This is a genomic window from Amycolatopsis sp. ATCC 39116 (genome assembly GCF_000231075.2).
GTDB lineage: Bacteria > Actinomycetota > Actinomycetes > Mycobacteriales > Pseudonocardiaceae > Amycolatopsis_E > Amycolatopsis_E tucumanensis.
In genome coordinates this window covers 1-50,446 of sequence record NZ_AFWY03000057.1, presented here as the reverse complement: position 1 = coordinate 50,446, position 50,446 = coordinate 1, and the positions used below count along the sequence as shown (strand labels likewise).

At 72.8% G+C, this 50,446-nt stretch carries 49 protein-coding genes and 1 pseudogene; 43 read left to right on the top strand and 7 right to left on the bottom strand.

The genetic code is table 11. The annotated features are described in order from the left end of the window. The first annotated feature begins 482 nt into the window (after positions 1–482). From aroC to AMY39116_RS0335590, 6 genes are read left to right on the top strand one after another with little or no spacing between them, the layout of a single operon-like run. Positions 483–1,694 carry a chorismate synthase gene (gene aroC / locus AMY39116_RS0335615; protein WP_027936509.1) on the top strand — a complete coding sequence of 404 codons (1,212 nt, stop codon included), beginning with the start codon at positions 483–485 and terminating at the stop codon, positions 1,692–1,694. Then, the gene (locus tag AMY39116_RS0335610; RefSeq protein ID WP_020422367.1) at positions 1,691–2,194 is read left to right on the top strand and encodes a shikimate kinase; all 504 of its coding nucleotides are present in this window, start codon (positions 1,691–1,693) and stop codon (positions 2,192–2,194) included. Before aroC ends, AMY39116_RS0335610 begins: the two co-directional genes overlap by 4 nt. Then, positions 2,191–3,300 carry a 3-dehydroquinate synthase gene (aroB, locus tag AMY39116_RS0335605; protein ID WP_020422366.1) on the top strand — a complete coding sequence of 370 codons (1,110 nt, stop codon included), beginning with the start codon at positions 2,191–2,193 and terminating at the stop codon, positions 3,298–3,300. Before AMY39116_RS0335610 ends, aroB begins: the two co-directional genes overlap by 4 nt. After that, on the top strand, positions 3,297–3,728 hold the full coding sequence (gene aroQ, locus AMY39116_RS0335600) for a type II 3-dehydroquinate dehydratase (protein ID WP_020422365.1): 432 nt from the start codon (positions 3,297–3,299) through the stop codon (positions 3,726–3,728). Before aroB ends, aroQ begins: the two co-directional genes overlap by 4 nt. Then, positions 3,725–4,642 (top strand): GNAT family N-acetyltransferase, encoded by a 918-nt coding sequence (locus AMY39116_RS0335595; protein WP_020422364.1) that lies wholly within the window; start codon positions 3,725–3,727, stop codon positions 4,640–4,642. Before aroQ ends, AMY39116_RS0335595 begins: the two co-directional genes overlap by 4 nt. Before the next feature lie 60 nt (positions 4,643–4,702). Next, positions 4,703–6,196 carry a beta-xylosidase gene (locus AMY39116_RS0335590; RefSeq protein ID WP_020422363.1) on the top strand — a complete coding sequence of 498 codons (1,494 nt, stop codon included), beginning with the start codon at positions 4,703–4,705 and terminating at the stop codon, positions 6,194–6,196. A gap of 170 nt (positions 6,197–6,366) precedes the next feature. On the opposite strand, the gene AMY39116_RS0335585 is transcribed toward AMY39116_RS0335590, so the two are convergent. Continuing rightward, positions 6,367–6,786 (bottom strand): B-4DMT family transporter, encoded by a 420-nt coding sequence (locus tag AMY39116_RS0335585; protein ID WP_020422362.1) that lies wholly within the window; start codon positions 6,784–6,786, stop codon positions 6,367–6,369. A gap of 69 nt (positions 6,787–6,855) precedes the next feature. Between AMY39116_RS0335585 and AMY39116_RS0335580 the strand changes: the two genes are divergently transcribed. Genes AMY39116_RS0335580 through nusB form a run of 3 tightly spaced genes read left to right on the top strand, consistent with a single transcriptional unit; the run spans position 6,856 to position 9,004 of the window. After that, complete coding sequence (locus AMY39116_RS0335580) at positions 6,856–7,953, top strand: Xaa-Pro peptidase family protein (RefSeq protein WP_020422361.1); 1,098 nt, start codon at positions 6,856–6,858, stop codon at positions 7,951–7,953. A 36-nt stretch (positions 7,954–7,989) separates the two neighbouring features. Next, the gene (efp, locus tag AMY39116_RS0335575; protein WP_020422360.1) at positions 7,990–8,547 is read left to right on the top strand and encodes an elongation factor P; all 558 of its coding nucleotides are present in this window, start codon (positions 7,990–7,992) and stop codon (positions 8,545–8,547) included. 1 nt (position 8,548) lies between these two features. Further along, complete coding sequence (gene nusB, locus AMY39116_RS0335570) at positions 8,549–9,004, top strand: transcription antitermination factor NusB (RefSeq protein ID WP_020422359.1); 456 nt, start codon at positions 8,549–8,551, stop codon at positions 9,002–9,004. Positions 9,005–9,217: 213 nt separating this feature from the next. On the opposite strand, the gene AMY39116_RS0335565 is transcribed toward nusB, so the two are convergent. Further along, the gene (locus tag AMY39116_RS0335565) at positions 9,218–9,706 is read right to left on the bottom strand and encodes a transcriptional regulator (RefSeq protein ID WP_020422358.1); all 489 of its coding nucleotides are present in this window, start codon (positions 9,704–9,706) and stop codon (positions 9,218–9,220) included. A gap of 235 nt (positions 9,707–9,941) precedes the next feature. Here AMY39116_RS0335565 and pyrR point away from each other — a divergent pair, with 235 nt between their 5' ends. From pyrR to AMY39116_RS0335500, 13 genes are all read left to right on the top strand, one after another. After that, a complete protein-coding gene (gene pyrR / locus AMY39116_RS0335560; RefSeq protein ID WP_020422357.1) occupies positions 9,942–10,532 on the top strand; it encodes a bifunctional pyr operon transcriptional regulator/uracil phosphoribosyltransferase PyrR in 591 nt (196 codons plus the stop codon). Next, positions 10,529–11,461 (top strand): aspartate carbamoyltransferase catalytic subunit, encoded by a 933-nt coding sequence (locus AMY39116_RS0335555; protein ID WP_017983077.1) that lies wholly within the window; start codon positions 10,529–10,531, stop codon positions 11,459–11,461. Before pyrR ends, AMY39116_RS0335555 begins: the two co-directional genes overlap by 4 nt. Then, positions 11,458–12,747 carry a dihydroorotase gene (locus tag AMY39116_RS0335550; protein WP_020422356.1) on the top strand — a complete coding sequence of 430 codons (1,290 nt, stop codon included), beginning with the start codon at positions 11,458–11,460 and terminating at the stop codon, positions 12,745–12,747. Before AMY39116_RS0335555 ends, AMY39116_RS0335550 begins: the two co-directional genes overlap by 4 nt. Beyond that, the gene (locus tag AMY39116_RS0335545) at positions 12,747–13,253 is read left to right on the top strand and encodes a hypothetical protein (protein ID WP_020422355.1); all 507 of its coding nucleotides are present in this window, start codon (positions 12,747–12,749) and stop codon (positions 13,251–13,253) included. The genes AMY39116_RS0335550 and AMY39116_RS0335545 overlap by 1 nt, the downstream gene beginning before the upstream one ends. Continuing rightward, positions 13,250–14,380 (top strand): glutamine-hydrolyzing carbamoyl-phosphate synthase small subunit, encoded by a 1,131-nt coding sequence (gene carA / locus AMY39116_RS0335540; protein ID WP_027936507.1) that lies wholly within the window; start codon positions 13,250–13,252, stop codon positions 14,378–14,380. Before AMY39116_RS0335545 ends, carA begins: the two co-directional genes overlap by 4 nt. After that, positions 14,380–17,694: a carbamoyl-phosphate synthase large subunit gene (carB, locus tag AMY39116_RS0335535; protein ID WP_020422353.1), complete on the top strand. Its 3,315-nt coding sequence runs from the start codon at positions 14,380–14,382 to the stop codon at positions 17,692–17,694. Before carA ends, carB begins: the two co-directional genes overlap by 1 nt. 2 nt (positions 17,695–17,696) lie before the next feature. Then, positions 17,697–18,506, top strand: a complete 810-nt coding sequence (gene pyrF / locus AMY39116_RS0335530; protein ID WP_027936506.1) for an orotidine-5'-phosphate decarboxylase — start codon at positions 17,697–17,699, stop codon at positions 18,504–18,506. A gap of 118 nt (positions 18,507–18,624) precedes the next feature. After that, positions 18,625–18,942: an integration host factor, actinobacterial type gene (gene mihF, locus AMY39116_RS0335525; protein ID WP_017983071.1), complete on the top strand. Its 318-nt coding sequence runs from the start codon at positions 18,625–18,627 to the stop codon at positions 18,940–18,942. Beyond that, positions 18,939–19,616: a guanylate kinase gene (gmk, locus tag AMY39116_RS0335520; protein ID WP_020422351.1), complete on the top strand. Its 678-nt coding sequence runs from the start codon at positions 18,939–18,941 to the stop codon at positions 19,614–19,616. The genes mihF and gmk overlap by 4 nt, the downstream gene beginning before the upstream one ends. A gap of 4 nt (positions 19,617–19,620) precedes the next feature. Then, entirely contained in the window at positions 19,621–19,893 is a 273-nt protein-coding gene (rpoZ, locus tag AMY39116_RS0335515) for a DNA-directed RNA polymerase subunit omega (protein ID WP_017983069.1), read from the top strand. After that, on the top strand, positions 19,886–21,106 hold the full coding sequence (coaBC, locus tag AMY39116_RS0335510; protein ID WP_235716279.1) for a bifunctional phosphopantothenoylcysteine decarboxylase/phosphopantothenate--cysteine ligase CoaBC: 1,221 nt from the start codon (positions 19,886–19,888) through the stop codon (positions 21,104–21,106). The genes rpoZ and coaBC overlap by 8 nt, the downstream gene beginning before the upstream one ends. Positions 21,107–21,163: 57 nt before the next feature. Further along, positions 21,164–22,366 carry a methionine adenosyltransferase gene (gene metK, locus AMY39116_RS0335505; RefSeq protein ID WP_027936504.1) on the top strand — a complete coding sequence of 401 codons (1,203 nt, stop codon included), beginning with the start codon at positions 21,164–21,166 and terminating at the stop codon, positions 22,364–22,366. A gap of 30 nt (positions 22,367–22,396) precedes the next feature. Further along, positions 22,397–24,466 carry a primosomal protein N' gene (locus AMY39116_RS0335500; RefSeq protein ID WP_020422348.1) on the top strand — a complete coding sequence of 690 codons (2,070 nt, stop codon included), beginning with the start codon at positions 22,397–22,399 and terminating at the stop codon, positions 24,464–24,466. A 542-nt stretch (positions 24,467–25,008) separates the two neighbouring features. On the opposite strand, the gene AMY39116_RS0335490 is transcribed toward AMY39116_RS0335500, so the two are convergent. Further along, positions 25,009–25,545: a hypothetical protein gene (locus tag AMY39116_RS0335490; protein WP_020422346.1), complete on the bottom strand. Its 537-nt coding sequence runs from the start codon at positions 25,543–25,545 to the stop codon at positions 25,009–25,011. Between the two features lie 51 nt (positions 25,546–25,596). On the opposite strand from AMY39116_RS0335490, the gene ggt reads away from it, so the two are divergent. From ggt to AMY39116_RS0335445, 9 genes are all read left to right on the top strand, one after another. Beyond that, the gene (ggt, locus tag AMY39116_RS0335485) at positions 25,597–27,372 is read left to right on the top strand and encodes a gamma-glutamyltransferase (RefSeq protein ID WP_020422345.1); all 1,776 of its coding nucleotides are present in this window, start codon (positions 25,597–25,599) and stop codon (positions 27,370–27,372) included. Between the two features lie 118 nt (positions 27,373–27,490). Beyond that, complete coding sequence (gene fmt, locus AMY39116_RS0335480; protein ID WP_020422344.1) at positions 27,491–28,417, top strand: methionyl-tRNA formyltransferase; 927 nt, start codon at positions 27,491–27,493, stop codon at positions 28,415–28,417. Further along, a complete protein-coding gene (locus AMY39116_RS0335475) occupies positions 28,414–29,829 on the top strand; it encodes an RsmB/NOP family class I SAM-dependent RNA methyltransferase (protein WP_027936502.1) in 1,416 nt (471 codons plus the stop codon). Before fmt ends, AMY39116_RS0335475 begins: the two co-directional genes overlap by 4 nt. Then, positions 29,826–30,335, top strand: a complete 510-nt coding sequence (locus tag AMY39116_RS0335470) for a flavoprotein (protein ID WP_020422342.1) — start codon at positions 29,826–29,828, stop codon at positions 30,333–30,335. Before AMY39116_RS0335475 ends, AMY39116_RS0335470 begins: the two co-directional genes overlap by 4 nt. Before the next feature lie 44 nt (positions 30,336–30,379). Continuing rightward, positions 30,380–31,069, top strand: coding sequence for a ribulose-phosphate 3-epimerase (rpe, locus tag AMY39116_RS0335465; RefSeq protein WP_020422341.1), 690 nt, complete (start codon positions 30,380–30,382; stop codon positions 31,067–31,069). A 23-nt stretch (positions 31,070–31,092) separates the two neighbouring features. Next, the gene (locus tag AMY39116_RS0335460; protein ID WP_020422340.1) at positions 31,093–31,728 is read left to right on the top strand and encodes a riboflavin synthase; all 636 of its coding nucleotides are present in this window, start codon (positions 31,093–31,095) and stop codon (positions 31,726–31,728) included. Positions 31,729–31,757: 29 nt separating this feature from the next. Further along, positions 31,758–33,035 carry a bifunctional 3,4-dihydroxy-2-butanone-4-phosphate synthase/GTP cyclohydrolase II gene (locus tag AMY39116_RS0335455; RefSeq protein ID WP_020422339.1) on the top strand — a complete coding sequence of 426 codons (1,278 nt, stop codon included), beginning with the start codon at positions 31,758–31,760 and terminating at the stop codon, positions 33,033–33,035. Next, positions 33,032–33,538 carry a 6,7-dimethyl-8-ribityllumazine synthase gene (gene ribH / locus AMY39116_RS0335450; protein WP_020422338.1) on the top strand — a complete coding sequence of 169 codons (507 nt, stop codon included), beginning with the start codon at positions 33,032–33,034 and terminating at the stop codon, positions 33,536–33,538. The genes AMY39116_RS0335455 and ribH overlap by 4 nt, the downstream gene beginning before the upstream one ends. Further along, positions 33,535–33,999: a PH domain-containing protein gene (locus tag AMY39116_RS0335445; protein ID WP_020422337.1), complete on the top strand. Its 465-nt coding sequence runs from the start codon at positions 33,535–33,537 to the stop codon at positions 33,997–33,999. The genes ribH and AMY39116_RS0335445 overlap by 4 nt, the downstream gene beginning before the upstream one ends. Positions 34,000–34,174: 175 nt before the next feature. On the opposite strand, the gene AMY39116_RS0335440 is transcribed toward AMY39116_RS0335445, so the two are convergent. Continuing rightward, on the bottom strand, positions 34,175–34,951 hold the full coding sequence (locus AMY39116_RS0335440; RefSeq protein WP_020422336.1) for an exodeoxyribonuclease III: 777 nt from the start codon (positions 34,949–34,951) through the stop codon (positions 34,175–34,177). 90 nt (positions 34,952–35,041) lie between these two features. Between AMY39116_RS0335440 and uvrC the strand changes: the two genes are divergently transcribed. Genes uvrC through whiA form a run of 4 tightly spaced genes read left to right on the top strand, consistent with a single transcriptional unit; the run spans position 35,042 to position 39,851 of the window. Continuing rightward, positions 35,042–36,985: an excinuclease ABC subunit UvrC gene (gene uvrC / locus AMY39116_RS0335435; protein WP_020422335.1), complete on the top strand. Its 1,944-nt coding sequence runs from the start codon at positions 35,042–35,044 to the stop codon at positions 36,983–36,985. A 35-nt stretch (positions 36,986–37,020) separates the two neighbouring features. Beyond that, positions 37,021–37,878, top strand: coding sequence for an RNase adapter RapZ (rapZ, locus tag AMY39116_RS0335430; protein WP_051079538.1), 858 nt, complete (start codon positions 37,021–37,023; stop codon positions 37,876–37,878). A gap of 8 nt (positions 37,879–37,886) precedes the next feature. Then, positions 37,887–38,852, top strand: a complete 966-nt coding sequence (gene yvcK, locus AMY39116_RS0335425) for a uridine diphosphate-N-acetylglucosamine-binding protein YvcK (protein ID WP_027936501.1) — start codon at positions 37,887–37,889, stop codon at positions 38,850–38,852. 9 nt (positions 38,853–38,861) lie between these two features. Further along, positions 38,862–39,851, top strand: coding sequence for a DNA-binding protein WhiA (gene whiA, locus AMY39116_RS0335420; protein WP_020422333.1), 990 nt, complete (start codon positions 38,862–38,864; stop codon positions 39,849–39,851). A gap of 525 nt (positions 39,852–40,376) precedes the next feature. On the opposite strand, the gene AMY39116_RS0335415 is transcribed toward whiA, so the two are convergent. Further along, entirely contained in the window at positions 40,377–41,168 is a 792-nt protein-coding gene (locus tag AMY39116_RS0335415) for a serine hydrolase (protein WP_020422332.1), read from the bottom strand. Between the two features lie 102 nt (positions 41,169–41,270). On the opposite strand from AMY39116_RS0335415, the gene AMY39116_RS0335410 reads away from it, so the two are divergent. From AMY39116_RS0335410 to AMY39116_RS0335395, 4 genes are all read left to right on the top strand, one after another. Next, a complete protein-coding gene (locus AMY39116_RS0335410) occupies positions 41,271–41,945 on the top strand; it encodes a response regulator transcription factor (protein WP_039791934.1) in 675 nt (224 codons plus the stop codon). After that, positions 41,942–43,348, top strand: a complete 1,407-nt coding sequence (locus AMY39116_RS0335405; RefSeq protein ID WP_020422330.1) for a HAMP domain-containing sensor histidine kinase — start codon at positions 41,942–41,944, stop codon at positions 43,346–43,348. The genes AMY39116_RS0335410 and AMY39116_RS0335405 overlap by 4 nt, the downstream gene beginning before the upstream one ends. A gap of 2 nt (positions 43,349–43,350) precedes the next feature. Continuing rightward, positions 43,351–43,878, top strand: a complete 528-nt coding sequence (locus tag AMY39116_RS0335400) for a GerMN domain-containing protein (protein ID WP_235716278.1) — start codon at positions 43,351–43,353, stop codon at positions 43,876–43,878. Positions 43,879–44,030: 152 nt separating this feature from the next. Then, positions 44,031–45,059 (top strand): glucosyl-3-phosphoglycerate synthase, encoded by a 1,029-nt coding sequence (locus AMY39116_RS0335395; RefSeq protein ID WP_051123659.1) that lies wholly within the window; start codon positions 44,031–44,033, stop codon positions 45,057–45,059. A 4-nt stretch (positions 45,060–45,063) separates the two neighbouring features. On the opposite strand, the gene AMY39116_RS0335390 is transcribed toward AMY39116_RS0335395, so the two are convergent. Both AMY39116_RS0335390 and AMY39116_RS0335385 read right to left on the bottom strand, forming a co-directional pair. Further along, positions 45,064–45,765, bottom strand: a complete 702-nt coding sequence (locus AMY39116_RS0335390; protein WP_020422327.1) for a 2OG-Fe(II) oxygenase — start codon at positions 45,763–45,765, stop codon at positions 45,064–45,066. Positions 45,766–45,808: 43 nt separating this feature from the next. Continuing rightward, entirely contained in the window at positions 45,809–46,246 is a 438-nt protein-coding gene (locus AMY39116_RS0335385; RefSeq protein WP_020422326.1) for a PPOX class F420-dependent oxidoreductase, read from the bottom strand. 34 nt (positions 46,247–46,280) lie between these two features. Between AMY39116_RS0335385 and AMY39116_RS0335380 the strand changes: the two genes are divergently transcribed. From AMY39116_RS0335380 to AMY39116_RS44135, 4 genes and pseudogenes are all read left to right on the top strand, one after another. Beyond that, entirely contained in the window at positions 46,281–46,742 is a 462-nt protein-coding gene (locus tag AMY39116_RS0335380) for a MarR family winged helix-turn-helix transcriptional regulator (protein ID WP_027936500.1), read from the top strand. A gap of 14 nt (positions 46,743–46,756) precedes the next feature. After that, complete coding sequence (locus tag AMY39116_RS0335375) at positions 46,757–48,232, top strand: hypothetical protein (protein WP_020422324.1); 1,476 nt, start codon at positions 46,757–46,759, stop codon at positions 48,230–48,232. Further along, complete coding sequence (locus tag AMY39116_RS0335370; RefSeq protein WP_020422323.1) at positions 48,229–49,029, top strand: hypothetical protein; 801 nt, start codon at positions 48,229–48,231, stop codon at positions 49,027–49,029. The genes AMY39116_RS0335375 and AMY39116_RS0335370 overlap by 4 nt, the downstream gene beginning before the upstream one ends. 10 nt (positions 49,030–49,039) lie before the next feature. Next, positions 49,040–50,446, top strand: a pseudogene (locus AMY39116_RS44135) (hypothetical protein); the annotation flags it as partial.

Genomic DNA, 50,446 nt, shown 5'->3' with positions numbered 1-50,446 from the left:
CGGGCGGACCACGTCAACCCCGCCGTCGCGACCACCGCGCGCGGGCCAGCCCCCGCCCGCCGGAGCCGGGCGAGCGCAATGGCCTGCAGCCACCGACCCCCGCCACGTCGGCCACACCGGCCCGCTACCCCGGGCGCGCCGGCCCGCTACCCCGGGCGCGTCGGCCCCCGACCCCGGGCACACCGGCCCCCGACCCCGGGCACACCGGCCCGCCAGCCCGGGCACACCGGCCCGCCAGCCCGGGCACACCGGCCCGCCAACCCGGGCACACCGGCCCGCCAAACCCGGGCCCAGCCCGGGCACACCGGCGCGCCACCGGCCCACCACGCGCGCACCTCGGGCACACCGGCCCGCCACCCGGACGCACCGGCGCGACCAGGGCACGGACCACGTCAACCCCGCCCTCGCGACCACCCCGCGCGGGTCAGCCCCCGCCCGTCGGAGCCGCCTGAACCGGGCGACAACCCGCATGACAGGATCGTCTGGTGGTACTGCGCTGGATAACCGCTGGTGAATCGCACGGTCCGGCCCTCGCGGCCGTGCTCGAAGGGATGGTGGCCGGGGTCGAGGTCACCACCGCCGACGTGAGCGAGCAGCTCGCCCGCCGGCGGCTCGGGTTCGGCCGCAGCCCCCGCATGGGCTTCGAGACCGACCACATCGAGTTCCTCGGCGGCGTCCGGCACGGCGTCACCCAGGGCGGACCGGTCGCGGTGCACATCGAGAACGCCGAGTGGCCCAAGTGGGAGAAGGTCATGTCGGCCGACCCGGTGGACCCGGCCGAGCTCGAGGGCCTCGCCCGCAACGAGCCGCTCACCCGCCCCCGCCCGGGCCACGCCGACCTGCCGGGCATGCAGAAGTACGGCTTCGACGAGGCCCGCCCCGTGCTGGAGCGCGCCAGCGCCCGCGAGACGGCCTCCCGCACGGCACTGGGCACCGTCGCCCGGAACTTCCTCCGCCAGCTCCTCGGCGCGGAGATCGTGAGCCACGTCGTCTCCATCGGCGCGGCCGTCGCCCCCGAAGGCCCGCTGCCCGGGCCCGAGGACCTCGCGGCGGTCGACGAATCCCCGGTCCGCGCGTTCGGCCAGGAAGCCACCGACGCGATGATCGCCGAGGTCGACGCCGTCCGCCAGGCCGGTGACACCGTCGGCGGCGTCATCGAGGTCATCGCCTACGGGCTGCCGCCGGGGCTCGGCTCCCACGTCCACTGGGACCGCCGCCTCGACGCGCGCCTCGCCGGCGCGCTCATGGGCGTCCAGGCCATGAAGGGCGTCGAGATCGGCGACGGCTTCACCACCGCCCGCCGCTGGGGCAGCAAGGCCCACGACGAGATCGACCGCGGCACCGGCCCGGTCGGCGTCACCCGCCGGTCCAACCGCGCCGGCGGCCTCGAGGGCGGCATCACCAACGGCGAGCCGGTCCGCGTGCGCGTCGCGATGAAGCCCATCTCCACCGTCCCGCGCGCGCTGTCCACTGTGGACGTCGTCACCGGGGAGCCCGCCGTCGCGATCCACCAGCGCTCCGACGTGTGCGCGGTGCCCCGCGCCGGGGTCGTCCTGGAGTCCGTCGTGGCGCTCGTGCTCGCCGACGCGGCACTGGAGAAGTTCGGCGGCGACTCGCTGGCCGAGACCAAGCGCAACGCCGAGTCCTACCTCGCGGCACTGGAGGAACGGTGGGCCAACCTCCCTGCATCGTGATCGCGGGCCCGCCCGGGTCCGGCAAGAGCACCGTCGGGCCGCTGCTCGCGCAGCGCCTCGGCGTGCCGTTCCGCGACAGCGACGACGACATCGTCGCCCGCGCCGGCCGTCCCATCGCGGAGATCTTCGCCGACGACGGCGAGCCGGCCTTCCGCGCGCTCGAAGAGGAAGTGATCGCCGAGGCGCTCGCCGAGCACGACGGCGTGCTCTCCGTCGGCGGCGGCGCGGTCCTCGCCGAGGGCACCCAGAAACGCCTGGTTGGCCACCCGGTGGTCTTCCTCAACGTCGGCTTCGCCGCGGGCGTGCAGCGGGTCGGCCTGTCCACCGCCCGCCCGCTGCTCGCCGGGGTCAACCCGCGCGCCACCTACCGCTCGCTGCTCGAAGCGCGGCTGCCGGTGTACCGCTCGGTCGCCACCATCGAGGTGTCCACGGACGACCGCACCCCGGCCGAGATCGTCGACGCCATCGCCCGCGAACTAGCCCTGGAGGAAACGCAGTGACCGACCCGGTCCGGATCGAGGTCCGCACCGCCCGGCCGTACCCGGTCGTCGTCGGCCGCGGCCTGCTCGGCGAGCTCACCGAGGCCGTCAAGGGCGCCTCCAGCGTGGCGATCATCCACCAGCCCACGCTCACCACCACCGCCGAAGCCGTGCGCGACGAACTCAACGCCGCCGGGCTGGACGCCCACCGCGTCGAGATCCCCGACGCCGAGGACGGCAAGGCGCTGTCCGTCGCCGGCTTCTGCTGGGAGGTCCTCGGCCGCATCGGCCTCGACCGCCAGGGTGTCGTCATCGGCCTCGGCGGGGGAGCGGTCACCGACCTCGCCGGCTTCGTCGCGGGCACCTGGATGCGCGGCGTCCGGCTGGTCAACGTGCCCAGCACGCTGCTCGGCATGGTCGACGCCGCCGTCGGCGGCAAGACCGGCATCAACACCGACGCGGGCAAGAACCTGGTCGGCGTCTTCCACGAGCCCAGCGCCGTCCTGGTCGACCTCGCCACCCTGGAAACCCTGCCGCGCAACGAACTGATCGCCGGCATGGCCGAGGTCGTGAAGGCCGGTTTCATCGCCGACCCGCGCATCCTCGAGCTCATCGAAGCCGACCCCGAGGCGGCGACCAACCCTGCCGGTGACGTCCTCGGCGAGCTGGTGCGCCGCTCGATCCAGGTCAAGGCGGACGTCGTGGCCGCCGACCTGCGCGAGTCCGACCTGCGCGAGATCCTCAACTACGGTCACACCCTCGGCCACGCCATCGAGCGCCGCGAGCGCTACCGCTGGCGCCACGGCGCGGCGGTCAGCGTCGGCCTGGTGTTCGCCGCCGAGCTGGCCCGCCTCGCCGGGCGGCTCGACGACGTCACCGCCGAGCGGCACGCCGCCATCCTGGAGCGCCTCGGCCTGCCGACCAAGTACGACCCGGACGCCTTGCCGCAGTTGATCGACTCCATGCGCAAGGACAAGAAGACCCGCTCCGGCGTGCTCCGCTTCGTCGTCCTCGACGGCCTGGCCAAACCGGGTCGCCTCGAAGGTCCCGACCCGGCCCTGCTGGCCGCGGCGTACTCGGCGGTCGCCGGACCGCGGCAGTCCGACGGTGGGAGCGTGCTGCTGTGAAGGTCTTCGTGCTCAACGGTCCCAACCTCGGCCGCCTCGGGAAGCGGGAGCCCGCCGTCTACGGCTCCACCACCCACGCCGACCTTGCGGAGCTGTGCGTCAAGACCGGCAGCGAGCTGGGCATCGACGTCGAGGTCCGGCAGACCGACCACGAGGGCGAGATGGTCGGCTGGCTGCACGAAGCCGCCGACGGTGGCAACCCCGTCGTGCTCAACGCGGGCGCCTGGACGCACTACTCGATCGCCGTGCGGGACGCCGCCGCGCAGCTCGCCGCGCCGCTGATCGAGCTGCACATCTCCAACGTGCACAAGCGTGAGGCGTTCCGCCACCACAGCGTGCTCTCCGACATCGCCACGGCTGTCATCGCCGGGCTCGGTGTCGACGGCTACCCGCTCGCCCTGCGCTGGCTCGCCGCCAACGCCGGATGACCGTCCCCGACCTCAGAACCGCCCGGCTGCGCCTGCGAGGCCTCGAACCCACCGACACCGAATCGATCGTCCGGGTCTTCGCCGACCCGGACACGAGCAGGTTCCTCGCCGCCGACCTCAGCGACCCGGACCAGTGCCGGGCCTCGGTCGAGCGGCGCCTCGCCTACACCGGGCCGGACGGCACCGGTCACTGGGTCATCGAGCGCGACGGCGACGTCATCGGGCTGGCGCACCTGCGGCCATCGGCCGAGCTGTCCGGCGACCTCGTGGAGATCGGGTACTTCCTCGACCCCGCCCACGGCGGCCACGGCCTGGCGACCGAGGCGGCCACCGCGCTGCTTCGCCACGCCTTCGTCGCGCTCGGGCTGCCCGCCGTGTGGGCGCTCGTGCACGAGTCCAATGTGGCCAGTCAAAACCTGGTGCGGCGCCTGGGTTTCGCCGACGTCGGCGGCGGCGAACACTACGGCGGGCCGCACCGCGTGTTCGTCGCGCTGCCCGCCACCGCAGGGCAGTGGCACCACGTCGAGCTGTGGGTGCCCGACCTCGCGCGCGCCGAGGAGAGCTTCGGCTGGCTGCTCACCGAACTCGGCTGGCAGGAACACCAGCGCTGGCGCGACGGCGTCAGCTGGAAACTCGGCGCGGGATACCTCGTGGTCGAGCAGTCCCCGGCGCTGACCGCCGCCACGCATGACCGCCGCGCGCCGGGCCTCAACCACCTGGCGCTGCACGCCGGCCCGCCCGAGCGCGTCGACCAGCTCGCGGAAGCCGCGCTCGCGCACGGCTGGCGCCCGCTGTTCGCCGACCGCTACCCGCATGCCGGCGGCCCTGATCATCACGCCGCGTATCTGGAGAACGCCGACGGCTTCGAAATCGAGCTCGTCGCCGACTCCCCGCGTGTCACTCGACCGGGTTAATCAGTCTCTACACTGAGCTTGCTGGCGGAAAGGGAAGGACGACGGGTGGGCAGACGCAGGGTGCTCGGCGCGTTGCTGGCCGCGGTGCTGGCCGTCCCCGCGCTGGCCGGGTGCACCGGCAGCGTGCCGCCGCAGGCCGAGGGCGCCGGGAAGGGCGTCATCGGCGGCGCCCAACCGGAGACCACCACTGCCACACCCGCCGCGGTCCAGCTCAAGACCGACTCGCCGCGCGAAAGCCCCGGCGTCGTCGCGGCCGGCGGCCCCGGCGCGCCCTACAACTACGGCCCCACGCTGATGGCCGACGGCGCCACCAACCGGATGTGGTGGTGCAGCCAGTACCCCGGCTCGCCGCCGCCCGGCGACGACATCCTCTACGCCGAATCCGCCTCGCTGGACGGCCCGTTCACCGGCCCCGGCGGGTCCGTGCCGCCCGCCGTGCTGTCCGGCAACCCCGGCCAGTTCGACGGCGTGCACGCCTGCGACCCGTCGGTGATCCGCGTCGACGGGACCTACTACCAGTACTACACGGGCGCCGCGGGCGACCACGCGCTCGGCAACTCCATCGGTCTCGCGACCAGCACCGACGGGATCACCTGGCAGCGCGCGAACGGCGGCAGACCCATCGTGGACCCCGCTCACGACACCCACCGCGAAAATCTCTACGGCGCCGGCCAGCCTGCTGCGGTGTACCTCGACGGCTGGTTCTACCTGATGTTCACCGACACCACCGGCCTCGCCGCCGGCTGGAACGGCGCGGGCCAGTTCGTGCTGCGGTCGAAGGACCCGGCGTTCGGCAGCGGCGTGGAGGCGCTGGGGGAGGCCGGGTTCGCCGCGGTCGCCGGCACGAACGCGCCGCGCACCAAGTCGCTGGTCGACGCGTTCAGTGCGGACCTGATGTGGATCGACGCGCTGAACGCGTGGGCGATCGCGCACGAAACCGCCGACGGCACCACCATCACGTTCTGGGACCGCGACTTCCTGCGCGCCCCGTTCCAGCCGCTGCTGATCCCCGGCGTGTGGCGGGAGGGGCCCGGCCTGGTGCGGCGGCCGGACGGGCACGCGCCGGTGTCGGCGAAGGACCCGTGCGGGCGGGTGCCGCTGGACGTCGTGCGCGCGACCGTGACCGGCGAGGCGGGCGCGCCCACCGACCTGCGGCGCTTCGGACTGGACATCGTCGGCGTCAACGCGTGCGCCGATCCGCAGCGCGCGCTGACGGTGCTGGACGGCTTCGCCATGCCCTCGCCGGTGCGGACCATGGACCTGGTCGTGTCGGGCCAGGTCGTGCGGATCGACCGCCGCTCGGTGGCGCAGGAACTGGCCGGGCACGTGCTCGACACGCGGCTGGACGTGCTGAACCAGTTCCCGGTCGCGGCGCGGCTGGAGTCCGGCACGCGCGCGCTGCAGGCCACCGGGCTGGGGGTGGGCTTCCTGCTCGACGACGGCCGCCTCTACCCGGTGCGCCGGGCGGAAGCGGTGATCGCCAACGGCTCGTCGACGGAAGACGTGACCCCGGCGCAGTGGCGCGGCTACCCGGCCGGCCCGGCGCTGGGCTAGATCCCCGGCGGCCCGTGGGCACGGGCTTGGGGCGCGGTGAGCCGCTTGAGCCGCGCGCCAGGACCAGCAGCGCGTGAACGCGGCCCTGCGGTGGCCGACGGCTCGTGGACCGAGGGACGTGACCCCAGCGCAGTGGCGCGGCTACCCGGCCGGCCCGGCGCTCGGCTGACTCAGTCCCCGGCGGTCCGCGGGCGCGGGCTGGGACGCGGGCGCTTGGGCGGCTCGTCCGCGGGTCGCTTGAGCCGTCCGCCGACGAACAGGCCCAGACCGGCCGGCACCAGGACCAGCAGCGCCGTGAACGCGGCCCCGCCGGAGATCGCGGGCCACAGTTCCTCCGCGCCGGTCCGGTCGACGAAGATCGCGCGGCCGATCACGTACAGCACCCCGGACACCGGGCCGGCCACCAGCGACGCGATGAACCACGTGCGCCCGGCGTCCTCCCGGCGCAGCCACGCGTCCAGCGCGCTCCACAGCGCCGCGGCGCCCACCAGCAGCGCGATCACGGCGATCCGGGCCGTCGTCAGGCCCGTCGGGTCGTACACCGTCGCCTTGGCGAGCGCGACTTCGGCGATCGCGTGCAGCACCGCCATGCCGAGACCCCGTACCAGCCAGGACCGCATACCCATCCACCCATCGTCGCACCGCACTAAGCTGCCACTGTGCCCGACCTCCACGCCTCGCGGCGCGACGCCCTGCGCACGGTGCTCAACGAGTCCGGCGTCGACGCGTTGCTCGTCACCGACCTGCTCAACGTTCGCTACCTGACCGGCTTCACCGGCTCCAACGCCGCGCTGCTGGTCCACGGCGACGGCGAGAGCCGCACGCTGTTCTGCACCGACGGCCGCTACACCACCCAGGCCGCGGCCGAGGTGCCCGACCTGGAGCGGGTCATCGAGCGGGAGAGCGCCGCCGCCCTGCTCGCCCGCGCCGCCGGGGACGCGGCCGCCCATCGGCGCACCGGCTTCGAAAGCCAGCACGTCAGCGTCGAGGCCCACGACGAGTTCACCCGCGTCGCGGACGGCATCGAGCTGACCCGCGCCCCCGGCCTGGTCGAGCAGCTGCGGCTGATCAAGGACGAAACTGAGATCGAGGCGCTGCGGATGGCGTGCGCGGCCGCCGACCGGGCGCTGGCGAGCCTGCTGGAGCACGGCGGCATCCGGCCCGGCCGCACCGAGCTGGAGGTCGCCCGCGACCTGGAGAACCGCATGCTCGACCACGGCTCGTCCGGGCCGTCGTTCGAGTCGATCGTCGCCGCCGGGCCGAACTCGGCGATCCCGCACCACCGGCCCACCAGCCGCCCCCTGCACGCGGGTGACTTCGTCAAACTGGATTTCGGCGCGACCGTGGACGGGTACCACTCGGACATGACGCGCACCGTCGTGCTCGGCCGCCCCGCGGACTGGCAGGCCGACCTCTACGAGCTGGTCCGCCGGGCCCAGCAGGCCGGGCTGGAGGCGTCGCTGGCCGGGCAGGAGGTCGCCGACGTCGACCTGGCCGCCCGCCGCATCATCGAGCAGGGCGGGCACGGCGAGGAGTTCTCGCACGGGCTCGGCCACGGCGTCGGCCTGGAGGTGCACGAGGCACCGAGGCTCGCGATGAACGTCGCCGGTACACTGTCCGTCGGCATGACGGTCACCGTGGAGCCAGGCGTCTACCTCGCCGGCCGCGGTGGCGTGCGCATCGAGGACACGCTGGTCGTGCGGGACGCCGATCCCGAACTCCTCACCCTGAGCAGCAAGGAACTCGTGGTCGTGTAGCGCGGCCCGATCGGAAACAGGAGAACTGGACAACCCGTGGCCACCACCAACGACCTGAAGAACGGCCTGGTGCTGAACCTCGACGGACAGCTGTGGTCCGTCGTGAACTTCCAGCACGTCAAACCGGGCAAGGGCGGCGCCTTCGTGCGCACCACGCTCAAGCACGTCCTGTCCGGCAAGGTGGTGGACAAGACCTTCAACGCGGGCACCAAGGTCGACACCGCGACCGTCGACCGGCGCAACATGACCTACCTGTACAACGACGGGTCGGACTTCGTCTTCATGGACGGCGAGACGTTCGACCAGATCACCGTGCCGCGGGAGACCGTCGGCGACGGTGCGAACTACCTGCTGGAGAACACCGAGGTCCAGGTCGCGATGCACGAGGGCGTCGCGCTCTACGTCGAGCTGCCCACCTCGGTCGAGCTGGTCATCCAGCACACCGACCCCGGCCTGCAGGGCGACCGCTCCACCGGCGGCACCAAGCCGGCCACGCTGGAGACCGGCGCCGAGATCCAGGTGCCGCTGTTCCTCAGCACCGGCGAGAAGGTGAAGGTCGACACCCGCGACGGCCGTTACCTGGGCAGGGCCTAGGTTGTCCGACTCCGCATCGGCGCCCCGGCGCGGTGGCCAGACCGGCCGCCGCGCACTCCGCAGGCGCGCCGTCGAGATCCTGTACGAAGCCGCCCAGCGTTCACTCGATCCGGTGACGCTGCTGGCGGACCGGGTGGGCTCCACCGACGCCGACCCGATCGGCGACTACACGATCTCGCTCGTCGAGGGCGTCACCGCGAACCGGGAGCGCATCGACGAGCTGCTCGCCGAGCACGCGCACGGCTGGAGCCTGGAGCGGATGCCGCCGGTCGACCTGGCCGTGCTGCGGGTGGGCGTCTACGAGCTGCTGTGGGCGGCCGACGTGCCCGACCCGGTGGCGATCGACGAGGCGGTGGGCCTGGCCAGGGAGCTGTCCACGGACGACTCGCCGCGGTTCGTCAACGGCGTGCTGGGCCGGATCGGCACGATCGCCGACCGCATCCGCGCGGTGCTCTGACCTGGCAGAAGACACGAGAAAGGCCCGGCGCGCGGAGATCGCGCCGGGCTTTTCGCTGGTCAGGCGGTTTCGTCCCGCGACGGGAGGGCAGTCAGCTCGCACCGCCGCGGGTTCTGGGTCGCGCGAGGCGCGTCCACCGGGGGTGGTCGGGCCGGCGCTGGTTCGAGGTTCAGCCACCCGCACCGCCACGCGGGCGGCGGGAGGGCCTGTTGCCTAGTCCTCCTTGGCGGGTCGCGCCTCGGGCGGGAGGACGCCCCAGTCGATGAGCTGCTCGGTCAGCTCGCCGGGGGTCATGTCGTAGATGATGGCCAGCGACCGCAGGTCCTCGGTGCGGATGGAGAGCACCTTGCCGTTGTAGTCGCCGCGCTGGCTCTGGATCGTGGCGGCGTAGCGGGCCAGCGGGCCGACCTTCTCGGCAGGCAGCTGCTGCAGCCGCTCCAGGTTGATGACGATCTTGGTGGCGGGTTCGGCCCCGGACGGCACCCGGCCCTCGGGCAGCAGCTCGACCACCGGCACGCCGTAGAAGTCGGCCAGCTCGGCCAGCTTCTGCACGGTCACCGCCCGGTCGCCGCGCTCGTAGGAACCGACCACGACAGCCTTCCAGCGTCCGCCGGACTTCTGCTCGACCCCGTGCAGGGACAGCCCCTGCTGCTGGCGGATCCCGCGGAGCTTCGCCCCGAGCGCCTTGGCGTAATCGCCCATCTGGTGGTTCTCCGTTTCCTCGCCCAGTCGGTCTCATGGGCCGCCGGGGGACTGCCGAGTTGAACACTCAGAGTAATGGTTACGCATTGTCGTCACCAGGTCAAGAACATGATGCCCCCGGCACCACCCGGACGGCTGAACGGTGCCGCCTGTTAACATCGGGGGGATTTCCTCGGCAAGCAGGAGATCGACGTCCTTTAAGGACCCGTCCGGTGAGGCGGGGAAGGAGTCCGCTGTGGCGTCACGCCCTCGTGACGCGGCAGCACCAGGCGGCGAGCGCGAGCTGCTCTCCGCCGGTGATGTCGCGCGCACCATCGCCCGGATGGCCCACCAGGTCATCGAGAAGACCGCCCTCGACGGCGGCACGGGCGCACCTCCCGTTCTCCTGGGCATCCCGACCCGGGGCACCTCGCTCGCGGCCCGGCTGGCCGAGCGGATCGCCGAGTTCTCCGGCGTCGAGGTCCCCACGGGCGCCCTGGACATCACCCTCTACCGCGACGACCTGCGCCGCCGCCCGACGCGGCCGCTCGCGGACACCACCCTGCCCGACACCGGCATCGACGACCGCGTGGTGATCCTGGTCGACGACGTGCTGTTCTCCGGCCGGACCGTGCGCGCGGCGCTGGACGCCCTGCGCGACCACGGCCGCCCCCGGGCCGTGCAGCTGGCCGTCCTTGTCGACCGCGGGCACCGCGAGTTCCCGATCCGGGCCGACTACGTGGGCAAGAACATCCCGACCGCACGCGCCGAAGACGTCGCCGTCCTGCTGTCCGAAGTGGATGGGCGTGACGCGGTGCTGCTGCGCGAGGGGGAAGCGAAGGCATGAAGCACCTGCTGGCCACCGAAGGCCTGGACCCCGACCTGGCGACCGCGGTGCTGGACACCGCCGACGGCCTCAAGCGCACCCTGCTCGGCCGCGAGGTCCGCAAGCTGCCGACCCTGCGCGGCCGCACGGTCATCACCATGTTCTACGAGAACTCCACCCGCACCCGGGTCTCGTTCGAGATCGCGGGCAAGTGGATGAGCGCCGACGTGGTGAACGTCTCGGCGGGCGGCAGCTCGGTCGGCAAGGGCGAGTCGCTGCGGGACACCGCGCTGACCCTGTCCGCGGCCGGAGCCGACTGCGTCATCGTCCGCCACCCGGCCTCCGGCGCCGCGCAGCGCCTGGCCGGCTGGCTGGAGGGCACCGGCACGTCGGTCGTCAACGCCGGGGACGGCATGCACGAGCACCCCACCCAGGCGCTGCTCGACGCCGCCACCCTGCGGGAACGGCTCGGCGGCATCAAGGACCGGCGGATCGGCATCGTCGGCGACGTGCTGCACAGCCGGGTCGCGCGCTCCAACATCCACCTGCTGTCCGCGCTGGGCGCCGAGGTCGTCCTGGTCGCCCCGCCGACGCTGCTGCCCGCCGGGGTCGGGGCGCTGCCGGTCACCGTGTCGCACGACCTGGACGCCGAGCTGCCCGCCCTGGACGCGGTGATGATGCTGCGCGTGCAGGCCGAACGGATGCACGGCGGGTTCTTCCCGTCCGCGCGGGAGTATTCGATCGCCTACGGCCTCAACGAGGCGCGGCTGCGGCTGCTGCCCGAACACGCGGTCGTGCTGCACCCCGGGCCGATGCTGCGCGGCATGGAGATCGCCTCCGCGGTCGCCGACGCGCCGTCCGCGGCCATCACCGAACAGGTCCGCAACGGGGTGCACGTGCGGATGGCCGTGCTGTACCACCTGCTCGCCGGAGAGGAAGACGCGAAGTGAACCAGGTTCTGATCAAGGGCGCCCGGCTCTACGGCGAGGGCGACCCGGTGGACGTCCTGGTCACCGGCGGAACGATCAGCGAGATCGGATCCGTGAGCGCGCCCGACGACGCCGAGGTGATCGAGGCGAACGGCCAGGTCCTGCTGCCCGGCTTCGTCGACCTGCACACCCACCTGCGTGAACCCGGCCGCGAGGACACCGAGACCATCGAGACCGGCTCGGCCGCCGCCGCGCTCGGCGGCTACACCGCGGTCTTCGCGATGGCCAACACCGACCCGGTCGCCGACAACTCGGTGATCGTCGAGCACGTGTGGCGCCGCGGCCGCGAGGTCGGCCTGGTCGACGTGCACCCGGTCGGCGCCGTGACCGTCGGCCTGAAGGGGGAGCGGCTGGCCGAGCTGGGCACGATGGCGAAGTCGGCCGCCGGGGTGCGGGTGTTCTCCGACGACGGCCACTGCGTGCACGACCCGCTGATCATGCGGCGCGCGCTGGAGTACTCGACCGCGCTGGACGTGGTGATCGCGCAGCACGCCGAGGAGCCGCGGCTGACCGTCGGCGCGCAGGCCCACGAGGGCGAGCAGGCCTCGCGCCTGGGCTACGCCGGCTGGCCCGCCTCCGCCGAGGAGTCGATCGTCGCGCGGGACTGCCTGCTCGCCGAGCACGCCGGCGCTCGCCTGCACGTCTGCCACGTCTCCACGAGCGGCACCGCCGACGTGCTGCGCTGGGCGAAGGAGCGCGGGACCAGGGTGTCCGCCGAGGTCACGCCGCACCACCTCCTGCTGACCGACGAGCGCCTGGCCACCTACGACCCGGTGAACAAGGTCAACCCGCCGCTGCGCACGAACGCCGACGTGGAGAAGCTGCGCGCGGCCCTGGCCGAGGGCGTCATCGACTGCGTCGCCACCGACCACGCCCCGCACGCGCCGCAGGACAAGGACTGCGAGTGGTCGGCCGCCCGGCCCGGCATGCTCGGCCTGCAGACCGCCCTGTCCGTGGTCGCCGCCACCATGGTCGAGACCGGCCTGCTGGACTGGCGCGGCGTGGCGAAGGTCATGAGCGAGCGCCCCGCGGAGATCGCCGGCCTGCCCGACCAGGGACGACCGCTCACCGTCGGGGAACCGGCCAACCTCGCGCTGGTCGACCCGGGCGCACAATGGACCGTGCGGGGGGCGGAGCTGGCCAGCCTCGCCGCCAACACCCCGTACGAGGGAATGCGGTTGCCCGCCGTGGTGACCGCGACGCTGCTGCGCGGGCGCGTGACGGCCCGCGAAGGGAAGATCTGCTGATGGAACGGTTGCTGCTCACCCTGCTGGTGTTCGCCTGCTTCCTGCTCGGGCTCTGGGCCATGCGACGAAGCTGGCGGCGCCGCGCGCGCTCGCAGAGCGCGCAGCTGCCGCCGTTCCCGCAGACCCCCGCCGAGCCGGGGGAGGAGCTGCTGCCGGCGAACAAGGGGCTCTACGTGAGCACCACCACGGCCGGCGACTGGCAGGACCGGATCGTCACGCGCGGCGTCGGCCTGCGCGGGCGCGCGGTGCTGCGGCTCTACCGCGAGGGCGTGGAGGTCGACCGGGCCGGCGCGCCCGGGTTCTTCATCCCGCGCGAGTCCATTGTGGAGGTCAAGCGCGCGAGCGGGATCGCCGGGAAGGTGATGGGCACCAACAGCCTCATCGTCATCACCTGGCGGCTCGGCGACAAGGAGCTGGACACCGGCTTCCGCGGCGACGACCTCGACGTCTATCCACAGTGGATCGAAAGCTTGTCCGAACGAGAGATCAAGGGAGGGGCCCAGTGACCGTGGGCACCAGGACACCGGCCGCATTGGTGCTGGAGGACGGGCGGGTGTTCCGCGGATCGGCCTATGGCGCCCAGGGCCGCACGCTGGGCGAGGCCGTGTTCTGCACCGGGATGACCGGCTACCAGGAGACGCTGACCGATCCGTCCTACCACCGCCAGATCGTGGTGCAGACCGCGCCGCAGATCGGCAACACCGGCTGGAACGACGAGGACGACGAGTCCGCCCGCATCTGGGTGTCCGGCTACGTCGTGCGCGACCCGGCCCGGACCCCGTCGAACTGGCGGTCCCGCCGCACCCTCGACGAGGAGCTTGCGCGCCAGGGCGTGGTCGGCATCAGCGGCGTCGACACCCGCACCCTGACCCGCCACCTGCGCGAGCGGGGCGCGATGCGGGCCGGCGTGTTCTCCGGCGACGCGCTGGACACCGAGGAGGCCATGACCGCTCAGGTGCTGGCCAGCCCGCCGATGAAGGGCGCCGACCTGGCCGGCGAGGTCACCACCAAGCAGCCGTACGTGGTCGCCCCCGAGGGCGAGCGCCGCTTCCGTGTCGCCGCGCTGGACCTGGGCATCAAGTCCAACACGCCGCGCCAGATGAGCCGCCGCGGCATCGAGCTGCACGTGCTGCCCTCGACCAGCTCGCTGGACGACCTGCTGGCCGTCGAGCCGGACGGGGTGTTCCTGTCCAACGGCCCGGGCGACCCGGCCACCCAGGACCACGCGGTCGCGCTGACCGAGGAGGTCCTGCGCCGCGAGATCCCGCTGTTCGGCATCTGCTTCGGCAACCAGATCCTCGGCCGCGCGCTGGGGCTGGGCACCTACAAGATGCGCTACGGCCACCGGGGCATCAACATCCCGGTGATCGACGTGGAGACCGGCCGGGTGGCGATCACCGCGCAGAACCACGGCTTCGCCCTGGAGGGCGAGCCGGGTCAGCGGTTCGAGTCGCCGTTCGGCGCCGCGCAGGTCAGCCACTACTGCCCCAACGACGACACGGTCGAGGGCGTGCGCTGCGCCGACGTGCCCGCCTTCTCGGTGCAGTACCACCCGGAGGCGGCCGCGGGCCCGCACGACGCCGCGCCGCTGTTCGACGAGTTCGTGACCCTGATGGAGAAGAAGATCCGCTGATGCCGAAACGTACAGACATCGAGCACGTGCTCGTCATCGGATCCGGCCCGATCGTCATCGGCCAGGCCGCCGAGTTCGACTACTCGGGCACGCAGGCCTGCCGGGTGCTGCGCGAGGAGGGCCTGCGGGTCTCGCTGGTCAACTCCAACCCGGCCACGATCATGACCGACCCGGAGTTCGCCGACTCGACCTACATCGAGCCGGTCACCCCGGACTTCGTGGAGAAGGTCATCGCGGCCGAGCGCCCGGACGCCCTGCTGGCCACCCTGGGCGGGCAGACCGCGCTGAACACCGCCGTCGCCCTGCACGAGCGCGGCGTGCTGGAGAAGTACGGCGTCGAGCTGATCGGCGCCGACATCGACGCGATCCAGCGCGGCGAGGACCGGCAGAAGTTCAAGGACATCGTCCGCGCCATCGGCGGCGACGTCCCGCGCAGCCGCGTGTGCCACTCGATGGACGAGGTCCGCGAGACCGTCGCCGAGCTGGGCCTGCCGGTCGTCATCCGGCCCTCGTTCACCATGGGCGGCCTCGGCTCCGGCATGGCGCACACCGACGAGGAGCTGGAGCGGCTGGCCTCGATCGGCCTCGCCGAGTCTCCGGTCACCGAGGTGCTCATCGAGGAGAGCGTGCTCGGCTGGAAGGAGTACGAGCTCGAGCTGATGCGCGACCGCCACGACAACGTCGTGGTGATCTGCTCGATCGAGAACATCGACGCGATGGGCGTGCACACCGGCGACTCGGTCACCGTCGCGCCCGCGATGACCCTGACCGACCGCGAGTACCAGCACATGCGCGACGTGGGCATCGCCGTGCTGCGCGAGGTCGGCGTCGACACCGGCGGCTGCAACATCCAGTTCGCGATCAACCCGCGCGACGGCCGCATGGTCGTCATCGAGATGAACCCGCGCGTGTCCCGCTCCAGCGCGCTGGCCTCGAAGGCCACCGGCTTCCCGATCGCCAAGATCGCCGCGAAGCTGGCCATCGGCTACTCGCTGGACGAGATCCGCAACGACATCACCGGCGAGACCCCGGCCTCGTTCGAGCCGACCCTGGACTACGTCGTGGTCAAGGTGCCGCGGTTCGCGTTCGAGAAGTTCCCCGGCGCCGACCCGATGCTGACCACCACGATGAAGAGCGTCGGCGAGGCGATGGCCCTGGGCCGCAGCTTCCCGGAGGCGCTGGGCAAGGCGCTGCGCTCGATCGACACCAAGGCGTCCGGGTTCTGGACCACCCCGGACCCCGAGGGCGCCACGCTGGAGAACACCCTGGAAGCGCTGCGCACCCCGCACGACGGCCGCCTCTACGCGGTCGAGCGGGCCCTGCGCCTGGGCGCGACCGTCCAGCAGGTGCACGAGGCCAGCGGCATCGACCCGTGGTTCATCGACCAGATCGCGCTGATCGGCGAGGTCGGCGCCGAGGTGCGCGACGCGCCGGTGCTGGACGCGCCGCTGCTGCGCGAGGCCAAGCGCGTCGGCCTGTCCGACCAGCAGATCGCCGCGCTGCGGCCGGAGCTGGCCGGTGAGGACGGCGTGCGCGCGCTGCGCCACCGCCTCGGTGTGCGGCCGGTGTACAAGACGGTGGACACCTGCGCGGCCGAGTTCGCCGCCAAGACGCCGTACCACTACTCGGCCTACGAGTCCGACCCCGCGGCCGAGTCCGAGGTCACCGCGCAGCCGGACAAGCCGAAGGTGCTCATCCTGGGCTCCGGGCCGAACCGCATCGGCCAGGGCATCGAGTTCGACTACTCGTGCGTGCACGCCGCGCTGGCGCTGCGCGAGGCCGGGTTCGAGGCCGTCATGGTCAACTGCAACCCGGAGACGGTGTCCACCGACTACGACACCTCCGACCGCCTCTACTTCGAGCCGCTGACCTTCGAGGACGTGCTCGAGGTCGTCTACGCCGAGCAGCGCTCGGGCACCGTGGCCGGCGTGATCGTCCAGCTCGGCGGGCAGACCCCGCTGAAGCTGGCGCAGCGCCTGGCCGACGCGGGCGTGCCGATCGTGGGCACCTCGCCCGAGGCGATCAACCTGGCCGAGGACCGCGGCGCGTTCGGCGACGTGCTGATGGGCGCGGGCCTGCCCGCCCCGAAGTACGGCACCGCGACCTCGTTCGAGGGCGCCAAGCGGATCGCCGACGAGATCGGCTACCCGGTCCTGGTGCGGCCCTCCTACGTGCTCGGCGGCCGCGGCATGGAGATCGTCTACGACGAGGCCTCCCTGGCCGGCTACATCCAGCGCGCCACCGAGGTCACGCCCGAGCACCCGGTGCTGGTCGACCGGTTCCTCGACGACGCCATCGAGATCGACGTGGACGCCCTGTTCGACGGCGAGGAGCTGTACCTCGGCGGCGTCATGGAGCACATCGAGGAGGCCGGCATCCACTCCGGCGACTCCTCGTGCGCGCTGCCGCCGATCACGCTGGGCCGCCAGGACGTCGAGGCGGTGCGCGCCTCCACCGAGGCGATCGCCCGCGGCGTCGGCGTGCGCGGCCTGCTCAACGTGCAGTACGCGCTCAAGGACGACGTGCTCTACGTCCTGGAGGCCAACCCGCGCGCCAGCCGCACCGTGCCGTTCGTGTCCAAGGCGACCGGGGTGCAGCTGGCCAAGGCGGCCTCGCTGATCATGACCGGTTCCTCGATCAAGGACCTGCGTGCCCGCGGCATCCTGCCCGCCGAGGGCGACGGCGGGCACCTGCCCATCGACGCGCCGGTCGCGGTCAAGGAGGCGGTCCTGCCCTTCCACCGCTTCCGCACGCCGGAGGGCAAGGGCGTGGACTCGCTGCTCGGGCCGGAGATGAAGTCCACCGGCGAGGTCATGGGCGTGGACACCTCCTTCGGCGAGGCGTTCGCGAAGTCCCAGGCCGGGGCCTACGGGTCGCTGCCCACCTCGGGCAAGGTGTTCGTCTCGGTCGCCAACCGCGACAAGCGGGCGCTGGTGTTCCCGGTCAAGCGGCTGGCCGACCTCGGGTTCGAGATCCTCGCGACCTCCGGCACCGCCGAGGTGCTGCGGCGCAACGGCGTGCCCAGCACGGTCGTGCGCAAGTACTCCGAGGGCAGCGCGCCGGACGAGCCGAACGTGGTCGAGGTGATCGCCTCCGGCGGCGTGGACATGGTGATCAACACCCCGTACGGCAACAGCGGCCCGCGCATCGACGGCTACGAGATCCGCACCGCGGCGGTGTCGCGGGACATCCCGTGCATCACCACGGTGCAGGGCGCCGCGGCGGCCGTGCACGGCATCGAGGCCCTGATCCGGGGTGACATCGGCGTCCGGTCGCTGCAGGACCTGCAGGCGGCGTTGCGGGCCAAGTCGTGAGCGTGACGGGCTTCGGCGCCCGGCTGGTGGAGGCGGTCGCCGCGCGCGGGAACCTGTGCGCGGGGATCGACCCCCACCCCGGCCTGCTCGACGCGTGGGGCCTGGACCGGGACCCGGGCGGGCTGGAGAAGTTCGCCCTGACGGCGGTTGACGTCCTCGCCGAGGAGGTCTCCGTGGTCAAGCCCCAGTCGGCCTTCTTCGAGGCCTACGGGCCGCCCGGGGTGGCCGTACTGGCCCGCGTGGTCGAGCACGCCCGGGACCGCGGCGCGCTCGTCCTGCTGGACGTCAAGCGGGGCGACATCGGGTCGACGATGGCCGCCTACACGGCGGCCTACCTCGGCGACGCGGCCCCGATCCGGGCGGACGCGATCACCGTCTCGCCCTACCTCGGGTTCGGCTCGCTGGCGCCCGCCCTGGGCGCCGGCGAGGGCCTGTTCGTGCTCGCCCGCACCTCCAACCCGGAGGCCGGTGGCCTGCAGAACGCCTTGCTGGCCAACGGGAAGACCGTCGCGCAGTCGATTGTGGACGAGGCTGCCCGGTGCAACGCCGGCGCCGCCTCCCTCGGCGACGTCGGCGTCGTCGTGGGGGCCACGATCGAGCCCGGCGAGCTCGACCTGACCGGGCTGAACGGGCCGGTCCTGGCGCCCGGTTTCGGGGCCCAGGGAGCCACCGTGGACGATCTTCGCCGCCTCTTCGGTGCGGACCTGCCGGGGGTGCTGCCCGCGTCGTCCAGGGACGTTCTCAGGCACGGTCCGGACCCCGTCGCGCTGCGCGACGCGGTGCGCCGCACGCAGGCGAGTCTGACCGGATAGCGCCAATATCAGGTCCCTGTCCAGGAACCGAGCGACCACCCCCCGCATTGTGGCCGGTGGCGCGGGGTGGGTACCGTCGCGTCACCCACCCAGAATTTTGAGTACTACGGAGGAAAACGTGGCACTTCCCCAGCTGACCGAGGAACAGCGCAAGGCGGCGCTGGAGAAGGCCGCTGCCGCTCGTCGTGCCCGCGCTGAGCTGAAGGAGCGCCTCAAGCGAGGCGGCACCACGCTCACCGACGTGCTGAAGCAGGCCGACGAGGACGAGGTTCTCGGCAAGATGAAGGTCTCCGCCCTGCTCGAAGCCCTCCCCGGCGTCGGCAAGGTGCGCGCTCAGCAGACCATGGAGCGCCTGGAGATCGCACCGAGCCGGCGGCTGCGCGGCCTTGGTGACCGGCAGCGCAAGGCGCTGCTGGCCGAGTTCAGCGGCGAGTGAGCGACACCGGCAGCGACCGCGTCACCGGGGCCGGCGGGCATGCCGGCCCGGCGTCGCACCGTGAGCCGGTTCCGGGCCAGGCGCACCAGGGGTCCCGGAGCCGGCTCACGGTCGTCTCCGGCCCGTCCGGGGTCGGGAAGTCCAGCGTGGTCGGCGCGCTGCGCCGGCTGGACCCGGACATCTACTTCAGTGTCTCGGTCACCACGCGGCCACCCCGCCCGGACGAGGTCGACGGGGTCCACTACCACTTCATCGACCGGGCGATGTTCGACAAGATGGTCGCCGCGGGCGAGCTGCTCGAACACGCCGAGTTCACCGGCAACTGCTACGGCACGCCCCGGGAACCGGTCGAGCGGGCACTGGCCGATGGCAGGCCGGCCGTGTTGGAGATCGAGCTGCAGGGGGCGCGCCAGGTGCGCGCCGCCATGCCCGACGCCAGGCTTGTCATGCTCATGCCGCCGTCCTGGGACGAGCTGGTCGGCAGGCTCAAGGGCCGCGGCACCGAGGAGGAGGCCGCCGTCAACGCCCGGCTGGCCGAAGCGGAGCGCGAGCTCGCGGCGGCGGGTGAATTCGACGTGCGGCTGGTGAACGCCGACGTCGGGGAAGCCGCGCGGCAGTTGTTAGACTTGCTGCGGGGAGACCACCGACTTCACGAAGAGAACTCAGGAGCATAGGCGCGTGACCGCATCGCTCGGCATTTACGGCGAGGAACTCGAAGGCATCACCAACCCGCCGATCGACGACCTCCTGGCCAAGGTCAGCTCGAAATACGCGCTGGTGATCTACGCCGCGAAGCGCGCTCGCCAGATCAACGACTACTACGCCCAGCTCGGCGAGGGGCTGCTCGAGTACGTCGGCCCGCTCGTGGAGCCGGGCCCGCGCGAGAAGCCGCTGTCGATCGCGCTGCGCGAGATCCACGCCGGCCTGCTCGAGCACACCGAGGGTGAGTAAACCTCGCGTCGTGCTCGGTGTGGGCGGCGGAATCGCCGCCTACAAGGCGTGTGAGGTGCTGCGCGGGCTGACCGAGTCCGGTCACGACGTCCGCGTGGTGCCCACGGAGGCCGCGCTGAAGTTCGTCGGCGCGGCCACCTTCGAGGCGCTGTCCGGCCACCCCGTGCACACCGGCGTGTTCACCGAGGTGGACCAGGTGCAGCACGTCCGCATCGGCAAGGAAGCGGACCTGGTGCTGGTCGTCCCGGCGACCGCGGACCTGATGGCCCGCGCGGCCCAGGGCCGCGCCGACGACCTGCTCACCGGCACGCTGCTCACCGCGCGCTGCCCGGTCGTCTTCTTCCCGGCGATGCACACCGAGATGTGGGAGCACCCGGCCACCCGGGACAACGTGGCGCTGCTGCGGTCCCGTGGCGCCGTGGTGACCGAACCCGCCGCGGGGCGGCTCACCGGCGCCGACACCGGCAAGGGACGGCTGGCCGACCCGGCCGAGATCGTCGACCTGGCCCGGCTGCTGCTGGCCCAGCCGTCGGCGCTGCCGCGCGACCTGGAGGGCCTGCGCGTCGTCGTCTCCGCGGGCGGCACCCGGGAGCCGCTGGACCCGGTCCGCTACCTGGGCAATCGCTCGTCGGGCAAGCAGGGCTACGCGCTGGCCCGCGTCGCCGCGCAGCGGGGCGCGGAGGTCACGTTGGTGGCCGGCCACACCGTCGAGCTGCCCGAGCCCGCGGGCGCCGTGTTGCGCCGCGTGTCGACGGCCGAGCAGATGCGCGACGCCGTCACCGAGGCCGCCAAGGAGGCGGACGTCGTCGTGATGGCCGCCGCCGTCGCTGATTTTCGTCCCGCGAACCGATCCGGCCACAAAATCAAGAAAACCGACGACCAGCCGGATCCCGTCATCACGCTTTCCCGCAATCCGGACATTCTCGCGGAACTGGTAACGAATCGATTGCCAGGACAGGTCATTGTCGGTTTCGCCGCGGAAACGGGCGACGAGCGCGGTAGCGTACTCGACCACGGCCGTGCGAAGCTGCGGCGCAAGGGCTGTGACCTGCTGGTTCTGAACGCCGTCGGGGATGGCAGGGCGTTCGAGGTCGAGGAGAACGCGGGCTGGCTGCTGGCGGCCGACGGCACCGAGCGGCCTATCCCGCTGGGCTCCAAAGCGCAACTGGCCGCCGCGGTGTGGGACGCCGTCGGGGAATTCATCAGGCACTGACCGGCGCGCCTAGTCTGGACGCCGGAGGGACAGAAGAGTTGATGGGATGTGAGCGTGGTGACCGCGTCTAACCGCAGGTTGTTCACTTCGGAGTCGGTGACCGAGGGGCACCCGGACAAGATCTGTGACGCCATCAGCGACTCGATCCTGGACGCCCTCCTCGCCAAGGACCCGCGCTCCCGCGTCGCGGTGGAGACGCTGATCACCACCGGCCAGGTGCACGTCGCAGGCGAGGTGACCACCGAGGCCTACGCCGACATCCCGACGATCGTGCGCGAGCGGATCCTCGACATCGGCTACGACTCCTCGGCCAAGGGCTTCGACGGCAACTCGTGCGGCGTGAACGTCGCCATCGGCGCGCAGTCCCCGGACATCGCGCAGGGCGTGGACACCGCCTACGAGTCGCGCGTCGAGAACGCCATCGACGAGATCGACCGGCAGGGCGCCGGCGACCAGGGGCTGATGTTCGGCTACGCGTGCTCCGACACGCCCGAGCTGATGCCGCTGCCGATCGCGCTGGCCCACCGGCTGTCCCGCCGCCTGGCCCGCGTGCGCAAGGACGGTGTGCTGCCCTACCTGCGCCCGGACGGCAAGACCCAGGTCACCATCGAGTACGCGGGCGACCAGCCGGTGCGGCTGGACACCGTCGTGGTGTCCACCCAGCACGCCGACGGGATCGACCTGGACACCATGCTCGGCGTCGACGTGCGCGAGCAGGTCGTGATGCCCGAGCTGAACGAGATCGAGCTCGACCACAGCGACGTTAAGCTGCTGGTCAACCCGACCGGCCGGTTCGTCATCGGCGGCCCGATGGGTGACGCCGGGCTGACCGGCCGCAAGATCATCGTCGACACCTACGGCGGCATGGCCCGCCACGGCGGTGGCGCCTTCTCCGGCAAGGACCCGTCGAAGGTGGACCGCTCCGCGGCCTACGCGATGCGCTGGGTCGCCAAGAACGTCGTGTCCGCCGGTCTGGCCGGGCGGGTCGAGGTGCAGGTCGCCTACGCGATCGGCAAGGCCTCGCCGGTCGGCCTGTTCGTGGAGACCTTCGGCACGGAGACGGTCGACCCGGCCAAGATCCAGGCCGCGATCACCGAGGTGTTCGACCTGCGCCCGGCCGCGATCATCCGCGACCTGGACCTGCTGCACCCCATCTACGCCGCGACGGCCGCGTACGGCCACTTCGGCCGCACCGACGTCAAGCTGCCCTGGGAGAACACCGACCGCGCCGACGCGCTGCGGTCCCTCGCCGGGGCCTGAGCCCCGGGGCGTGTCTGGTAGAGAACAAGCGTGACCTCTTCCGACGCGCTCTGGGACCTCCCCGCCGCCGCGCCCAAGCGCGCAGCCGCGGCGAAGCGTCCGGCGTCCCGGAAGGGGCAGCAGAAGCCGGCGGAGAAGGATCCCGTCGCGCGCATCGTGGTGGACGTGCCGCTCGCGCACCTGGACCGCACCTTCGACTACCAGGTGCCGGACAAGCTCGACGCCGACGCGGTGCCCGGCTGCCGCGTGCGGGTGCGGTTCGCCGGGCAGCTGGTCGACGGGTTCCTCGTCGAGCGCGCGTCCACCACCGAGCACAAGGGGCGGCTGGCGTTCCTGGAGCGGGTGACCTCGCCCGAGCCGGTCCTGTCGCCGACCCTCTACGGGCTGGCCCGCCGCGTCGCCGACCACTACGGCGGCACCCTCATCGACGTGCTCCGGCTGGCCATCCCGCCCCGGCACGCCAAGGCCGAGTCCGAGCCCGCCCGTGAGCGCGCCGAGGTGACCGAGGCGCCCTCGGCGCAGGCGTGGCAGCGGTACCAGTTCGGCGGGTCGTTCACCGACGCGCTGCGCGCCGCCCGGCAGGCCCACGCCGTGTGGCAGGCGCTGCCGGGGGAGGACTGGCCCGCGCGGCTGGCCGAACTCGCGGCCCTCGCCGCCGCGAGCGGGCGCGGCGCGCTGCTGGTCGTGCCGGACCACCGCGACCTGACGCGCGTGCACGACGCGTGCGTGCGGGTCGCCGGTGCGGACGCCGTGGTCGCGTTGTCCGCGGACACCGGGCCGGCCGAGCGGTACCGGCGGTGGCTGGCGGTGTCACGCGGGTCGGTGCCGATCGTGGTCGGCACCCGCGCGGCGATGTTCGCCCCGGTCGCCGACCCGGGGCTGTTCGTGGTGTGGGACGACGGCGACGACCTGCACGTCGACCCGCACATGCCGTACCCGCAGGTGCGGGACGTGCTCGCGCTGCGGGCCCACGCCCAGGGCGCGTCGTTCGTCGCGGCCGGGTTCGCCCGCACCGCGGAGGCCCAGCTGCTGGTCGAGACGCGGTGGGCGCACCCGATCGTCGGATCCCGCGACGAGCTGCGGAAGGCCGCGCCGCGCGTGACCCCGGTCGGCGAGGACTTCGACGTGGCGCGCGACGAGGCCGCGCGCGTGGCCCGGCTGCCCTCGGTGGCGTTCGAGGCCGCGCGGCAGTCGTTGTCGGCCGGCGCGCCCGTGCTGGTGCAGGTGCCCCGGCGCGGTTACGTGCCCGCGCTGGCGTGCGGGCAGTGCCGGACGCCCGCGCACTGCCGCCGTTGCGCCGGCCCGCTCGGGTTGCCGGGCGGGGCGGGGGCCGACGTGGCGCACCCGCCGAGCTGCCGGTGGTGTGGCACGCCCGAGGCGCACTTCCGGTGCCCGGCCTGCGGTTCCGCGCGGCTGCGGGCGGTGGTGGTCGGCGCGAAGCGGACGGCGGAGGAGCTGGGCCGGGCGTTCCCGGGCGTGCCGGTGCGCACCTCGGGCGCGCGGGAGGTGCTGGCGTCCGTGCCCGGGCGGCCGGCGCTGGTCGTGTCCACGCCCGGGGCCGAGCCGGTGGCCGAGGGCGGCTACGGCGCGGCGCTGCTGCTGGACGGCTGGGCGCTGCTGGGGCGGCAGGACCTGCGGGCGGCGGAGGAGACGCTGCGGCGCTGGATGGCGGCGGCGGCGCTGGTGCGGCCGTCGTCGGCGGGCGGCCGGGTCGTCGTCGGCGCGGAGGCTCCGCTCGCGCCGGTGCAGGCACTGGTCCGCTGGGACCCAGCCTGGCACGCCGAGCGGGAACTGGCCGAGCGCCGCGAACTGGGCTTCCCGCCCGCGGTGCGGATGGCGAGCGTGGAAGGCACGCCGGAGGCGGTGGCCGCGCTGCTCGCGGAGACGGAGCTGCCGCCGTCCGCGGAGGTCCTCGGGCCGGTGCCGCTGACCGAGCCGGACGAGGAGGGCCGCTCCGAGCGGGAGCGGGCGCTGATCCGCGTGCCCCGCGCGGACGGGCGGGCGCTGGCGTCCTGCTTGGCCTCGGCGCAGGCCGCGCGGGCCGCGCGCAAGGAAACCGCGGCGGTGCGGATCCAGCTGGACCCGCTGGCCCTCATCTAGATGAGTAAGTCCCAACCCTGGGTGGTGTGTGGAGATGGGTGAAGGGTGTTCAAGATCAGTTTGTGAGGACCGACCTGAACACCCTTCTGACCGCACTGTACGTCAAGATCGATGACCACCTCGGTACGCCCGCCCGCGTCGGCAGGCCACCCCCAAAATCGACGAGCGCCAGGTGCTGATGGCCGTGCTGGACGCCGACCGCGCCCTGCTGCACGACCGGCCAGGACTGCTCATCCTGGCCGACAAGGCTACGTCTCCCAAGAACTGGACACCTACCTGACCGACCGCGGAGTGCGACTGCGGCGACCGTCCTACCGCAACCGCACCCCGCACCCGGCCCAGCACCTGCTCAAACCGGTCCGCCACCCTCAAGGCCAACTCGACCTCGAGCTGCACGGCGGTCGCACCATCGAAGGAGTCGCCGCCCGCATCGCACAACGCCTCCTCGCGCTCACCGCCGCCATCCGGCACAACCGCGCCCCCAGCCAACCCCACCACCCGATCCCTGATCCCCTACGACCACTGACCGAGATCGGAATTACTCATCTAGGGGCGAGCGCGTGACCGGCCGCGGCGAACAACGCGAAGCCGGACAGCACACCCGCCACCAGGCCGATCACCGCCGCGCTCGCGCTCATGGCGGCGAGCACGAACCCGGCCACCCCGAGCACCGTCATGGCCCCGCCCAGCGTCACGAACCGGGCGAGCCGGAACGCCCGCCCCATCGCGACGAAGTGCACCCCGACCACCACGGCGATCCACGCGACACCCGCTTCGCCGTGCCCGAGCACGCCGTTGATCACCAACAACCCGCCGAACAGCGCCACCACCTCGGCCGCGACGATCAGCCAGAACCGGCGCCGGCCGAAGAACGTCGTGCCCGCGCCACCCACCGGCTTCCCGCGGCGCGCCAGCAGCGCGAACAACGCCACCGCCACCACCGCGGCGGCGATCCGGAGCACCAGCGGCCACGGCGCGGCGAGCCCGCCGCTGTTGACGAGCACGAACACGAGGCCGAACACGATCGCGATGAGGGAACCGATCGCTTCGCCGGCGCTGATCCTGGACACGATGATCATCCTGCCCTGCTCCGGTTGAGCGCGGGCGCGGAACCGGGCAGACTGCGGAAAATGCGGACTCTGCGTGCTTTCGCGGTTCTCGTCAGTGCGGTCCTGCTCGCCCCCGGCGTCGCGTACGCCGAAGAGGCCCCACCGAAACAGCCGGTCGCCACCGGGTTCGGCGGCGCGGTCGCCAGCATCGACGCCGACGCCACCGCGATCGGCACCAGGGTGCTGGCCGAAGGCGGCAACGCGGTGGACGCGGCCGTCGCCACCGCCGCGGCCCTCGGCGTCACCGACCCCTTCTCCGCCGGCATCGGCGGCGGCGGGTTCTTCGTCTACTACGACGCCCGCACCCGCCAGGTCCACACCCTCGACGGCCGCGAGACCGCGCCCGCCAGCGCCGACGAGAACCTCTTCGTCGAAAACGGGCAGCCGATCCCGTTCGCCGAGGCCGTCACCAGCGGCCTGTCCGTCGGCGTGCCCGGCACGCCGGCCACCTGGCAGGACGCGCTGCGCAAGTGGGGCACCCGGTCGCTGAACCAGGTGCTGCGCCCCGCCGCCCGCCTGGCCCGCGACGGCTTCACCGTGGACCAGACCTTCCACACGCAGATCGCCAACAACGCGCAGCGCTTCTCGGCGTTCCCGAGCACCCGCGAGCTGTACCTGCCCGGGGGCGCGCCGCCCGCGGTCGGCAGCACGTTCGCCAACCCGGACCTGGCCGCGACCTACGAAACGCTGGCACGCCAGGGCGTGCGCGCGCTCTACCGCGGCCCGATCGCCGAGGAGATCGCGGCGACCGTGCAGCAGCCGCCGGTCGATCCGGCCGCCGGGCTCGACGTCCGGCCCGGCAAGCTGACCACCGACGACATCGCCGCCTACCGCACGGTGGAGCGCGAACCCACCCGCACGCGCTACCGCGGCCTCGACGTCTACGGCATGCCCGCGCCGTCCTCCGGCGGGCTGACCGTGGCCGAGGCGCTGAACATCCTGGAGAACTTCGACGTCGCCCGGTTCGGCGAGGCCGACTACCTGCACCACTTCCTGGAGGCCAGCCGTCTCGCGTTCGCCGACCGCAACCGGTGGATCGGCGACCCGGCGTTCGTCGACGTGCCCGCGCGGGAGCTGCTCAGCCAGCGGTTCGCGGACAGCCGCGCGTGCCTGATCGACCCGTCCCGCGCGGCGGAGGGCACCGTCGCCGCCGGGGACCCGCGCCACCCGCAGCCGTGCGCGGCCGGGACCGCGGCGCCGACCCCGTACGAGGGCGAGAACACCACCCACCTGACCGTCGCCGACCGGTGGGGCAACGTGGTCGCCTACACGCTGACGATCGAGCAGGAGGGCGGCAGCGGCATCGTGGTGCCCGGCCGCGGTTTCCTGCTCAACAACGAGCTGACCGACTTCTCGTTCACCCCGGTCACCCCGGGCGTGCCCGACCCGAACCTGCCCGGCCCGGGCAAGCGCCCGCGGTCGTCCATGGCGCCGACGATCATCCTGGAGCACGGCAAGCCGCTGCTCGCCACTGGTTCGCCCGGTGGCGCGTCGATCATCACGACGGTGCTGCAGGTGCTGCTCGGCCGGCTGGACCGCGGGCTGTCGCTGGAGGAGGCGATCGCCGCGCCGCGGGCCTCGCAGCGCAACTCCGGGCCCGCCCAGGTCGAACCGGCGTTCCTCGCGCTGCGGGAGGCCTCCGACCTGCGGGCACGGGGCCAGCTCTTCTCGTCGACGCCGGCCGAGATCGGCGCCGCGACGGGCGTGGAGCGCCTCCCGGACGGCCGGTGGCTGGCCGCGGCCGAGCCGGTGCGCCGAGGCGGGGGAGCGGCGCAGGTGGTGCACCCCGCGCCCTGATCGCGGATCTCGCCCCCGCCGGGCCGGACGCCCTGATCCGGCCGGGCGGGGCGCCGGGGCCGGTCACTAGACTGGCTCCGATGCCCACCCACTCCACACCCGTCGCCGAGGTGCGTTGATGCGCCTCGTCTTCGCCGGTACCCCCGAACCCGCCGTGCCGTCGCTGCGCGCGCTCCTCGACTCGCCGCGGCACGAGGTCGTCGCCGTCGTCACGCGGCCCGACGCGCCCGCGGGCCGGGGCCGCAAGCTGCTGCGCTCACCCGTCGGCGCCCTCGCCGACGAACACGGCATCGAGGTCCTCACCCCGCCCAAGGCCGGCGACCCGGACTTCCTGCGGCGCCTGACCGAACTCGCCCCGGACGCGTGCCCCGTCGTCGCCTACGGGGCGCTCCTGCCGCAGCGCACCCTCGACATCCCGCGGCACGGCTGGATCAACCTGCACTTCTCGCTGCTGCCCGCGTGGCGCGGCGCGGCGCCGGTGCAGGCCGCCATCCGCGCCGGCGACGAGATCACCGGCGCGTCCACCTTCCGCATCGTCAAGGAACTCGACGCGGGCCCGGTCTTCGGCGTGGTCACCGAGAAGATCGCCGGCGACGACACCGCGGGCGCGCTCCTGGACCGCCTCGCGGTCTCCGGCGCCCGCCTCCTTGCGTCCACATTGGACGGCATCGAGGACGGCGAGGTCCAGGCGGTGCCCCAGCCCGCCGACGGCGTCACCTACGCCCCGAAGGTCAGCGTCGAGGACGCGCGCGTCACGTTCACCGACCCGGCCACCGCGGTCGACCGCGTGATCCGCTCGGTCACGCCGGATCCGGGCGCGTGGACCGAGTTCCGCGGCGAACGCTTCAAGCTCGGCCCGGTCACGATCGTCGACGAGCCCCCGCTGGCGCCCGGCGAGCTGCGCGTCGAGCGCAAGCGCGTCCTGGCGGGCACGGCGACGAAACCGGTGCGGCTGGGCGAGGTCCAGGCGCAGGGCAAGAAACGCATGGCGGCCACCGATTGGGCCCGCGGCACCCGCATCGAGCAAGGAGAACGGCTGTCATGAACGAGCGCAGGCCTGCCCGGCCCCAGCGCGGCCGACCGGCGCCCCGCAAACAGGGCCCCCGCCGCCCACCGGCCGAGGACCCGGCGCGCCGCGTCGCGCTGGAGGTGCTGCGCGCCGTCCGCCAGCGCGACGCCTACGCCAACCTCGTGCTGCCCGACATGCTGCGCCGCAACCGGCTGTCCGGCCGGGACGCCGCGCTGGCCACCGAGCTCGCCTACGGCGCCTCCCGCGCCCAGGGCACGCTCGACGCGATCCTCGCCGCGTGCCTGGACCGCCCGCTGGACAAGGTCGACGGACCGGTCCTGGACTGCCTCCGCCTCGGCGCCTACCAGCTGCTGCGCACCCGCATCCCGGAGCACGCCGCGGTCACCTCGACCGTCGACCTGGCCCGCGCCGACGCCGGCTCGCACGTCGCCGGGTTCGTCAACGCCGTCCTGCGCAGCGTCTCGGAGAAGGACGAGGACGCGTGGATGGCGGAGCTGACCCCGGACCGCGACAAGGACCCGATCGGTCACCTCGCGATGCGCACCGCCCACCCGCGGTGGGTGGCGCGCGCGTTCGCCGAGGCGCTCGGCGACAAGGGCGACGACCTGCAGGCGGCGCTGGAGGCCGACGACGCCCGGCCCGCCGTCCACCTGGCCGCCCGGCCCGGTGAGATCAGCGCCGACGAGCTGGCCGCCATCACCGGAGGCGACGTCGCCCCGTACTCGCCCTACGGCGTGCACCTGCCCCCGGGCGCGGGCGACCCCGGCGACTCGGAGCCGATCCGGGAACGCCTCGCGGTGGTGCAGGACGAGGGCAGCCAGCTGTGCGCGGTCGCGCTCACCCGGGTGCCTCTGGAGGGCGCCGACGAGCGCTGGCTCGACCTGTGCGCGGGCCCCGGCGGCAAGGCCGGGATGCTCGGCGCGCTCGCCGCGACCCAGGGCGCGCACGTGGACGCCGTCGAGCAGGCTCCGCACCGCGCGAAGCTCGTCGAGCAGGCGACCGAGGGCCTGCCGGTCACCGTGCACGTCGCCGACGGCCGCGACCCCGGCCTGGAACCCGGCTTCGACCGCGTCCTGGTCGACGCGCCGTGCAGCGGCCTGGGCGCGCTGCGCCGCCGCCCCGAGGCGCGGTGGCGGCGCAAGCCCTCCGACGTGCCGGACCTGACCAGGCTGCAGGGCGAGCTGCTCACCTCGGCGCTGGACCTCACCCGCTCCGGCGGCGTGGTGGCCTACGTCGTCTGCTCGCCGCACCTGGCCGAGACCGAGGGCGTCGTCGGCGAGATCGCCCGCCGCAGCAAGGCCGAGGTGCTGGACGCGCGCGAGTTCTTCCCCGGCGTGCCCCAGCTCGGCGACGGGCCGTACGTGCAGCTGTGGCCGCACCGGCACGGCACGGACGCGATGTTCTGCGCCGTGCTGCGCAAGCCGTGACCGTCCTCGGCCTGATCGGCAGCTCGTGCGGGGGACTGGACACCCGGTTCCGCGCCGAGCTGGCCGCGCCCGCCGCCGCCCGCGGCCACCGGCTCGCGATCACGCTCACGCCGACCGCGCACCGCTGGCTGGACGCGGCCGGTGAACTCGAGCCGCTGGCCGCGCTGACCGACCTGCCGGTCCGCGCCGCCTCGCGGCTGCCCGGCGAGCCGCGCCCGCACCCGGACCCGCCGGTCTTCCTGTTCGCGCCGGCGTCGGCCAACTCGGTCGCCAAGCTCGCGCTGGGCATCGCCGACAACCAGGCCCTCACCGTCCTGGGTGACGTGCTCGGCGATCCGGCCGTGACGATCATCGTCGGATACCAGGTGCAGGACGCCCGGTTCCGGCACCCGGCCTGGCGGCGGCACCTGGACACCCTCGCCGAGGCGGGCGTGCGGGTGCGGCGGCTGGAGTACGGCAAGCCCTGGTCGGAGATCCTGGACCTGCTGCCCGCGTCCACAGGATGAGTGGGGCCACGGGCGCGCGGACGCACGATCTACACTCCGTAACCGTGGCCCACCGACCTCTCATCGCGCCCAGCATCCTGTCCGCCGACTTCGCCCGTCTGGGCGAGGAGATCCACGCTGTCGCCGGTGCGGGCGACACCAGGGCCGACTGGGTCCACGTGGACGTCATGGACAACCACTTCGTGCCCAACCTGACGCTGGGCCTGCCGGTCGTGCAGTCGCTGCTGACGGCCACAGACATCCCGCTGGACTGCCACCTGATGATCGAGGACCCGGACCGCTGGGCCATCGGTTACGCCGAGGCCGGCGCCTACAACGTCACCGTGCACGTCGAGGCCGCCGCCGACCCGGTGATGCTGGCGAAGAACCTGCGTGCCGCGGGCGCCAAGGCCGGGCTGTCCATCAAGCCGGGCACCCCGCTGGAGGACCACGTCGAGACCCTCAAGCACTACGACACGCTGCTGGTGATGTCGGTCGAGCCGGGCTTCGGCGGCCAGTCGTTCATCCCGGACGTGCTGGAGAAGGTCCGCACCGCGCGCCGCCTCGTCGACACCGGCCACCTCAAGCTGGTCGTGGAGATCGACGGCGGCATCAATGCCGACACGATCGAGCAGGCCGCCGAGGCCGGCGTGGACTGCTTCGTCGCCGGCTCCGCCGTCTACGGCGCGGAAGACCCCGGCAAGGCCGTCGCGGCCCTGCGCGAACGTGCCGCCCGCGCAGGCGCGGCACACTGACACCGACAAGGAGGGGCGCGCCAGTGTTCACCGGGATTGTGGAGGAGCTCGGCGAGATCACCGCCGTCGAGCAGGTTCCCAACGCCGCGCGGCTCACCGTGCGCGGGCCCGTGGTGACCTCCGACGCCAAGCACGGCGACTCGATCGCCGTCAGCGGGGTGTGCCTGACCGTCGTCGACGTGTTCGGCGCCGAGTTCACCGTCGACGTGGTGCACGAAACGTTGCAGCGGTCCCGGCTGGCCCGGATTGCCGTCGGTGACCGGGTGAACCTGGAGCGCGCGACCGCGGTCGGGGACCGGCTCGGCGGGCACATCATGCAGGGCCACGTCGACGGCACCGGGGTGTTCCTGTCCCGCGATCCGGACGGGCTGACCCGGTTCGCGCTGCCGGAGGGGCTGTCCCGCTACGTCGTGGAGAAGGGCTCGATCGCGGTCGACGGCATCTCGCTCACCGTGGCGAGTGTGACGAACGACGAGTTCTCCGTGGCGCTGATTCCGACGACACTGGAACTGACCACCCTCGGCCGTGCCGAGCCGGGTGATCCGGTGAACCTCGAGGTCGACGTGCTCGCCAAGTACGTGGAGAAGCTCGCGACGCCCCATCTGCCCGGCCGCACGGAGCACACTGGAGCCGGGGCAGGCTCGAAGGAGGACGCGTGAGCAGCGCAGCAACACCGTGCGGGGCGGGGGTGCCGGTCGACGTCGCCGGCATCGAGAAGGCGATCGCGGACATCGCCGCCGGGCGGCCGGTGGTCGTCGTCGACGACGAGGACCGCGAGAACGAGGGCGACCTGATCTTCGCCGCCGAGAAGGCGACGCCGGAGCTGCTCGCCTTCATGGTGCGCTACACCTCGGGCTACGTCTGCGTGGCGCTCACCGAGGAGGACTGCAACCGGCTGGACCTCCCGCCGATGTACCACACGAACCAGGACCAGCGCGGCACCGCGTACACGGTCACGGTGGACGCGGCCGAGGGCATCACCACCGGCATCTCCGCCTCCGACCGGGCGCACACGATCCGGCTGCTCGCGGACCCGAAGTCGCAGGCGAGCGACTTCCGCAGGCCGGGGCACGTGGTCCCGCTGCGCGCCAAGGAGGGCGGCGTGCTGCGCCGCCCCGGGCACACCGAGGCCTCCGTCGACCTGGCCCGCATGGCCGGGCTGCACCCGTCGGGCGTGCTGTGCGAGATCGTCTCCCAGAAGGACGAGGGGGACATGGCGCGCCGGGACGAGCTGGAGGTGTTCGCCTCCGACCACGACCTGCAGATCATCACGATCGCCGACCTGATCGCCTACCGGCGCCGCCACGAGAAGCAGGTCGAGCGGGTCGCCGAGGCGCGCATCCCGCTCGAGGCCGGCGTGTTCCGCGCGGTCGGTTACGACAGCCTGCTGGACGGCATCGAGCACGTCGCGTTCGTGTACGGCGAGATCGGCGACGGCGAGGACATCCTGGTGCGGGTGCACTCGGAGTGCCTCACCGGCGACGTGTTCGGCTCGCTGCGCTGCGACTGCGGCCCGCAGCTGGACGCGGCGCTGCGGATCGTCGCCGACGAGGGCCGGGGTGTCGTGCTCTACATCCGCGGCCACGAGGGCCGTGGCATCGGGCTGCTGCACAAGTTGCAGGCCTACCAGCTGCAGGACCTCGGCGCGGACACGGTGGACGCGAACCTGGCGCTCGGGGTGCCCGCGGACGCCCGCGACTACGGCACGGGCGCGCAGATCCTGTGCGACCTGGGTGTGCGGTCGATGCGGCTGCTGACGAACAACCCGGCGAAGCGGATCGGCCTGGAGGGCTACGGCCTGAAGGTCACCGGCCGGGTGCCGCTGCCGATCTCGCCGAACCCGGAGAACCTGCGTTACCTGCGCACGAAGCGGGACCGGATGGGCCACGACCTGTCCAACCTGGAGGAGTTCGACCAGGTCGGCGCCGACCTGGAGGCACGGAACGGGAACGGTGCTTCGCAGTGAGTGGTGAGGGCAGGCCGGACGTCGAGCTCGACCTGAGCGAGTGCGAGAACCTGCGGCTGGGCATCGTGGCGACGCGGTGGCACGCGAAGATCACCGACGCCCTGCTGGAGAACGCGCTGAAGGCCGTGCGCGAGGCGAAGCTGTCGGAGGAGCCGACGGTGGTGCGGGTCGCCGGCGCGGTGGAGCTGCCGGTGGTGGCGCAGGCGCTGGCCCGCACGCACGACGCGGTGGTCGCGCTGGGCGTGGTCATCCGCGGCGGCACGCCGCACTTCGAGTACGTGTGCGACGCGGTGACGGCCGGCCTGACGCGGGTCGCGCTGGACGAGGGCACGCCGGTCGGCAACGGGGTGCTGACCTGCGACACCGAGCAGCAGGCGCTGGACCGGTCCGGGCTGCCCGGGTCGAAGGAGGACAAAGGCCGCGAGGCCACGCAGGCGGCGCTGGACGCGGCGCACGTGCTGCGGTCGCTGCGGCAGCCGTGGACCGATCGGAAGTTCGTGTGAGCGCAGCCGTGGCGGAGAAGTCGGAGGCCGTGGTGTTCCGGCCGCACCGGGCGACGTGGATGTCGGCGGTGCTGGCGGTCGTGCTGCTGGCGGTGTTCGTGGTCGTGGCGATCCTGCTGCGCGGCTCGGACACCGGCGTGATCTTCCAGCGGTCCGACCAGATCGCCATGGTGTTCATCGGACTGCTGCTCGCCGGGGCGACGATGCTGTTCGCGACGCCCAGGGTGCGGGCGGACGCCTCGGGCGTGCAGGTGCGCAACGTGCTGGTGGGGCGCCGGTTCACCTGGCTGGAGGTGCTGTCGGTGAGCTTCCCCGACGGCGCCTCGTTCGCACGGCTGGAGCTGCCGGAGGACGAGTACTACGCGATGCTGGCGATCCAGGCGGTCGACCGGGACCGCGCCGTCGAGGCGGTGCGCACCCTGCGCCGGCTGCACAAGGAAGCCTGGGCCGCACAGGACTGACCGCCACGGTCGGTCGCCCCAGCCCGGAACGCCCGAGCGCAGAACTCGCACGCCTGAACGCGGAACTCACGCACCTGAGCGTGGGACTCGCGCGCGTGCCGGCGAGTCCCACGTTCGGGACAGCGAGTTCTGCGTTCAGGAGCGTGAACTCCGCGTTCGCGCGCCGCGCGGCGGGTCAGACCGTCAGGTCCACCACCACCGGCGCGTGGTCCGACGTGCCCTTGCCCTTGCGCGCCTCCCGGTCCACGTACGCGTCGCTCACCGCGCCCGTGAACTTCGCCGATCCGAAGACGAGGTCGATCCGCATCCCGTTGTTCTTCGGGAACGCCAGCTGCCGGTAGTCCCAGTACGTGTAGGGCGTGTCGTACTTCAGGGCGCGCGGCAGGACCTCCTCCAGGCCCGCCTCGCGCAGCGCCGCCAGCGCCGCCCGCTCCGCCTCCGTCACGTGCGTCATGCCGTCGAACAACGTGATGTCCCAGACGTCGGCGTCGGTCGGCGCGATGTTGAAGTCGCCCAGCACCGCGAACGGCCGGTCCTCCGCCGCCTCGGCCGCGACCGTCGCCCGCAGCGCCGACAGCCACTGCAGCTTGTACGCGTAGTGCGGGTGCGCCACCTCCCGCCCGTTGGGCACGTACACCGACCACACCCGCACCCCGCCGCACGTCGCGCCGATCGCGCGCGGCTCGGAGACCTCGTCGAACGTCGGCTCGCCGTCCAGCCCGCGCCGCACGTCCCCCAGCCCCACCCGGGACAGGATCGCCACGCCGTTCCACCGGCCGGTCCCGTACGCCGCCACCTCGTAGCCCGCCGCGGCCACCTCGGCCGGGAACGCCTCCGTGGCGCACTTCAGCTCCTGCAGGCACACCACGTCCGGCTGGGCGGTCTCGAGCCAGGACAGCAGCTTCGGCAGCCGCGCGGTGACGGAGTTGACGTTCCAGGTGGCGATGCGCATGATCCCGAGAATCGCATACCCGCCCGGCCCGGCCGCACGCGGCGGGAGGGGTGCGTCGGACTGTCACACCCGAGCCATAGGCTGGAGGGCGTGGCTGACCCGTCCACCTACCGTCCCTCGCCGGGGAGCATCCCGGAAGAGCCCGGCGTCTACAAGTTCCGCGACGCGACCAAGCGGGTCATCTACGTCGGCAAGGCCAAGAGCCTGCGCAGCCGGCTGAACTCCTACTTCGCCGACCTGTCCGGGCTGCACCCGCGCACCCGGCAGATGGTGACCACCGCGGCCAGCGTCGAGTGGACCGTGGTCTCCACCGAGGTCGAGGCACTCCAGCTCGAGTACAACTGGATCAAGGAGTTCGACCCGCGGTTCAACGTCCGCTACCGCGACGACAAGTCCTACCCCGTGCTGGCGGTGACCCTGCACGAGGAGTTCCCGCGGCTGCACGTCTACCGCGGCCCGCGCAAGAAGGGCGTCCGGTACTTCGGCCCGTACGCCCACGCGTGGGCGATCCGCGAGACGCTCGACCTGCTGCTGCGCGTGTTCCCGGCGCGCACCTGCTCCAACGGCGTGTTCCGCCGCCACGGCCAGATCGGCCGCCCGTGCCTGCTCGGCTACATCGACAAGTGCTCCGCCCCGTGCGTGGGCCGCGTCAGCGCCGAGGAGCACCGGGACATCGTGGAAGACTTCTGCGACTTCCTCTCCGGCCGCACCGACGCGATGGTGCGCAAGCTGGAGCGGGACATGGCCGAGGCGGCCGAGAACCTGGAGTTCGAGAAGGCCGCCCGCCTGCGTGACGACATCGGCGCGCTGCGGCGGGCGATGGAGAAGCAGGCCGTCGTGCTCGGCGACGGCACGGACGCCGACCTGGTCGCCTTCGCCCACGACGAGCTGGAGGCCGCGGTCCAGGTCTTCCACGTGCGCGGCGGCCGGGTGCGCGGCCAGCGCGGCTGGGTGATCGACAAGGCCGACGAGATGGGCGTGCCCGAGCTGGTCGAGCAGTTCCTCACCCAGTTCTACGGCGAGCAGGTCGAGCTGGCCGAGCAGGGCACCGACCTGGGCACGCCGGTGCCGCGCGAGGTGCTGGTGCCGGAGCTGCCCGAGGACGCCGAGGCGATGACCGAGTGGCTGTCCGGGCTGCGCGGCTCGCGGGTGCAGCTGCGGGTGCCGCAGCGCGGCGACAAGCGCGCGCTCGCCGAGACGGTGGAGCGCAACGCGCAGGAGGCGTTCCAGCAGCACAAGCTGCGCCGCGCGGGCGACCTGACCGCGCGGTCGGCCGCGCTGGCCGAGCTGCAGGAGCACCTCGGCCTGGACAGCGCGCCGCTGCGCATCGAGTGTGTCGACATCAGCCACACGCAGGGCACCGACGTGGTGGCGTCGCTGGTGGTGTTCGAGGACGGCGTGGCGCGCAAGTCGGAGTACCGCCGGTTCGCGCTGCGGGAGGCCGCCACCGAGGGGGATGTCGCCTCCATTGCCGAGGTCGTGCGGCGGCGGTTCGCTCGCTACCAGACCGAAACCCAGGAGGGCCTGGCGGGCGAGAAGCCGGGCATCGACCCGGAGACCGGGCGGCCGCGCAAGTTCGCGTACCCGCCGAACCTGCTCGTGGTCGACGGCGCAGGCCCGCAGGCGACGGCGGCGGCGGACGTGCTGGCGGAGATGGGCATCACCGACATCGCCGTGGTCGGCCTGGCGAAGCGGCTGGAGGAGGTGTGGCTGCCCGGCGACCCCGACCCGGTGATCCTGCCGCGCACCTCCGAGGCCCTGTACCTGCTGCAGCGGGTGCGGGACGAGGCGCACCGGTTCGCGATCGCCTACCACCGGCAGAAGCGTGCCAAGCGCGTTCAGGTGTCCGCTTTGGACGGTGTGCCGGGGCTGGGGCAGGCGCGGCGGGCCGCGCTGATCAAGCACTTCGGCTCGGTGAAGCGGCTGAAGGAAGCAGGGGTGGACGAGATCGCGCAGGTGCCTGGCGTGGGGAAGCGCACGGCCGAGGCGATCTTCGCCGCGTTGGCCTCACTTGGGGAGTCGGAGAAGCAGTGACGGGAGAGACGATGGCCGAGGACCGGGGCACCGGCATGGAGGTCGCGGTGGTGACCGGCCTGTCCGGCGCCGGCCGCAGCACGGCCGCGAAGTGCCTGGAGGATCTGGGCTGGTTCGTGGTGGACAACCTGCCGCCCGAGCTGATCGCGACCATGGTCGAGCTGGGGGCGCAGGCCCGCGGCGCGATCACGAAGGTGGCCGTCGTGATGGACGTGCGCTCGCGCGCGTTCACCGACGACCTGTCCTCCATCATCAAGGACCTCGACGCGCGCGGCTACAAGCCGCGGGTGCTGTTCCTGGAGGCCACGGACGCGGTGCTGGTGCGCCGGTTCGAGCAGGTGCGCCGCGGCCACCCGCTGCAGGGCGACGGCCGCCTGATCGACGGCATCACCGCCGAACGGCAGATGCTCGCGCCGCTGCGCGAGGAGGCCGACCTGGTGCTGGAGACCTCCGCGCTGTCGGTGCACGACCTACGCGCCAAGATCGAGGACGCGTTCGGCACCGAGTCGGCGACGCAGACGCGGGTCACCGTGCTGTCCTTCGGCTACAAGTACGGCCTGCCGATGGACGCCGACCTGGTGATGGACGTGCGGTTCCTGCCGAACCCGTTCTGGATCCCGGAGCTGCGCGACCACACCGGGCTGGACGCGGAGGTGCGCAACTACGTGCTGTCGCAGGAGGGCGCGGAGGAGTTCCTCGACCGCTACCACCAGCTGCTGCGCCTGATCGGCGCCGGCTACCGGCGCGAGGGCAAGCGGTACCTGACGCTGGCGGTGGGCTGCACCGGCGGGAAGCACCGGAGTGTCGCGATCTCCGAGGAGCTGTCCCGGCTGCTGTCCAATGAGGACGGTATGGCGGTGAAGGTCATCCACCGGGACCTGGGACGCGAGTGACTCCGACGTTGCGCGCCGTCGCGCTGGGTGGTGGTCACGGGCTGCACGCGACGCTGACCGCGTTGCGGCGGCTGACCCCGGACGTGACCGCGGTGGTCACGGTCGCCGACGACGGTGGTTCGTCGGGCAGGCTGCGGCGTGAGCTGGGTCTGCTGCCGCCGGGTGACCTGCGGCAGGCCTTGGCCGCGCTGGCGGTCGCCGAGAAGGGCGAGTCGCTGTGGGCGGAGGTGTTCCAGCACCGCTTCGGCGGCAGCGGCGCCCTCACCGGGCACGCGGTCGGCAACCTGGTGCTGGCCGGGTTGTTCGAGGTGCTGGGCGATCCGGTGGCCGCGCTGGACGAGGCGCGGCGGCTGCTGGGGGTGTCCGGCCGGGTGCTGCCGATGTCGCCGGAGCCGCTGGAGATCGAGGCGGAGGTGTCCGGCCTCGACGACGACGGGACGCTGCGCCGCATCCGCGGCCAGGTCGCGGTGGCGAGCACGCCGGGCCGGGTCGAGCGGATCACGCTGCGCACGCCGCGGCGGCCCGGCGGGGTGCCCGCCGCGTGCGACGAGGCGGTGCAGGCCGTGCTGGACGCCGAGGCGGTGTTCCTGGGGCCGGGGTCGTGGTTTTCGAGCGTCATCCCGCACCTGATGGTGCCCGGCCTGCACGACGCGCTGCTGCGCACCGAGGCGACGAAGATCGTGGTCCTGAACCTCGTCCCTCAGCCGGGTGAGACGGCGGGGTTCTCACCCGAACGGCACTTGGACGTACTCTTCCAGCACGCGCCCGGGCTGCGGGTGGACGCGGTGATCGCCGACCGGGATTCGGTGCCGGCACCGGCCCGCCTGCGGGACGCGGCGGCGGGACTGGGGGCCAAGGCGCTTCTGGCGGACGTGGCGGACCCTGGTCGCGAGGGTGTGCACGATCCGGATGCGCTGGCGAGCTGTGTGCGGGAAGCTCTCGGTCTCAGCGGGACCGAGGGCCGGAAAGGGTAGGGAGGGGCCATGGCGATGACCGCCGCCGTGAAGGACGAGCTCAGCAGGCTGCAGATCACGAAGATCGGGCCGCGCCGGTCCGAAGTCGCGTCGATGCTGCGCTTCGCCGGGGGCTTGCACATCGTGGGGGGACGGGTGGTGGTGGAGGCCGAGCTCGACACGGGTTCGGTCGCGCGGCGACTGCGCAAGGAGATCCACGAGCTGTACGGCCACCACTCGGACGTGCACGTGCTGTCCGCGGGCGGGCTGCGGAAGACGACGAGGTACATCGTCCGGGTGGTTCAGGACGGTGAAAGCCTGGCCCGGCAGACGGGCCTGATCGACCAGCGGGGCCGCCCGGTGCGGGGCCTGCCCGCCGCGGTGGTGTCCGGCGGGATCGCCGACGCCGAGGCCGCGTGGCGGGGCGCGTTCCTGGCGCACGGTTCGCTGACCGAGCCCGGCCGGTCGTCTTCGCTGGAGGTCACCTGCCCCGGCCCGGAGGCGGCGCTGGCGCTCGTGGGCGCGGCCCGGCGGATGGGCATCCAGGCGAAGTCGAGGGAGGTGCGGGGAGCCGACCGGGTGGTGGTCCGCGACGGCGACGCCATCGGCGCCCTGCTGACCCGCTTGGGCGCCCACGCGAGCGTCCTGCAGTGGGAAGAGCGCCGGATGCGCCGCGAGGTCCGGGCGACGGCCAACCGCCTGGCCAACTTCGACGACGCCAACCTGCGGCGCAGCGCACGAGCAGCGGTCGCGGCGGCCGCCAGGGTGGAGCGAGCGCTGGACATCCTGGCCGACACCGCACCCGAACACCTGCTCGCCGCCGGACGGTTGCGGCTGGAGAACCGGCAGGCGTCGCTGGAGGAGCTGGGCCAGCTGGCCGACCCCCCGATGACGAAGGACGCGGTGGCCGGCCGCATCAGGCGCCTGCTCGCCATGGCCGACAAGCGGGCGAAGGAACTGAACATCCCCGACACCGAAAGCGCCGTGACCCCGGAAATGCTCGAAGAGGAAAGCGTTTAACGGCGCACAGCGCCAATCTTTGAACACAACCCGAGCTGGGTGGTCATCCCGTCGCCTGACACGCAACGATCACCTTGAGCCAGGGCCGCAACCCAGGCCGCCAACCGCAGGCCGACCATGCCAACCTTGCGGCCCTGGCTCAAGGTGATATGCACAAACCGGAAGGCGACGGGATGACCACCCGGCGACCACCTCACCAAGGTGGGACGAGGCATTCAACCCCTGGTCATCCCGGAGCCTGCCCGTCCGGCGAGGACTCTTTTGATCTTTAAACCCGCGCCTTCGCGCGGCGGGGAGTCCGCCCTGCGGGCGGAAAAAGCGCCTCACGGCGCTCGAAAGGTCACCTTCCGACCACCCCCGCCCCGATGCCTGATTGTGTTTCAGTCGCCGAGCAGCCGTGTCAAGGCGGGAAAGAGTACCTTGACACGGCTGATCGGCGACTAAAGATCGGCTGTGGATCGGGGGCGGGGGAGGTCTGGTTGGGGTAGTCGCCTGCTTTGCGTTGCCGGCTTGCCGTTTTGTTTGTCAGTTCAACAGATTTTCGATCGTCGCTGTTGTTTCGGTGACTTCTCGCATTGCGGTTTCCAGCGCCGTTCCCCCTGGCCGGTGGCTCAGCACCACCACGACATACCGGTCCCCGGTTCCGACCACGCCGCTGGTGTGCGCGTCGACCCCACCGCGGCCTGCCGCCCAGCCCTGTTTGATCGCCCACGGCCTGCCCGGTAGCGCGTCCGGGATGCCGAAGTACTGGTCGACCCCGTCAGCCGCCACCTGGTGCGCGTCCCGGAGCGGGTCGAGTATCAGTTGCCGCTCGCGGGACGGCATGGCCAGCACCGCCCGGTAGATCTTGACCACGTCATCGGCCGACAGGAGTGTGTCGCCCCAGCGGCCTGGGTCCGTGGGGGGCTCGGTGGCCGTCAGACCGAGCGAGGTCGCCGTGCGGCGGACGATGTCGGGGCCGCCGCCGGACTCCCACAGCTGGTTGGCGATCGCATCGTCGCTGTACGACAGCATTCTCGTCACCCGCGGGCTCGGCCGGTCGGGCGTCACGTGCCCGCGCTGCACCAGGTCGACCGCGATCAGCAGCTTCACCAGCGACGCCGACCGGTAACGCGTGTCGGCGCCCTCCTGGCGCAGCGGGCGGTTCTGCTTGCGGTCGTAGACGACAACGCTCGTCGCCGCGGAGTCGGCCGGTACCGGCTCGGCGGCGCTGCCGCGGAGGGCGAGCGCGGCGCCGAGGGCCAGTGCGATCACGACGACGGCGACGACGAGGACGACGATCGGGCCACGGCGGAGTGGCCTGGTCTGCACGGACATGGTGATCAGCTTCGGCCGCGGATGTCCTCGTCCCGTCGTCGTCGTGTCATGGTTTTGCTACAGAGTCGCGGGAGTTGGTGAAACGCCGCCATAATCGGCCGGGTGCCGACATTGCTGTTGATCGAGGACGACCCGGCGGTCCGGGAGGGACTGTGCCTTGGCCTGCGCCGGCACGGTCACGACGTCGAACCGGCCGCCGACGGCGAAGCCGGCCTGCGGCTGCTCGACACCCGCCGCCCGGACCTCGTGCTGCTCGACCTGATGCTCCCCGGCATCGACGGGTTCGAGGTGTGCCGCCGCATCCGCGCCACCGGCCCGGTCCCGATCATCATGCTCACCGCCCGCGGCGACGACATCGACGTGGTCGGCGGGCTCGAAGCCGGCGCCGACGACTACGTGGTCAAACCCGTGCAACCCCGCGTCCTCGACGCGCGCATCAAGGCGGTCCTGCGCCGCGGCGGCGCGGCAGGCCAGGCCCGCGAACAACACGGCGCCCTCACCATCGACCGCGCCGCCTGCGAGGTCACCAAGAACGGTGAACCCGTCCACCTCACCCCCACCGAACTGCGGCTGCTGCTCGAACTGTCCCGCGTGCCCGGCCGCGTCCTCAGCCGCCAGCAACTGCTCGAACTGGTGTGGGAACACGACTACCTCGGCGACTCGCGGCTCGTCGACGCGTGCGTGCAGCGGCTGCGGGCGAAACTGGAGGACCAGCCCGCGGCGCCGGTGTACGTCCGCACCGTGCGCGGCTTCGGCTACCGGTTCGGTCCACTGTGATCAGACGGCTTCTCGCGCGGCTGCGCGGAATCCGGGCGCGGCTGGTGCTGATCATCAGCCTCGTCGCGGTGCTGGCGACCGTCGGCGCGACCGGCGCCAACTACGTCACCGCGCGGCGCACCGTGCTCGCCGCCACCCAGGACCAGGTGATGGCCAAGCTGCGCGACGACGTGGACGCCATCGCCCCCACCCTCCGGATGCCGCCCGACCAGGCGACCCTCAACCAGCTCGTGCGGTCCGTCCCGTCGGCCGCCGTCGCCCGCTACGGCTCCCTGTCCTCGGACTTCCGCGGGTCGATGGGGCTGGTGCCGCCCGAACTGGTGGCCCGCGTGGGCGCCGAGCAGCGGCTGGTGTTCCAGCGCATCGACGCCGGCGCGCCCCAGCTCGTGGTCGGCATGCCCGTCATGACCGTCGACACCGGCTTCAACCGCGTCCCGTCCGGGCTCGAGGTGTACGGGTTGTTCTCGCTGACCGCCGAGCAACACCAGATCAGCGAGTTCGCGCTCAACGGCTGGCGCACCGCGGCCGTCGCGGTGCCGCTGGCGGTAGTCCTGGCGTGGCTGGCCGCCGGCGCGGTGCTGCGACCGGTGCGCCGCCTGCGGGACGGCGCTCGCCAGCTCGCCCACGGCCGGCTGTCCACCCGCCTGCCCGAGCGCGGCGGGGACGAACTGGCCGAACTGGCGCGCACGTTCAACGAATCCGCCGCCAGCCTGGAGAAGTCGGTGGGGGAGCTGCGCCGCATGGAGGCCGACGCGCGCCGGTTCGTCGCCGACGTGTCGCACGAGCTGCGCACCCCGCTCGCCGCGATGACCGCCGTGACCGAAGTGCTCGACGAGGAGGGGGCGCGCCTGCAGGGCGACGCCGCCACGGCCACCCGGCTGGTGAGCGAGGAAACCCGCAAGCTGACCCGGCTCGTCGACGACCTCATCGAGATCTCCCGCTTCGACAACGGCCGCGCCCGCATGGACCGGCGCGAGGCCGACCTCGGCGAGCTGATCGCCGCGACCCTGCGCACCCGCCAGTGGACCGAGCGCGTCGAGGCCCATCTGCCGCCCGGCATCATCGCCGCGGTGGACGCGCGGCGCTTCGACGTCATCGTGGCGAACCTGGTCGGCAACGCGCTGCGGCACGGCGAGCCGCCGGTGCGGGTACGGCTGTCCGCGTCGGGCGCGGACGCCGTCGTCGAGGTCACCGACCACGGGCCGGGCCTGCCCGACGACGTGCTCCCGCACGTGTTCGCCCGGTTCTACAAGGCCGACACCGCGCGATCGCGGTCGGAGGGGAGCGGACTGGGGTTGTCCATCGCGGAGAAGAACGCCGGACTGCACGGCGGCACGATCGAGGCCGGCAACAACCCGGGCGGCGGCGCCCGGTTCGTGCTGCGGCTGCCGGGGCGGTGGTGACCGTGCGCTGGACCTGGCTGCTGCTCGTGCTGGTGCTCGCCGGCTGCGGGGTGCGCCCCACCGATCCGGTTTCCGCGGGCGACCCGCCGGTCGGGGCCGCGCCGGGGCCGATCCTGTTCTTCCTCAAGGCGGGCAAGCTCGCGCCCGTCGTCCGGCAGACCGGTCACCTCGGCACGGTGCCCGACGCGGTCACCCTCCTCCTGGCCGGGCCGAACCCGCAGGAGGCCGCCGCCGGTTACGCCACCATGCTCCCCGCCGGCGCGCTCGGCGCCTCGGTCGGGGCGCTGGACCAGGGGGTCGTCACGGTGAGCCTCAGCGCGCCGCTGGAAACCCTGCCCGAACTGGCGAAGGACCAGATCGTGTGCACGGTGACCGCGGTGCACGCCCAGACCGGCGCGCGGGCGGCCAACCTGCTCGTGCGGCTGACCGGGCCGCCCAGCGCCACGCAGGTGGACGGCTACCCCACGGTCACCGCCCGGCCTGAGACACAAGCCCCGGCGCAGGGCCGGTCCTGTCCGCTGCTGCACTGAAGTTCAAACGCGACGGATGTGCAAGGTGTGTTACGACCGCCCGTTGCCGGGTACGAACTCGTAACCTGCCGGTTTCATCCCGGAGCGATCGGCGAAACCCGTCTGCCGAAGCATCGATCACGCCGATGTCCGGTTCGGGGAAGGGGATGCGCATGCGAGGCTTCAGGGCGAGGAAGGTGGCGGCGCCGCAGGTGTCCGCCGACGTCGGCTCCTGGCTGCCCCGGCGCAGCAGCCAGGCGGGTGACTGGCCGGTGGCCGATCTGGTCGCCGCCAAGGGGGACACGACGGTCAGCGTGGTGATCCCGGCCAGGGACGAGGAGGCGACGGTCGGCGACATCGTGCGCACGATCCGCCGCGACCTCGTCGAGCGCCACCAGCTGGTCGACGAGGTCATGGTCGTCGACTCGCGTTCGCAGGACGCGACCGCCCGGGTGGCCGCGGAAGCGGGCGCGACGGTGGTGGCCCAGGATTCGGTCCTGTCCGCCCTGCCCGGGCTGCAGGGCAAGGGGGAGGCCCTGTGGAAGGGGCTGGCGGCTTCCACCGGGGACATCGTCGTGTTCGTCGACGGCGATCTGTACGACTTCACCAGCGACTACGTGACCGGCCTGCTCGGCCCGCTGCTGACCGACGACTCCATCGCCTACGTCAAGGGCTTCTACCACCGGCCGCTGGTCGGGGCGGTGAGCACCGACGCCGACGGCGGCGGCCGCGTCACCGAGCTGGTTGCGCGCCCGCTGCTCAACCTCTACTGGCCCGAACTGGCCGGGTTCGTGCAGCCGCTGGCCGGCGAGTACGCCGGGCGGCGCGAGGTGCTGGAACGGGTGCCGTTCGTGGCGAACTACGGCGTCGAGGTCGGGCACCTGATCGACATCCTGGAGACCTACGGGCTGGACGCGCTCGCGCAGGTCGACCTCGGCAAACGCACCCACCGGCACCAGAACACGCAGGCGCTGGGGCGCATGTCCGGCCAGATCATGCTGACCGTGTTCGACCGGCTGGAACGCTACGGCCGCCTGGTCTCGGCCGAACCGCCCGCGACGATGCTCGCGCAGTTCCGCCGGGGCGAGTCCGGGCACGGTGTCGACCGCGAGCTGGTGGTCACCGACCTGGCGTGCGAGCAGCGCCCGCCGCTGGCGACGCTGCGCGCGGCGGACGGCTCGGGGCTGCGGGAGATCGCCTGACGCCTCACGTGGCGTCGTGGAAGACCAGGCCCAGGGTGTGGCGGATGCCGGTGCGGACGGTGCTCACGCCGTGCCGCACCGGCGCCGCCGACCAGCCGCGGGTGGACCGCACCGGCCGGTCCCGCGTGGTGAAGATCAGGCCGTGGCCCTGCGGCAGCTGGGTCACCGTGCCGCGTGACTGCGCGCGCGGCCGCTGCTCGACCAGCAGGAACTCGCCGCCGGTGTGGTCGGTGCCGGGCGCGTCGAGCCCGATCACCACCTGCAGCGGGAACACCAGCTCGCCGTAGAGATCGCGGTGCAGCGCGTTCCAATCGCCGGCGCCGTAGCGCAGCAGGATCGGCGTCGGCCGGACCTGGCCCGCCCGGTGGCACCGGTCGAGCCAGGTCTCCAGGTCGTCCGGCCACGGCGCGTCCCATCCCAGCTTCGCCGCCCAGTCCCGCGCGATCGGCAGCAGGTGCGGGTAGAACGCCGCGCGCAGGCGGGCGACCGGATCCGGCAGCGGGTAGGCGAAGTAGCGGTACTGGCCGGAGCCGAACCGGAACCGCGCCATGTCGATCGTCGACCGGAAGCGGCCCACGTCGTCGTACAGCGCCGACAGCTCCCGGCACTCCCGCGCGCTCAGGAGCGGCGGGGTGAGGGCGCAGCCGGTGTCGTTCAGTTCTGCCGTGAGGGCGGGCCAGTCGAAGCCCGCGACGTCCGAGATCACCCCGCCCAGTCTGCGCGCCCGGACGGCCGCGGGCTGGCGGAAATCAGTCGGCGAGACCGCCGTACGCGATCACCTTCGTGATGCGCGCCCGGACCAGCAGCTCGCCGGGCACGGCGTTGCGCTTGCCGAACTCGTCCGCCCGGTCCTCGCCCATGTAGCGCGCGCCGATGCGGGTGGACCAGTGCAGCATCTCGTCCAGGTCCTCGTGCAGCGTCGCCTCGGCGGTGAACTGGACGAACGCGAACGGCGGCTCCTGGTCGTCCACGCACAGCGACAACCGCGGATCCCGCCGCAGCGCCCGCCCCTTCACCGACTCCGCGCCGGTGTTGAAGATCAGCTCGTCGGCGCCGTCGCCGGTGCCGACGACGAACCAGATGGGGGTCACGTGCGGGCTGCCGTCGGCGCGTGTGACGCCCAGCTTCCCGGTGCGCGTGCCGGTGGAGGCGAACTCCAGCCACTCGTCCCTGCTCAGTGCGTGCATGGGGCGACCTTAGCGACGTGGGATCATGACGGGCATGGCGAGCGACGCACCGACCGCCGACGAGGCCGTCCGCACCATGCTGCTGCTCCTGCCGCGGCTGGTCGGCCGCGCCAAGAAGCTGCCGGTGCCGGAGCGGCTGCGTGACTTCAACCTCGCCCCGCGGCACCTGTCGCTGCTGTCCTACCTGCTGTTCGACGGGCCGATGACGGTCAACGAGCTGGCCGCGCGGCTCGAAGTCGCGCCCACCACCGTCAGCCTGATGGTCGGCGACCTCAGCCGCCGCGGGATCCTCGACCGCACCGAGGACGAGAGCGACCGGCGCCGCACGATCGTCAGCATCGCCGCGACCTACCGCGCCGAGGTCGAGGGCTGGCTCGCCGCCGGCGCTCGCGCCTGGCGCACCGCCTTCGAGCCGCTCACCCCCGAGCAGCGGCGCCTGGTGATCGACACGCTGCGCACCTACGAGCGTGAAGTCGAGCGGGAGCGGACCCCCTAGTAGTCTGGCGCGCTGTGCGTGACTCGGACCTGATCAGCGGGGGGCTGGTGGACGAGGGCCTGGCCCGGCGGCTCAAGGCGCTCGCCTGCACCGCGCCCCTGCACGACCTGGACGCGCGCAAGTCCAAGCTCGACTGGGCCGACGCCACCGTCTACCAGATGGCCGAGATCGCGTTGCACACGATCGACCTGGTCACCATCGCGATGGACTTCGACACCGGCGCCAACCACGACGACGTCGTCCGGCGCCTGCAGCCGTTCATCGCCGCGCAGGCCCCGCGCCGCCCGGCCGAGGAGCACCTGCGCGTCGCCCGCTGGGTGCTGGACAACCTGATCAACGTCGGCACCACCGACCGCGGATTCCGCCGCGTCTACGGCAGCCTCGACGCGAACGGCACCTACCGGCGCCGCGCGTTCGACTTCAAACTGCTCGTCGAGCTGGCCGCGCCCGACGGTGAGGTGTACCTGCGCGCCAGCGACGAGGCGATCAACGTGCTGGTCGGCGCGCTGGACACCGACGTGGAGTCCGCGCAGATCGCGGCCGAGGTCAAGCTGGAGAACCTGATCAGCCGCGGCCGCCTCGCCGACGCCAAGCTCGCCGCCGAGCAGGCCCGCTACCGCACCGTCCAGTACGGCGAGACGCTGCGCGCCAAACTGGACGCCACCCGCCGCGACGTGCGGGCGGTGGACTGGGACCGCGAGATGCCCGAGCTGCTGGACTCGGCGCTGACCCACATCGAGGCCCGCTTCCGCGCGGAGAACGCGATCCTCCGCAACATCACCGCGGCCCGCGACGAGGCCGAGGACGTCGACCACAAGCGCCGCGCCGCCGAGCTGGTCGACATCGTCAGCGACTGCATCAGCCGCCACACCCAGCTGCAGGCCCGGCTGCAGGCCGCCGGCGCGGTGTTCCGCGCCGAGCAGGACCGCCAGCAGTTCTCCGGCCCGCCGCAGCGCGCCACCGTCGACCTGTTCGGCCAGATCCTGATGCCCGCGCTGGAGCTGCCCATCGCCGACGCCGTCGCGCCGCTGGAGTCCTGGTTCCACGCGTCGGCGGGCCTGGTGGTGCCGACCGTGCCCGCGCTGCCGTCGCTGGTCTCGCTGCTGTTGCGGCCCGCGCCGGAGCGGGACAAGGTGGTCGGCGAGGTGCCGGAGCCGGAGCTCGTCCCGCCGGAAAGCCTCGACCACTACAGTGACGAGCAGTGGCGGCGGGCCGACGAGCTGCTGGACCTGCCGGAGGTGCCGCGGCGGCTGTCCGGCGTGCTGGCCGAGGCCCGCGAGCTCGACCCGGAGCTGCCGCGTCTGGTGGCGCTGCGGGCGCTGCACTCCTACAGTCCCGAGGTGGGCGCCGCCGTCCGGCAGGGGGACGACCGGGCGCTGCTGGCCGTCGACGACGGCACGCTGCTGGAGGACCCCGAGTTCGGGGGAGCCGACCTGTTGCTGAGCACGGCGCGGCTGGAACGCGAGGAAGACGAAGAGGGGGCCGCATGACCCGCCCGGTGACCACCGGCGACGCCGAGAACGCCGCGCGGCTGATCTCGTTCGGCATGCGGCCCAAGCACCTGCCCTCGCGCGACGTGGTCTACGCGGATCTCGTGCGCCGCTACGGCGAGGACAGCGCGTTCAAGCAGCTGACCAACTCGGTCGCCGCGGGGCTGGGCCTGATGGTGCTCGACGTGAGCCACCAGGCGGGCGCGGTGCTGGCCGCCACCGACGAGTCGGTGTTCGAGGTCAAAATGGACAGCTACGCACGGCAGAGCAAGATCCGCGAGCGCCGCGACACCGAGAAGGTGCTGCACGGCCTCGTGCACCTCGCCACCGCGGCGCTGGGCTACCCGCGCCCGGACGACCTGGCCAACGACACCTACATCGGCCGGGTCAGCGTCGACCAGGTGGACGGCGTGGTGCGCGAGGCGTGCCGGATCCTCGACGAGCGCGCCGCGAAGGCCGAGGCCAACAACGACCCGCTGTCCGACTCGCCGGAGCTGGAACAGGCCTGGCGCGCCTACGCCCGCCGCCCCGAAGCCGCGGCGACCAAGGACGGCCGCCTGGCTTCGGACACCACGCGCGGCATGGTCTCCCGCGCGCTGCGGTTCCTGGCCGACCAGGGGTTCCTGGTGCAGGTCAGCGGCGAGCAGGGCGGCACCTACCGGACCACGCCGCGCTACCAGGTGCAGGTGCGGGAACTGGCCGCGGACAGCGCGTTCGAGGAGCTGCTGGCCCTCGGCGTGGTCGCGGTCTCCGACGGCGAGGGCACGCTGCGCCCGTCCATTTCGGACACTCTGTAGGGGGAGATCGGTGTACGAGCTTTCGCGGGTGCGCCTGCACTCCGTCGGCCCGGCGGGCGCGCGCTACCAGAACGTGCTGCTGGACTTCAGCGGCGTCGGCCCGCTGGTCAAGGCGCCGGCGCAGGACGCGTTGTTCACCGCCGGGATACACTCCGCCGACGGCAGCCTGCCGCGGCGGCCGTCCCCGGCGAGCGTGCTGTTCCTGGAGAACGGCGGCGGCAAGTCCGTGCTGATCAAGCTGATCTTCTCGGTCATGCTGCCCGGGCGGCGCCAGGTGGTGGGCACCACCAGCACGCGCGTGCTGGAGAAGTTCGTGATGGCCAAGGACGTCGCGCACGTCGTCCTGGAGTGGCAGCACACCGAGACCGGGCAGCGGGTCATCACCGGCAAGGTGTCGGAGTGGCGCGGGCACGTCGTGTCCAACGACCCCGCGAACCTGGTCGACTCGTGGTACTGCTTCCGGCCCACCGCCGCGCTCGGGCTGGAGTCGCTGCCGTTCACCGAGGACGGCCGCCTGCTGACCATGTCCGGGTTCGCCGAGCAGCTGGAGCGCGCGCACAAGGCCGAGCCGGAGCTGGAGCTGTTCACCACCCGCCGCCACCACGAGTGGACCGAGCGGCTGGACACCCTCGGCCTGGACACCGAGCTGTTCCGCTACCAGCGCGCGATGAACGCCGGCGAAGGTGAGGCGGCCGACGCGTTCGCGTTCACCTCCGACGAGGCGTTCGTCGAGTTCCTGCTGCGCGCGGTGATCCCCGAGGACGACCCGAAGGACCTGGCCGAGGTCGTGCAGACCTACGCGCACAACCTCGGGCAGCGCGGCGAGCTGATGTCCGAGCGCGACTTCGTGGCCGGGGCGCTGGACCTGCTCACGCCGCTCACCGAGGAGGAGTCGCTCGCCGCCGCGTCCCGCAAGCTCGCCGCGGTCGCGCGCGAGGAGGCCCGCGCGCTCGCCGGATCGGTGATCGCGCGGCACCAGCTGGAGGCCGAGCGCCTCGACGGGTTGAAGTCCTATGTGGACGAGACGCGGGACGCGGAGAAACTGGCCGAGGGCGACTGCCGCCGCCGCAACGCCGTCGTCACCGAGCTGCGCCGCGTGGTCGGGGAGATGCGCCTGGCCGACGCGACCGCGGAGAAGGCGCGGATCGACGAGGAGCTGGCGAAGGCCCGCGAGGCCGCGGCCGCGTGGCGCGAGACCGGCACCGTTCTGGCTCACGTCAACGCCGCGCGCAAGGCGACCGACATCCGCAAGCTCGTCGGCGACCGCGAGCAGAGCGCGAAACCGGCCCTGGAAGCCAAGAACGCGGCCGCCACCGCGCTCGCCCGCGGCCTGCTCGCGCTGGCGCGGGAGGCCGAGGAGCAGGCGCAGGCGGCCGAGGCCCGACGCCGAGACCGCCGCACCGCCGCCGCGGCCGCG

Bases quoted from the DNA above. Each gene is read 5' to 3' on its own strand.
- AMY39116_RS0335595 (WP_020422364.1), top strand. From the start codon at position 3,725: ATGACCGTCCCCGACCTCAGAACCGCCCGGCTGCGCCTGCGAGGCCTC.
- AMY39116_RS0335585 (WP_020422362.1), bottom strand. From the start codon at position 6,786: ATGGCGGTGCTGCACGCGATCGCCGAAGTCGCGCTCGCCAAGGCGACG.
- AMY39116_RS0335565 (WP_020422358.1), bottom strand. From the start codon at position 9,706: ATGGGCGATTACGCCAAGGCGCTCGGGGCGAAGCTCCGCGGGATCCGC.
- AMY39116_RS0335555 (WP_017983077.1), top strand. From the start codon at position 10,529: ATGAAGCACCTGCTGGCCACCGAAGGCCTGGACCCCGACCTGGCGACC.
- AMY39116_RS0335545 (WP_020422355.1), top strand. From the start codon at position 12,747: ATGGAACGGTTGCTGCTCACCCTGCTGGTGTTCGCCTGCTTCCTGCTC.
- carB (WP_020422353.1), top strand. From the start codon at position 14,380: ATGCCGAAACGTACAGACATCGAGCACGTGCTCGTCATCGGATCCGGC.
- AMY39116_RS0335490 (WP_020422346.1), bottom strand. From the start codon at position 25,545: ATGATCATCGTGTCCAGGATCAGCGCCGGCGAAGCGATCGGTTCCCTC.
- ggt (WP_020422345.1), top strand. From the start codon at position 25,597: ATGCGGACTCTGCGTGCTTTCGCGGTTCTCGTCAGTGCGGTCCTGCTC.
- fmt (WP_020422344.1), top strand. From the start codon at position 27,491: ATGCGCCTCGTCTTCGCCGGTACCCCCGAACCCGCCGTGCCGTCGCTG.
- AMY39116_RS0335475 (WP_027936502.1), top strand. From the start codon at position 28,414: ATGAACGAGCGCAGGCCTGCCCGGCCCCAGCGCGGCCGACCGGCGCCC.
- AMY39116_RS0335440 (WP_020422336.1), bottom strand. From the start codon at position 34,951: ATGCGCATCGCCACCTGGAACGTCAACTCCGTCACCGCGCGGCTGCCG.
- rapZ (WP_051079538.1), top strand. From the start codon at position 37,021: ATGGAGGTCGCGGTGGTGACCGGCCTGTCCGGCGCCGGCCGCAGCACG.
- whiA (WP_020422333.1), top strand. From the start codon at position 38,862: ATGGCGATGACCGCCGCCGTGAAGGACGAGCTCAGCAGGCTGCAGATC.
- AMY39116_RS0335415 (WP_020422332.1), bottom strand. From the start codon at position 41,168: ATGTCCGTGCAGACCAGGCCACTCCGCCGTGGCCCGATCGTCGTCCTC.
- AMY39116_RS0335395 (WP_051123659.1), top strand. From the start codon at position 44,031: ATGCGAGGCTTCAGGGCGAGGAAGGTGGCGGCGCCGCAGGTGTCCGCC.
- AMY39116_RS0335385 (WP_020422326.1), bottom strand. From the start codon at position 46,246: ATGCACGCACTGAGCAGGGACGAGTGGCTGGAGTTCGCCTCCACCGGC.
- AMY39116_RS0335380 (WP_027936500.1), top strand. From the start codon at position 46,281: ATGGCGAGCGACGCACCGACCGCCGACGAGGCCGTCCGCACCATGCTG.
- AMY39116_RS0335370 (WP_020422323.1), top strand. From the start codon at position 48,229: ATGACCCGCCCGGTGACCACCGGCGACGCCGAGAACGCCGCGCGGCTG.